The following is a 57,671-nucleotide window of genomic DNA, read 5'->3' on the forward strand; positions in this document are numbered from 1 at the left end:
TAATAAGAGACAAGCAAAAAAGACTAGATTTTGCTTTTACCTCTAAATCTTCTGGCTTAAAAAGGTTCCTGAAGTTCTCATTGCCTTTAAGAGATGACTTATAAATAAGATCGCAGCCAGCAATATCAGAAACCAAACTGAATTTGCAAGGTATATCCAATACATTTATTAAAGCGATGGAGAAGACTGTATCTTTGTGATCATCGCCTAACAATAATGATTTTAGTTCTGAGGAAACCTTTGTCTTTATTTGTGGCGAGTTAAAAAGATCCAATAGCGCTAGTGAGATTTGTGATGAATTTCTTAATTTTATATGCTTGGTCTTGTTTTCATGTGAAAGACCCGCTTTTTCACGCCACATACCAAGGTTATCAATAATATCCACCAATCTCGATGATTCACAATCTGTCAGAATATCTAATGATACCTCATTGTAATTAAACCCAATTCGCTTCAGGTCCTGCCTCATTCTTTCATGCTCGGCTATTCGAGCTGTTGCAACAATAACAATATTACTCGGCGCACTGTTACAATAGTGTTTCAATATATCAAAATATCTCTCATACCCATCAATGCATATAACAGTTTTTTTCCCAGACCGAGCTAACAAGTCAATATCGCCAATGTAATCTCCCTCAAAGTCATATATGTAATATACGTCTGTAGGCCCGATAGATAATACGGATTGCAGTTCACGGAGCAATATACTTTTACCATTCCCGAGATCTCCATAAAAAATCAAGTTCTCTCCGTTCTCCACAAATCTCTTTGCGTCGCTTAAACAATCCCTTAGAATAAGGTAAGGAATTCTCTGCTCACCAATTACTCCATCATCAATCAAATGATTTGAGATATCACCATACATAATCATCGTTTCGACATCTGCGTCTTTAACTTCTACAGATTCGTGAGATACTTCATATCTAACAAGAGATTGCAGCTCTGTTTCAGGAGAATCGTCGAAAATTTCCTCGCTATGCTTGTCAATGAGGTTGGAGAATCCGTCTACTCCTATTGGCAAAATATAACCGAAGCGAGACAAAGTAAATTCGGTCTTTTGGTCTGGATTTTTTCGGGTGATAAAATAGGTCTTTTCCTTAAGCTCCTGATTTTCAAAAAGAGTTTTTTGTATCTCAATGTCATACATAGAATAGCCAACAAACACTATTGCACTAGCTCTTTCTAGGTCTTTTTTAAAATAGTAGTACCAATCAGACTCGGTGAACGACTCTGGCGATATATATGACGATGTAGATAATTTAAAGCTTTCCTCAATTGTTTCTTCAGTTAAACTATCTATGGATCCATTAAGATGTATGCAAAGGGATTCTCTTTTATAATACTCGGTTGTTGGATAGTTTGTATCCACACATTCGACAACCTTGCCAACGTTTGCTGATGCAATTTCTACGCTTTTATCGTAGTTAGTAGTGTATATTCTACGCCAGTTAATTTTGCAAATATTGTCGTGAGTCCTGTCTGTATTTTTTAAAGTATACTTTTTCTTTAATAGACTTATAAGATCACTTTTTTCGCCAACTTGCAGGTAATAGTCAGTTGCGAAGCGTAAATCATCATCCTCAGGAAATTCGCCAAGCCGACATATTTCTTTTGCCAAATCTTTTGCCATTGATGGATCTTTATCAGATACATCTTTTGTACACTTGGAAAACCCAGCACCTGTAAACATAACTGCCTTGCCAGTAGACAGTAGTGAAACTAACTCCGCTGTATCAACTTCTTCTTTTTTTAAATTTCTTCTGTCTACTTTGATTTTCATATATTTACCATAGTAAAAATTTCAACATTTAATGCTTGAAAACTAAATTTCATAATTAACAATAATGGCGATATAATGTTTAGATAACCGGAATCGTTCTATCCCAAACTTGCCGTAAAACCTGTCACTAACAAGATTTCCGGTTAATCGTCGTTGTTGACTCGCCGCTACTGGAGCTATGGGGATCCGATTCCCTTCTTTGGGTTTACTATGCCCCAGCCTTAAGAGCAGTGCAATTCAATGACGGATAAAATGGCAGGCTTTTCAGTGACATCAGTGTTATTTATAGAATAAACGCTCACCTGTTGAGTTTAATAGAAGTGTGTTTAAATAACGCCCTCTAACCACCCTGCTGCAATCGCCAGGTGAGACCAGAGCCGCGCTGGCTGACCGTATCCAGGGCGTTGTGCAGTTGCTGGGTGGGGGCGAACAGGGTCAGTTTTTTACGGGCTCTTGTGATGCCGGTGTAGAGTAACTCGCGGCTGACAAACTGGCCCGGGTTATCACCCAAACACAATATGCCATGCTCAAATTCTGAGCCCTGGGATTTGTGAATGGTCATGGCATACAAAGGCTGCCAGGCGGGCAGACGGCTGGTCAGCACTGCGCGCAGTTCGCCGTTGTCCTGCTCAAACCATACCTTTAAAAGGCCGTTATCATCGGGCAGGCAGATGCCGGTATCGCCGTTAAAAAGCTGCACCTGATAGTCATTTTGGGTCACCATTACCGGCAGGCCGGGGTAGGGTTCCTGCTGCGGTTTGATCCAGTTACGGCGGGTCAGGTTCAGGGCTATCTGACGGTTCAGCGCTTCGCTGCCCCAGGGGCCTTTGCGGGTGGCACACAACACCTGCTGTTTGGCCAGTTCAGCAAAAGCACCCTTAACATCTTCGCCGGCCACTGCGGCAAAATAATCGCTCATTCCACGGCAGGCCAGTTCCACCAGTTCTGCCGGGCTGGCTTCACCGTACCAGTCAAGATCGTCAAACTCCCCTACCGACAGGCACTCCAGTACCTGAGTCAGGCTGCCCAGATTCACCGCCGCCGCCAGTCTGCCAATGCCACTTTTAATATCAAAGCGATGGCTCTTACTCAGCATCACCAGATTATCCTGTAAGCGACTTTTTTGTTCGCTGCAGGGGGTGAGGCTGAGCCCGGTGATCCGCTCAATGCGCTCAGTGGTGCTGCGGCTGAATTGCTGTTCTCCCCATAAGGGCACGCTGGCACAAATATCACTTAACACCGAGCCCACTTCCACCGAGGCCAGTTGCTGGCGATCGCCGAGCATCACCAGGCGGCAATGTGCCGGTAAGGCATCCAACAGCCTGGCCATCAGCGGCAGGTCCACCATCGAGGCTTCATCCAGGATCAGCATATCCAGCGCCAGCGGGTTATCCTGATTGTGACGAAAATGCTTACGGTTAGGAATGCTGCCGAGTAACCGGTGCAGGGTTGCGGCCTGGGCAGGCAGCGCCAGTTGCATGTCCTCGGGCAGTAATTTACGGGCCTGATTCATCGATTCGGTCAGGCGCATGGCGGCTTTACCCGTTGGCGCCGCCATGGCAATGCGCAGGGTTTTACCCTGTTCACGGGCCAGTGCCTGTACCAGCGCCATCAGTTTGGTTACTGTGGTGGTTTTACCGGTTCCCGGCCCGCCGGTAATAATACACAGGGCCTTACTGGCGGCCTGTACCACCGCTATCAGCTGCCAGTCCGGGCCATGCGCTTGCCCGTCCTTTAAGCCGTTTTCGAATAAGCTTTTCACCAGCGGTTTGCAGGCCTGTTCATCCAGCTGCAACTGCACCTCTGCAAGCCGGCAAAGCTTGTTGCACAGGTTCACTTCATACTGCCAGTAGCGTTGCAGGTACAGGGCCTGATTATCCAGCACCAGTGGCGTACTGACGCTGCCCTGCTGCTGAGGTTTGGTAACAGTGCGGCTTTGCTGTAACAGGCTCAAAAGCTGAGATTCAAATAACATCGGCAGTGGCTCACGCAATTCCGCCACCCACAGGTTATATAAACGGCACAGTTCGGTCAGTTGCACACACAAATGCTGGGCGCCCAGTTGCTGGCTGAGAATGCAGGCCACCAGGCCCATTTCCTGTGCCTGTTGTTCTTCCTGCTCTGCTATAAACAGCCCCAGCGCGGTATCCAGCGCATCAACAAAGCCCTTTTCCTGCAGGGGTTGCAGATAATGCCCGGCGCTTAACATAGTTCCAGTTGCTCCATCTGATTATCATCCCGGCTAATGCCGCTGAACAGCTTATCCAGCGCCATGATCAGTGCCTTCTGGGGGCGGGTGAAATAACAGCCGCTGTTCTTTTGCTCTGCCGTCATGCCGCGCAAAAACAAATAGCAGGCACCGCCCACATGGCGATCATAGTCATAATCCTGCAGGCGGCTTTGTAGCCAGCGATGCAGCGCCAGGGAGTACAGAATCGCCTGCAGTTCATAATCGTGCTCCTGCATGGCCTGGGCCATTGCCTCCTGGCTGTAATCGGCAAAGCTGTCACCCAGATGATTGGACTTATAGTCCGCCACATAGACCTTACCCTGATACATAAAAATCAAATCCACATAGCCTTTGAGGGCACCGTTTAAGGTCTCAAAATCATAATGGGCGTTCAGATCGGAGCGATAACGGTTAAGCACGGCATTAAAGGCACTGGCCTTGATCTGATTCACCGGCAAATGAAATTCCATTTCCGCCAGCAGCTGCTCAAGGTTATTCAGGCACAAACCGGCCTCAACAAAGGGGGTTTGCATTGCATCAGATAACCAGCTGGTCACCACCGGCCACCAGCGCGATTCAATACCATAACGCATGGCCTGCGCCTCAACCAGCTCTGCAAGTGGCGGGCTGTCGGGTTGCAGGGCATGTTCGAGTACATCGTGTAAAAATGAACCGGGCCGTGCGCCGCGGGGAAAGCTGAATCTGTCATCCTGCTCAGAATGTATTTCCGGCAACGGTGGCATAACAGTGATTGGCGCCTCGTCATAGCCCGGGGCCGGTAATTTATCCTGCTGCTGGCTGATGGCTGAATAACTGGTCAGGCGCCAGCGCTGATGATGGCTGTTACCCGGCACCGCACAGCTCAGCTGCTGCTCCTGTTGCTGCGCCTGCCGGTTTAGGCTGATAGGCGGCGTGGGTTCAATCAGCCGGTACTGAATATTCACCCCATCGGCCAGCGCCTCGAGCTTATCGGCCAGGATCGTACTATGCAGATTCTCTGTACCGCCGATAACCAGGTTACCCAGCGCGGTCTGTAACAGCCCTGATGCCTTGGTATTACCGCCGGTATTGGGGTGCCAGACGCCGAGGCTGCAATAATGCTCGGCCCGGGTCAGTGCCACATAAAACAAGCGGATATCCTCGGCTAAACGCTCATAGGCAGCCCGTTCAAGGGCGCTGTCGGCATTGGTAAAATCCACCCGCAACTGGTTTTCATCGTCGTGATACAGCGCCTCTTTGGTGGCGCTGTATTTACAGGCAAAAGGAATAAACACCAGCGGATATTCGAGCCCTTTAGAGGCATGCATGGTCACTATCTGCACCAGCTTGTCATCGGTTTCCAGACGCAATTGCTGGGCTTCATGATTATCATCGGGCTCCAGCAGGCTCTGGTGGTACCAGCGCAATAACTGGCTTTCGCCCCGGTGTTGCTGTTCCTGCTGTTGTAGTAATTCAAGCAAATGGCGCAGGTCTGTCAGCCGCCGCATACCATCTTCGAACCGGCGCATCAGCGATACCTGGATCTCCAGATTATCCAGCATCTGTGCCAGGGCGCTGGCGATCCCCTGCCGCTGCCACAGCTTTTGCCAGTGGAAAAACTGCCAGAGCAGATCCTGCCAACGCAGTTCATCTAAAAGCCACTGTTCAAACTGAGCGGCATCCAGGCCGACCATTTCAGTGAGCATAGCGGCCTTGACCAGACGCTCATCGGCAGGGTTGTGTATGGCCTTAAGCAGAATGTAGAGGTCGCGGGCCATCTGTGTGCTGAACACACTGCGGCGCACTAAAAACACGCTGTCGATATTGGCCTGGCGCAGGCCGGTGCGTATCATATCCGCTTCAATTTTATCCCGCACCAGTATCGCACAGTCACCGGGTTGCAGCGGCCGCTGCTGATCTTTTGCCTGGATCACCGCCTCGCCCTGCTCCGCCATTTGCAGCAGGCCGGCAATCTGATTCACACAATCCTGCACCAGAGGGGATTGCACCGCAGATAAGGCTTTGGGATCTTCGGTAGCCAGATAATTAAAGCAGATACCGGCCCGGGGCTGGCCCTGAACCAGTAAACGGGCTTGTTTGTCGGCTGCTTTGACCGGCATAAAGGGAATATCGCGGTTAAATAAGAAGCCGTCGCGGCTTTGCTCGAACAGATGATTAACCCCCTCTACCAGTTCATGGCGTGAGCGCCAGTTGGTGTCCAGGGTAAAACGGCGCTGCTCATCCACCAGCCGCTTGGCCTGAATATAGGTAAAAATATCGGCGCCACGAAAGGCATATATCGCCTGTTTAGGGTCGCCAATCATGATCAGGCAGTGCTGGCCCTGTGGCGGGTACAACGTAGAGAAAATCCCGAACTGGGTAGCATCGGTATCCTGAAATTCATCAATCAGTGCCGCCGGATACTGATTGCGTATGGCGGTGGCCAAGTCAGCGCCCTGCCTGCTGCCAAGAGCCCTCTGCAGATGGCTGAGCAGATCATCGGGGCTCAGCTGATTAGCCTGATCTTTGTTGTTACTTAGCCGCTGGCGCACCTCGGCCAGGGCCTTAAGGCTGAGACTCACCTGCAGGGCCTGACGTAACTCGCCTTCCAGCTTATGCAACAACTCAAAAGGGCCGAAATTCAGATGGGACAAGTCTTTGCTGGTTTTAGCCGCTGCACCTTGTACCTTGTGGGGAAACAGCACCTGCCAGCCATCCTTATGGCCACTGAAAAACACCTCTTCAGAGCGGAAAAAATCATCCAGGCGGTAAATCACCTCGCCTTTACCTAACAGTGTATTTTTCTTTAAGCCGGCCTGTAATAACTGCTCGGCCACCTGCTCCTGCAGCCACCAGTCACGGGTTTGCTGCAGGCACTGTCGATAGCGGCAAAACAGCTGCTGAGGATCCTCATCGGGCTCCTGCACCTGTACCGACTGACTTAACAGCGGCCGCAGTTTTTTCTGCAGGGCCACAGGCTCGCCCCAGAACGACAACACCAGTTCCAGCAATGGTGCCTGTAAAGAGGCAATTTCACTGCGCCAGAAGTCCTTTACCGCCAGATTCAAATGTTCAGATTCATCCAGGATCAGCTCCTGCTGATAACGTTCGCCGCTTTCAAAGGCATGTTGTACCAGCGCCCGCTGACAGAAACTGTGAATGGTGAAAATGGCCGCCTCATCCATTTGCCGGCTGGCCAGTTGCAGGCGCTGGAAAGCCTGCTGAGGATCCTCAACCTCATCAATAAGGCGCTGAATTAAGCTGTCATCACTTTTACCGGCATAAAAATCCACACTACAGCGGTGGATCAGGCTGCGAATACGGTGCTTCAGTTCGGCGGTGGCGGCATTGGTAAAGGTCACCACCAGAATCTGATCCACCTTTAAGGGCGTACACTGGTGGCCAATCAACAAACGCAGGTACAGATGTACGATAGTAAAGGTTTTACCCGTGCCCGCGCTGGCTTCAATCAGCGACTGCCCGGATAAGGGAAAGCCGGGTAAATCCAGTGGCTTCATGCTTCACTCCCTGCATACAGCGGTCCGATAAGCTTTTCACTGATATCGGCAAATTCATCGAAAATCGCCTCAAGGTCGGGCCAGATACGCGCAATATGCTGCTCCAACCCTTCTCCGGGCTGAAAGTCATTGCCCAGATAGGTCTTCAGGGTCTTATCCTTATCGCCGGTTTTAAGCCAGCACCAGGCACTGGCAATCAGCAAGGGTAAGGGCCTGCTGTGGCCGCTGCGCCAGGCCGCAACAAACTGCTGTAAATATTCCTCCGCCTGTTGAGGCTGTGGTGCTGCTACCACAAAGGGGTCTGATTCGGTGCCGACAAATACCGCCTGAGTGACCGGCTCCTGCTTAGCCCTGAGCAGCAACAGGCGCAGCCACAGATCCAGTTTATCCTGCTCGCGCACCTTACCGGAGCGCCACAGCACTAACTGATCCTGATACAGATGATCCTGCACGCCCTGTAATAACAAGCCGTCGTTCTCCAGCTCCAGCAATACCCTGCGCGGGCTGTACTCGCGCCGATAAACGGCCAGCCGCTGGTTCAGCGCCTCGCTGTCCTGTCGAACCTGATTAAAGGTCAGCCCGGCACTGTTACCCACTGGCAATACACCCTCGGCACGCATCTGCACAAAACAACCCTGCATATCTTCGGCTTCCACCAGCCTCTGGCGCAACTGATAGCGGCTCAGGCCATCCAGCGCAAAAGGCTCTTCATCTTCAAGCTGTTGATCCAGTGAGGCGAAACGGGCCTGCCAGCGCAACTGAAAAAAGCCCAGCGCCGGATTACGGAAAAATCTCAGCCACTCTTCTGTGCTCACCTGCGATTGTGGCTCCACAGGCTGCAACGAGGTGAAAAAGGGTTGTGATGTCGCAGGCTGGCCCAGCAGTCTGGCCAGATTCAGGCTCTGAGAGTCATAACTGCGGCCGGGATCCTGACTGAAATATTGCGGATGGAAGGGCTGTAAATGGGCCTGCTGATGCAGGCGATCGCGCACAGAACAGCCCTCTTCGGCTGCATACACCTGCTCACAGTAATCCAGTAATTCTTCCACCAGTACGCTGGGTACCTGCACGCTGTTGTCCCGTTGGCTACGGCCCAGATAACTGATATACACCGCATCGCGCGCAGACAGCAGGGCTTCAAGAAACAAATAGCGGTCATCCAGACGCCGGGAGCGGTCCCCTTTGCGCTGAGGCGTCAGGCCCATTAAATCAAAGCCCATGGGTATCATCTGGCGGGGATAGTCGCTGTCGTTCATGCCCAGCAGGCACACCCGCTTAAATGGAATACTGCGCATGGGCATCAGGGTACAGAAATTCACCGCCCCGGCCAGAAAGCGCTGGCCCACACCACTTTCCTGTAATTGTTGCTCCAGCGCCTGACAGAACACCCGCTGTTCAATCTCGCCATCATACTGGTGCTGATGCCGGGCCAGACTTTCCAGCGCCTGACGCAATCTGAGCAGATAGGGCTCTTCGTCTTCTTCTGCGGCGTAGATGTTTTCCAGATGCTGATCCAGCCAGGCGATTTTATCTTTTAGCGGCTGTGGCTGGCGGCAAAACTCAAGCCACTGGCCCAGCTCGCGCAGAAAGTCCAGCAGTTTGGCCAGTATGCGGCTGTCCTGACCTTCCATATCGGTATAGGGCGCAATCAGGCCGCTGGTACCCGGCTCAGATTTACCCTCATCAGATGATCTTCCATGATAAAGGGGCACCGACATAGCATAGCCACTGATTAGCCGGATTAACCCCTGCAACCAGCTGTTCTGTCCTTCCTGTGGCAACTGCCAGCGGCTTTTATCCTCTGCATCCAGCCCCCAGCGTATGCCTGCATCGGCCAGCCAGAATCTGAGCTGTTCAAACTCGGCCTGAGCCAGAGTGAAGCGGCGCATTACCGCCGGTACTTCAAGAATATCGAGGATTTCGGTCAGTGACAGGCGTTTAAGCTGCAGGCGCATCAGATTAGAGAAACTGATTAAAAGCGGTGATTCCTGCATAGCGCCGCGATCAGATATGGCAAAGGGAATGGCCCGCTCGCCCTTATGGCCACCAAACACACCGGGGATCAATGGTGCATAGTCGCTGACATCCGGCATCATCACGATAACATCACCAGGGTGCACCTGTGGATTGTGGCGAAAATAATCAAGCAGGCTGTCCTGCAGCACTTCCAGCTCTCTGAGCCGGGAATGACAGCTGACCACCTGCAGGCTGTTGTCGCTGCCCTTAAGCTCAACTTTGGGATAGACAGCAGGCTGCACCAGCTCATCGGCCGCTAAAGGCTCGGTACTGCCCCGGTGCGTCAGCTCAAGCACCTCATCCTGCAGGTGCAACAATAAGGTATCAGGTACCTGCTGAACAAACAGATCCTGCTGTTGTGGTTCAAGCTGCAACAGTAAATCGAGAAAATCCTGGCCCTGCTTGCCCCAGGAGGCCAAAAGCGGGTTGCCCACATCCAGGTAATCGGCATCGGTGTTTTGTTGTTCCAGCGCCTTAAGCTGACCTCTGGCATGGCCCTTCTGATCAATAATATCGCCCCAGTAATGGCAACTGGGATTGAGCCAGTAAAGGTAAACCGGGATTTGCTGCGCGATGGCCTGTAGTACCTGCAACTGCTGGGGTGGCAGCGCCGAGATCCCGAACACCATCAATTGTGAGGGTAATTTCTGTCTGCAATCCTGCTCTTTGAGTTTATCCAGCAGCGCCTGATGCAGGTTGGCCCGATGCCAAGGCGATTCACCCAGTGTTTTGCTGTAGGCCACCAGCTCCCGCCATAGTGCGCTCTGCCAGGCATGTTTATGCATATCAGCAGTAATGACGGCGTCATCACCCTGCTCCCAGGCCAGGATCCAGTCGGGCCGGTATACCAGATACTGGTCAAATAAATCCGCTACTTTTTGTGCCAGCTGAAACTGTTTTAATTCACCGTCACCAGCCAGATAATCGGCCACCGGCGCAAACACTTCCTGCGAGCAAAGTTGCGGCAACAGCGCCATCAGCTTCCAGGTCATATTGTCTTTGGTAAAGGCCGAGGATTCGGGAATATCCGGTAACAGCTGGCGGTATAACTGCCAGATATAGCTTGAGGGTAACGGAAAGGTGAGATTAGCGGCAATACCGGTGTGCTCTGCCACCTGCAATTTGAGCCACTGCGCCATACCAGGACTTTGCACCCATACCACCTGGGGCTGAAACAAGGCCTGTGCGCTTTGTGATTTGACAGCCATGGCCTGGCAAAGCTGGCCGGCCAGAATTTCCATCTTATTTGACTGTACCAGATACAACAATGCCAACGCCTCCAAACTGCCTGTTATCTCAAAGTGTCACCTGAGACTGATAATCTTAACAACCTGATCTGCACGTGGCGATAATTAATATCAATTGCTACAGGTTAAGCCTTTGTGACAACAGGCGAAATGACCGGCAAGAATAGGAAAATATGACCTGGATCAGAGCCGAAGCGCACAAACCGGTTAGACTGATAACTACACCCGGAAACTCAACACATTCACGGACCGGAACAAAAATATGACTGACTGGCACACTAAAAGTGGCGAAGAGGTACAAGACTCACTGCAAAGTACCGCAGAGGGATTAAGTTCTGAGCTGGCACAACAACGGCTGGCAGAAAACGGCCCCAACCGCCTGCCCGAGGTCAAAGGCAAACCCGCCTGGCTGCGTTTTTTGCTGCAGTTTCACAATATCCTGATATACGTACTGCTGATATCCGCGCTGATCACGGCTCTGCTCGGTCACTGGCTGGATACCACAGTGATTCTGGCCGTCGTGCTGGTGAACGCCATAATCGGCTATGTGCAGGAGGGCAAGGCCGAGCAGGCCATGCAGTCACTGCGTAATATGCTGGCGCCCAATGCCTCAGTGATCCGCGATGGTAAACGCCAGACCATTCCGGCCACAGATCTGGTCATCGGCGATCTGGTTTTACTCGAAGCCGGTGACAAGGTTCCGGCCGATATGCGCCTGCTAAAAGCCCATAACTTAAGTATTCAGGAAGCCATACTCACCGGCGAATCGGTGGCGGTAAATAAAAATACCGATAGAGTCAGCATCGATGCGCCCTTAGGAGAGCGAAGCGGCATGGCCTTCAGCGGCACTTTTGTAGGCGCAGGCCAGGGCCGCGGGCTGGTTGTTGCCACAGGCGCCGCCACTGAAATTGGTAAGATCAACCGCATGCTCGGCGAAGTGGAGCAACTTACCACGCCTTTAGTTGAACAAATGGCCGGCTTTGCCAAATGGCTGAGTGCCCTGATTCTGGTGGTGGCGGGCATACTGCTGATCGTCGGGTACAGCCTGTTAAATTACCCCTTTACCGAACTCTTTATGATTATTGTCGGTCTCAGCGTCGCCGCGATCCCCGAAGGCTTACCCGCTGTGCTGACTATTACCCTGGCCATTGGTGTGCAGGCCATGGCCAGACGCCATGCCATTGTCAGACGACTGCCCAGTATCGAAACCCTGGGGGCAGTATCGGTGATTTGTACCGATAAAACCGGCACCCTGACCCGCAATGAGATGACGGTTACCCAGGTGCAGATGCCAGCGCAGGACTATCAGGTGGAAGGTTCTGGCTATGCCCCCACAGGGGCAATTCTCGATGAACAGCAAAAACCCTTGCAAAGTACCCCGGCGGCCCTGGAGTCTGCTGCCCTTACAGCCCTGCTTTGCAATGATGCGGCGCTGCATGAACAGCAGGGACAGTGGTCGATACAGGGCGACCCCATGGAAGCGGCACTGTTAAGCTTTGCCCTTAAGGCTGGCCTGAATCAGCAGGACAGTCACAAGGACTGGCCCCGCACCGATGCCATCCCTTTTGACAGCGAACACAAGTTTATGGCCAGTTTGCACCATGATCATCAGGGCAACGGGCGCATTCTGGTTAAAGGTGCCCCTGAAAAGCTGATTAATCTGTGCACCAGAGTGCAGGGTGCTGACAGCACGAACGAAATAGACAGAGGCTACTGGGCACAACAGGCCCAGGATATGGCGGCACAGGGCCAGCGGGTACTGGCGCTGGCGGTAAAAGAGGTGCCTGGAGAACATAACCTGCTGAAGATGCAGGATCTGGATGAGGGGCTTTGCCTGCAAGCCCTGATTGGCATTATGGACCCGCCCCGGGAAGAAGCTGTGCATGCCGTGGCAAACTGCCTGTCAGCCGGTATCAAGGTGAAAATGATCACCGGCGATCATCCCGGTACCGCACAGGCCATAGGTAAAAAAATAGGCCTGCAAAATACTGAAAAGGTGCTTACCGGTGCAGAGATTGAAAGCATGGATGATGCCGCACTGGCCTTATCGGTCAACGATGTCGACATCTATGCCCGTACCAGCCCGCAACATAAATTACGCCTGGTAATGGCGCTGCAATCCCATCACCTCACCGTGGCTATGACCGGAGACGGTGTTAACGATGCGCCGGCACTAAAACGGGCCGATGCCGGCATCGCCATGGGCCTAAAAGGCAGCGAAGCGGCCAAAGAGGCTGCGGACCTGGTGCTTGCCGATGATAACTTCGCCACCATTGCCGCTGCGGTGGAACAGGGTCGCACGGTGTATGACAATATTAAAAAGGTAATCAGCTGGACCCTGCCCACTAATGGCGGTGAGGCCACTACCATTATTGTTGCGCTTTTGCTGGGCATGAGCCTGCCCATTACGGCGCTGCAAATCCTGTGGGTGAACCTGATTACTGCCACTACCCTGGGGCTGGCGCTGGCCTTTGAGCCCACCGAAGCCGGTACGATGCAGCGCCCGCCAAGGCATCGCCATGCGCCGATAGTATCGGGCGTATTAGCCTGGCAGGTGGTGCTGGTCAGTTTATTGTTTCTGGCCGGTATGTTCGGCATTTTCAGCTATGCCAACGCCCGTGGTGATAGCATTGAACTGGCCCGCACCCTGGCCTTAAATACTCTGGTAATAATGGAAATGTTTTACCTGTTCTTTATCCGTCACAGCTACAGTACTTCATTCAGCTGGCAGGCCATAAAAGGTACACCCGTAGTGTGGCTGATGGTGGGTATCGTCATCGTCGCACAACTGGCGATTACCTACCTGCCCTTTATGCAACAGATATTCGACACCCGCCCTGTATCCCTCACCGACGGGCTGTTTATCACAGGGATTGGTATTTGCCTGTTTATGGTGGTGGAACTGGAAAAGCAGATCCGGCTCAGGCTGACGTCATTCAACTAATCCTAACGGGCCACTAAGGCGCTGGATTCCCGCCTGCGTGGGAATGACAGGCGTAAGGGTCATGCCCGAATGCTGTTATCGGGCATCCAGTGCCTTTAAGACTTTTCCCTTACAAAAAAGCCCGCTAAGTGCGGGCCTTTGCATTAATATCAATTAGCTTAACGGGGATATTGGGCCGGTACGCCCTCAGCGGGCAGTGAGGCTTTGATAAATTCACGCAGATCTTCGTTTGAGGCTTCCAGATCGGCGCGGCGCAGATACATCATATGGCCGCTGCGATAGCCTTTGAAGCTAAATCTGTCGCGCATCTTACCGCTGGGATCGATATGCCACATATTGTACTTACCATCGAAGTAGTTGGTGGCGCCGTCATAATAACCAGACTGGATCATCACATTCAGGTAAGGGTTCTGTGCCATGGCCTGACGCAGGTTTTTACCCGTATTGTTATCGCTTCTGTCCCAGGGATGAACCGGACCGAACATATTGTATTTAAGATCCGTCTCATACTTGAGTTCATGCTTGATATAGTGATTGATAGCCGGAGTAAAAGAATGCAGCCATGAGGTCAGCTCGGCCCAGTAATCAGGGCGATCACCGGATTCTTTTTCATCAATGCCCAGATAGCGGCTGTCCAGACGCCCTAAGGTTTTGCCTTCATCACGCAGCAGTTCTTTCCAGAAAAACGCGGTGCTCACATCCAGATTATTCTGCTCAATGGCTTTTTCACTTAAACCGGAATAACGGGCCATGGTGGCTGTGATCTCCGCCTTTTCCTCTGGCGAAATAAACGCGCCTTTGGCCAGTGCCGGTAATAATTTGTTGAGGGTGAATTCTTCTACCTGTGGCAACAGTTCATCCAGATCCAGCTTCTGTAGCTCCGGCTCCAGCTTGTTATGGTGCCAGGCTGTGGCGGCAAAATATGGCAGGCGGTTGGCCGACTTGACCGGGCCGTTTCGCTCAATGCCGATATCTGTGGGTGATACCAGCACCACACCGTTTAAGTACATCCACTGGCTATTTTGCAGCTCCAGCGCCAGCCCGGAAACGCGGGTAGTACCGTAACTTTCACCAATCAGGTACTTGGGCGATGGCCAGCGGTTATGACGGCTGACAAAGGTATTCAGCCACTCGGCCAGATACTTCACATCGGCATTGACGCCAAAAAACATTTCCTTTTGTTTTTCTTTGGAGGGCAGTTTGCCTTCTTCATCTTTGAGCACCCGGCTGTATCCGGTGTTGACCGGATTGATAAACACGATATCCGCCACATCCAGAATTGAATAGGGGTTGGTCTGCACACCATAAGGTTGTACCGGATAGCCTTCTTCATCGATTCTCAGGGTGCGCGGGCCGGTATAGGCCACATGCATCCACACCGAGGCCGAACCCGGCCCACCATTAAACGACATGATCAGCGGGCGCTTTTCCTGCTCTTTCACATCGGTGCGCTGATAATAAGTGTAAAACAACGAGGCAACGGCTTTGCCTTCCTCATCCCACACCGGCTGTGTACCTGTGGTGGCAGAGTAGCTGACCCGCTTACCTTTGATGGTGGTTTTATGTTCGGTTACCACCTGATTGTCTACTTCGATTTCACGGTTATTGGCGCTGGCGGCAAAGCTGCCAAACACCAACAGGGCACAGATCAGGCCATGTGCTAGGGAATTTGATTTCAACATAGAGTACTCTTCTTCTGGTTATTAACTGATTAACGGCATCATCATAACAGCCGCAGCAACAGGCCGGCATAGCCACAGACAAAGTTTATCGCACCCTACCCGTCGCCCGACGTTTTTATCAATAACAATAGCAGCGAAAACCCGCATAAGTTATGTGTCCGTGCGAGGTGCTGATTTATATCTGATGTGCGCCAGCAGTGGCGTTAGTGCTCTATACAGCAGCGATTGTGAGCCTTCGGGCAATTATCCCGATAATCTGGTGTTGGACTCTTTGTTAATAATGGTAACGACAGGAAATTATTGTAATCGCACCATCGTCAACGGCATAAACCAGCCTGTTTGTATCGTCGATTCTTCGCGACCAGAAACCAGCTAAATTCTCTTTCAACGGTTCCGGTTTGCCAATCCCCTCAAACGGAGAACGTTTAACATCGGCAATTAACTTGTTGATACGTTTAAGCGTCTTTTTATCTTGCGTTTGCCAGTATAAATAGCTGTTCCAGGCTTCATCAGTCCATGACAACAACCTGTTACTCATCTAATAATTCCCGCTGAGAAGTTTTCCCCTCTCTGTATTGAGCTATAGATCTGTTCAGGTGCTCAGCATTTGCAGGCGAACGGAGTAAATGCACGGTTTCCATTAAACTGTTGTAATAATCCAGGGACATGACCACAGCATCTTCAGAATCACGACGTGTAATTACAGTAGTGTCTGCATCGTTTATTACACTGTCCAAAACTGCTTTCAAACCATTTCTGGCTTCCGTAAAAGAGACAATCTTCATATACCACCCCAACATGTACAATTTATTGGACAAGTATAGATTGTAAAGTATTACCTGTACAGAGAGTTGTGCAAGTGTGTGCTAAGCGCAGTGGATTACGGGGTATAAGAGCTCTGTTAATTATCACTTGCAGAGCCGCAGGGGCTTGAGCGCACGGAGGTTGCAATAAATACCCTTGCTCCTGTTCTGTGCACCTTAAATGGTTACTTTTATTTTCACGCAGGACGCTGGATGCCCGATCACCGCATTCGGGCATGACAGATAGAATCGTCCCCGTTGTAGTTGACCGAAACCCAGTGCCTTGCTCTGAACACCAACCACACAAAAAACATCAACAGGAAATAGCATCTGATCTCCTTTACCTCTGCGTTCTTCGCGACTCTGCGGTGAGAAGCTTTTAAACCTCTGTGCCCTCCGTGGCTCTGTGGTGAAGACTGTTTTTAACCCCGCGGGTTAAAACTCCGGCATGGATTCCTGCTTGTAGCCCTTGGGAATAGTAAACATATCCTCTTTGGGCTGCTGGCTGTCAAATGTCAGACTGATCACCTGTATGCCAGTGTCTTTATGTTCCTTGATCTGTACCGGCACCTTGTTATTGGCAAACAGATGCTGATTAAGCATGGCATCTTCCACATCGCCGCTCATCTGTGAGGTGAAATCACTCATTTTTTTGAAAAAGCCCGCCAGAGTCTGATAGTCAGCGGACTCAATAGCGGTGTCATCCAGATCCGCCACACAGGCTTCACTGATGAGTTTGTCGCCCCGTTTAAGGGCAATCCACTCACAATCAGTGCCATTGATACTGTCGGATTTACCACTGGACTCGAGACTGACTTTTTCGCTGGGCTTTTTGTTCGCCATGCCCGGCATCATTTCTTCCATCATTTTTTGCATCTGTACCCGCTGTTCAGGGGGCAGATTGGCCATTTGCTCTTCCATCTGTTTCATGGCCTGATCCTGCATTTTACTGATGCCACCGGCCATCTGCTGCATTTGTTCGTCGTTAAGGCGCATATAACGGCCTTCTTCATGCATCAGCGTGATCATCTCTCCGGCTTTATCGTCATAAATAAATTCGGTACGGCCAGAGCTGTCCAGGGATGCCGCTTTACCTTCATGCACATAAAGCTGCTGAGCCTGTTCCTGGCCCTGGATATGGGTGGATATACGGGTTCCGGCCTGAGCAGCCGACACCATCAAAAACGCGCTGGCCAGTGTTATGGCCGTATTAACAGAATATTTCATCACTTCTCCTTGTTTCATTTATTAGCCTGTTCGTTGTTATCATTACCGGCCTGAGTCAGGTTTTCAACACTAACCGATGGTTTTCTGAGGTCCAGCACCAGGGTTTCAGAAATCTTATCCTGAATTGCCTGATGATTGCTGTCCCAGAAAATCTGCAAAAAACCCAGCAAACCGGTGGCCAGCCCCGCACCATAACCGCCATAGCGACCAAAGCTTTCCCACAGATTCGGTGCCCGGCCATCCAGTCGGATCACTCTTAAGCCCAATAGTTTTTTACCCGGGGTCTGACCTTTGAACCAGGCAGTAAATACAGTGAAATACAGCGCTGACCAGCCAAAGCCCAGGCCCAGATCCGACAAAATGCCCTTAAACCAGGCGATAATGCTGGGCTGGCCTGATTCATCCCCTCCTTTGGGCGCAATGATTTCAGTGGTGTCATCGGGGGCTTGTTGTGCGGCTAATTCCTCGGCTTCACGCCGACGCGCTTCCTGAGCTGCTTTTATCTGAGCATAGCGGTTGTCAATCAGCCCTTTGAATTCAGTCAGTTGCTCCGGGCTGAGGGTACCCTCAGCCTCCTGATACATCGCCTCAATAATCTCACGCTGTTTGTTTTGTGGCAGGGTAAAACGCTCCAGATCACTGAGCAGTTTATCGCCAATAGTTTGCCAGCAATCCATGGCCGGGGCGCAGTCACCAGAGTTGATGTTTTCTGTGGTCATACCCATCTGCACCATATTGGCGGTAAAACGCCCTACATCTCCTATTTGTTGGGCTTTTTTCGCCATCTCTGTGACACTGCTCTCTCCCGTTGTGGCACCACGGTAAGCCTCCAGTGCACCGAAAATCACTACAAAGAGTAACAATCCGGCTACCCCGGCCAGCAGTTTTCGCACCACAGGAAAGCGGCCTTTATTGCGTAACCGGCTGCTTGAGCGCACCAGCACCACTGAGGCCACGGCGGCCATAAACAGGGTGTTGATATGGGTCAGCAACGCCACCAGCAGCAGATCAATAAGGATCGCCGCTCCCCGCTTCCAGGGTTTTGCCAGCGCCAGACCATACAAAGAGGTGGGTATGGCAAAGGCATAAGGGGTAACATAATCCCGGCTTTCCACTATCGCCCCGGATGTGGTTATCAGCTGTGACTCTTTCTGAGCCGGGTTGTCTTTTACTGAAGTTGTCATGGCCTTTATCACTGTTCGTTTTGTCGTACCAATAAGGTTAAAAGGTCAGTTAAGGGTTTTAATCGCCGCACTGATCCCATCCAGTGTCATCGGGTAGAATCTGTCTTCCATCAGTTCACGAATGATGCGCACAGACTGATAGTAATCCCAGTATTGTTGCGATTGCGGGCATAGCCATACCGCCTGATGGAAGTGCTTCAGCAGTCGCTGCATCCATAGCGCTCCGGGCTCTTCATTCCAGTGTTCGACACTGCCACCGGGATAGGTGATTTCATACGGCCCCATGGTGGCATCGCCTACGAAAATCAGTTTGTAATCACTGCCGTATTTGTGGATCACATCCCATACCGGCATCGCTTCGTTGTGACGACGCAGATTATCCTGCCACACGCCTTCATACACGCAGTTATGGAAATAAAAATACTCCAGATGCTTAAACTCGCTGCGGGCCGCTGAAAACAGCTCCTCACAGGCCTGCACATGCATATCCATGGAGCCGCCTACATCAAAAAACAGCAATAATTTTACCGCATTGTGGCGCTCAGGCACCATCTGCAAATCCAGCAAGCCGGCGTTTTTGGCGGTGCCGCGTATGGTGGCGGGCATATCCAGTTCATCACTGGCGCCGGTGCGGGCAAACTGGCGCAATTTGCGAAGGGCCACTTTAAGATTGCGGGTGCCCAGCTCAACATCACTGGCCAGGTTTTTAAACTCACGCTTATCCCAGACCTTGACCGCAGAAAACTGATTATTGCCATCCTGACCGATACGCACCCCTTCGGGATTATAGCCATAGGCGCCAAAAGGTGAGGTGCCGCCGGTGCCTATCCATTTATTACCGCCCTGATGGCGTTTCTGCTGTTCCTGCATGCGCTCTTTTAAGGTCTGTATCAGTTTTTCCAGCCCGCCCATGGCCTTGATGCGCTGCTTTTCTTCGTCGGTAAAATAACGATCCAGCTCCCTGCGCAGCCACTCTTCCGGGATCTCTTTACCGAACAGATCGAGGCTTTCAACCCCGGCAAAATAATCGGCAAAGGCGCGGTCAAACTTATCGTACTGGCTTTCATCTTTGACCAGTATGGTGCGCGACAGCATATAAAAGGCATCCATATCCGCGAACACCAGTTGTTTTTCCAGCGCGCTTAACAGGTCCAGCAATTCACGCAGGCTGACCGGCAACTGGTACTGACGAAGACGAAAGAAAAACTCAACCAACATCAGCGGCGTGCCATAAAGGCCAGTTTTTCAAATAAATGAATATCCTGCTCGTTCTTCAGCAAGGCACCGTATAAAGGCGGAATCGCCTGTTTGCTGCCTTTGTTCTGCAATGTTTCAGGGCTGATATCTTCTGCCACCAGCAGTTTCAGCCAGTCGATCAGCTCCGAGGTCGAGGGTTTTTTCTTCAGGCCAGGGATCTCCCGCAGGTTAAAAAAGGACTCCAGGGCCTGATTCAGCAGGTTCTTCTTCAGATCAGGAAAATGCACATCGACGATGCGGGCCATCTCTTCTTTGTCGGGAAAACGGATGTAATGGAAAAAACAGCGGCGCAGAAAGGCATCGGGCAGTTCTTTTTCATTATTGGAAGTGATAATGACGACAGGCCGTTGCGTGGCCTTTACGGTCTGGCGGGTTTCATACACATAGAATTCCATCCGATCCAGCTCCTGCAGCAGATCGTTAGGAAATTCGATATCCGCCTTGTCGATTTCATCGATCAGCAGTACCGGACGTTGCTCTGCCTCAAACGCATGCCAGAGCTTGCCTTTAACAATGTAGTTGCTGATATCTTGTACTTTAGGGTCGCCCAATTGTGAGTCCCGTAATCTGGATACGGCATCATATTCATACAGGCCCTGCTGGGCCTTGGTGGTAGACTTGATATGCCAGGGGATCAGTTCGGTTCCCAGACTCTGTGCCACCTCTTCTGCCAGCATGGTCTTGCCGGTACCCGGCTCGCCTTTGATCAGCAGCGGCCGCTCAAGGGTAACGGCAGCATTGACCGCTAATTGCAGTTCCTCGGAGGCAATATACTTATCGGTTCCGGTAAAGCTCATAGTCCCTCTTTACTCGTTGGTTATTGTGATGAATCACAATATCATATAGCAAAAAAGCAGTTTGATTTTAGTCGCATAGGCTTAATCTATGTTTAATCCCTGACGGGGCAACAGATTCAGTCTATTGTTTGGTTAATTTACAACCGGCAACAACATGCAAGGAATACCCATGCAAGTATATAAAGATAATTCAGAGTCCATCGGCCATACCCCGCTGGTTAAACTCAACCGGGTAACCGGCGGTAATGTGTATGCCAAAATGGAATCCCGTAATCCAAGTTTCAGTGTTAAATGCCGTATCGGCGCCAATATGGTCTGGGATGCTGAAAAACGCGGTGTACTGACCGAAGGCAAAGAGCTGGTGGAACCCACCAGCGGCAACACAGGTATCGCGCTTGCCTTTGTGGCGGCCTCCCGCGGTTACAAGCTGACCCTGACCATGCCAAGCACCATGAGCCTGGAAAGACGCAAGCTTCTTAAGGCGCTGGGCGCCAATGTGGTGCTCACCGAAGGCCCTAAAGGCATGAAAGGTGCGATTGCCAAGGCCCAGGAAATTGTCGACTCGGATCCGAACAAATATATCATGTTGCAACAGTTCGATAACCCGGCCAATCCGGAGATCCATGAAAAAACGACCGGTCCGGAAATCTGGCAGGATCTGGACGGCAACATCGATATCTTCATTGCCGGTGTGGGTACCGGCGGTACTATTACCGGTGTCAGCCGTTATCTGAAGAAAACCAAAGGCAAACAGGTACTCAGCGTTGCCGTTGAGCCAACAGATTCACCTGTTATTACTCAGGCCAAAGCCGGTCAGGAACTGACCCCCGGCCCACATAAAATTCAGGGTATTGGAGCCGGTTTTATTCCCGGCAACCTGGATCTGGAGATGGTGGATACCGTTGAGCAGGTCAGCAATGACGATGCCATGGAAATGGCGCACCGGCTGATGCGCGAAGAAGGCATTCTGGCGGGTATTTCTTCCGGTGCTGCGGTTATCGCGGCCAAGCGCCTGGCGGAAAAGCCGGAAAATGCCGGTAAGAACATTGTGGTGATCCTGCCCAGCTCTGCCGAACGTTACCTGTCCAGCCCGCTGTTTGCCGGTGCCTTCAGCGAAGAAGACCTGGCCCAGTAAAACACCGCAAAGCGCTGTCGATAAAAGCCGCCATCAGCACTTACTGATGGTGGTTTTTTTGTATTAAAGGGTATAGCTTTACTTTTTTAACGGTTCGTCGCAGACTTTCAGTCAATAGCACCAGCGGAGACTGATTTTGAAAAAGCTGTTTATTATTCCATTGTTACTGATTTTGACGGCGTTAACAGCGTGCACCGAGGCGGATAAAAGTTCCGGTGTGGGTAAATACGGCATGATGGACAAAGGCACACCTGAATATGCGGCGATCAGTTTTTTTGATTACCTGTATCATGATGAGAATATCGAGCGGGCTAAAACCTTAAGTACTGATCGAATGGATCGCCTGCTGGACAATTACCGCACCAACCGTAACTTTCAGCGTCACGTAATTAACTTGCCCTACGATAAAGTGGAAATGCAAATCGACAGCGGTAACAGCAATATGCGCTCAGAGTTTGCCGACCAGGCCAGTATCACCATCTTCTTTACCGGCACACTGCATAATGAAACCGTTCAGGATCTGCGCACGGTTAATCTGACCAAGGTCAATGGTGAATGGCTGGTAGATGAAATCGAAGCGGATAAATTCCTCTGATTTGTGCCTATTGATATAACAACCACAACCCCATTACCGCCATCATGGCATTTTCGGTGAAACTGATAATGCCCAGTGGCACCTTGTTATTGCCGCCAACACAGGCGCAGTTCAGATCTGTTTTGTCGATATAGACCGCTTTGAGCACCGAGACGCCACCAACAACACCGATAAACACAGACACCAGCCCGACAACCGTGGGCAGATACAGTGACAAAAAGCCCAGGCCAACCAACAACTCGGCAAAAGGGTATACATACGCATAAGCAGCCACCCGCTTACTAAGCAGATCATACTGCTTAAACCCCTGCACAAAAGCCGGTATGTCCATCAGCTTTAAGATGGCCAGCACCGATAACGACAGTCCCATAAACATCATCACCGTGCCGGTCATTGCCAATGTCATCAGCAAGGTGCTGGCAAACACCGCAATCACCGGGATATAACTGCTGTCTTCCTCTTCTTCACCGTAATACTCAGCCAGTTCACTGTAACCACCAATGCGTTTACCTTTAAGAAAAAACTGCGGCGTGGTGGCCACATCATGTTCCTGTCTAAACGCCTGTTCCTCCTGCTTATCGGCAAAGGTTTCCACCTCAAACTCAACATCCTGTTCTTCCAGCAGCGATTCGGCCTTGTCAGCAGCGCCGCACTGAGCTTTACGATAAAGGATATTCTGATCGCTCATTTAACCTCCTGTCAGGGATTGAAAAAAAGCCGTTTGTGGGAAAAGGTTAGCACTGATTGAGAATAAATTATTAGTGATGTGGCAAATAATAGCAGGCCAGATTGAACCGCTGGCCACATAGAGGTAAATAATAATCAGTGACATCAGCGCCGCACTGATGGCCTGGGCCGGAACAATATGCGAAGCGCCAAAAATGACCGAGCTGATAATGGCCGCCAGCCATAGTGGCCTGCGGGAAGCGAACCACTGAAACAAAAAACCACGAAAAAACACCTCCTCGGCCACAGGTGTCACCAGTACCGTCAGGCCAAGAAACAGACTAAGGGCCGGTATGCTGGTCTCACTCAGTTGCAGCGGAGCGGCAGTAAAGGCATGCCACTGAGGCATCACAAATACCATCCATTTGGCTAAGACTACGCGAACCAGAAAACCCGCTATGGCCAGAAAAACAGCCAGGTATAACCACTTTGTTCTGAAAGGTTTAAAACCCACAGCTTGCCAGCAAAGGCCTTTGTGTTTCAGAGCAACAGCGATGACGGTAAAGATAAGCCCCGCTTTCAGGGCCTGATTAAAGACAAGCAATTTTGCCGGCATGGTGGTGCTGCCAGCGAAATAGGCCTGATAACCGATGCTGTGCTTAACCCAGAGCATATGCCCCATGGATATGGCGGTATATAGCAGCATAAAACAAAACAGTAAGATGATCCCCTGAGAGAAAGTCCAGGGACTGGAAAGTCTTGAGTTCAACATAAGGATATTCACCTGTCAGTCAAAGGCACTGACAGACTATTCACAAGTGAACCAAAAGACCCGGATTAAGATGTCAGTTGTTGTTAATCAACATCACCAACACCCAGCTCCCGGGCTTTTTCAATGGCTTGCTTACGGTCATTTACGGCGAGCTTACGGTACAACGCGCTATTATAGGTACGTACCGTGGAGGGACTTAAATTTAACTCTCGGGCAATATGTTTATCACCGAGCCCCTGGCTGATCAACTTCAGTAATGCCTGTTCCTGAGGGCTGAGCATCAACGCTTCTGTATCAGTCTGGCCTTTTTCCGCTACCTGCTGCACCGATAACAGGCATTGTGATTCTGTTGCATAACGGACGCGGACCTCGGCTCCGGGATACAGGTTCACTGGTTTCAAGCCATCGGCTGAGAAGGTTTTGCCCTGCACGGCTAATATGGTGCGGGAAGGACTCAACAGCACACCGGGTTTAACATACACATTAGCCAGCCCTTGCAGGATCTTCACGTGCTTTAGCTGTAGATCCCGTTTTATCTTCAGCCACTGACCGGGAAAATGGCGCAATAACCAGAGCCAGAACAGGATTAGCGGTCCAATGAGCAGCCACTGGCCTCTGTCCAGAATCACCACTCTATTCAGCGTCAGCCAAATCAACACAACAACCCCAATCAACAGCAGTGTTATAGCGATACAGCCTAAGTTCGCCCTTAACCAATACTGCTTTAGTCGCTTTGTTTCCGCCGCCGTCAATATCACCCCCAGCGCCTGTCAGCAAGGCAATTACAGCCCCAGTGCCACGCCTTCGCGCCTGGGATCCGCGCCGCCAATACGTTTACCGTTTTTGAGCAACACACCATGAATACCACTGTTCAGATCTATCACCCTGACATCATGGCCTCGCTTTTCAAACTCTTTAGCGAACTGTGCCAATGGGGTACCCTTCTCAAGGGCCGTATAATCGTTACGATTAGTGATCTTAGCCAGATTAATGGCCTGCTGGATATCCAGCTTCCAGTCCAGCACCCCAATCAGGGTCTGAGTGACATAGTTGATAATACGACTGCCACCCGGTGAACCGACTACCAGATACAGTTCACCTTGTGAATCAAACACCATCGCCGGCGCCATCGAGCTGCGCGGCCGTTTACCCGGTTCAATGCGATTGGCTACCGGTTTGCCATTTTTTTCTGCGATAAACGAAAAATCTGTCATCTGATTGTTCAGCAAAAACCCGCCAACCATCAGACCAGAACCGAAAGCCATCTCAATGCTGCTGGTCATAGACACCGCATTACCTTTGCTATCGACAATAGCAATATGGCTCGTGTTCGGCAACTCATATGCCTGACCTGCGGTCAGGGTGTTTTCAGCATAAGGTTTACCCGCCAGCGCCACGCCCATGTCCTGATCTTTTTCAATCAGTGAGGCACGCTCTGACAGGTACTGTTTATCCAGCAAAGGTTGCATATCCAGGCCGGTAAAGTCGCTGTCTGCCACATAGGCTTCACGGTCAGCAAAGGCGAGCCTGGATGCCTGGGTAAACAAATGCAGGGCCTCGAGGCTGTTTGGCTGATACTGCTCCAGTTCAAAGGACTCCAGCATCCCTAAGGTCTGCAATATCGCCACGCCACCCGAACTCGGCGGTGCCATGCCACAAACCCTGTAGACCTTGTATTCCCCGCACAAAGGTTCACGCTGCACCGGCTGATATGTCTGCATATCTTTAAGGCTCAGTCGTCCCGGATTAATACTGGCATGCTGCACAGCATTGACGATTCGCTCCGCCAGGGGCCCCTGATAGAATCCCTTTGCACCGGCTTCCGCAATCCGGCTCAGGCTGTCAGCCAGTTGCGGGTTTTTCAATACACTACCAGCGGCAATGGGTGCGTCGTCAGGATAAAAGTAGGCTCTGGTTGTATCAAAACGCTTTACTCCCGGATGAATATCCATGGCCACCAGTTTTGCCAGCCGTGGTGACACTTCAAATCCCTTTTGTGCCAGCTCGATACTGTCTTTAAACAGACGTTTCCAGGGCAAAACGCCAAATTGTTGATGAGCCATTTCCAGCGCACTGACAGCGCCCGGAACACCGACAGCCTGCCCGCCAACGATGGCTTCACGCCAGGGCTTGGGTTTGTCCCCCTGAATAAACATATTGGGATCCACATTCTGTGGCGCTTTTTCTCTGCCATCGAAGGTATGCAGGCGTTTGTTTTCATTATCCCAGTAAAGAATAAAGGTGCCGCCACCAATACCCGAAGACTGAGGTTCAACCAGTGTCAGCATGGCCTGAATGGCCACTGCCGCATCGATGGCACTGCCACCTTCGCGCAGAATAATTTTACCTGCCTTTGAAGCATGAGGGTTGGCCGCACTGACCATGGCGCTATCAGATTCTACCGCCGTCTTTTGTTGATAACCGGTTGCCGCTTCCGGCTCCCGGTCTTCTCTTTTATCCGGTTTGGCAACACCATTGAGTGTGACAAGACAAAGTAATATCAATACCCGCAACTGCATCCTTCTACCCCTTAGTTATAACGTGACGGATCTGGCTTACGCTTTTCCAGAAAGGCCGCAAAGGCCTCTTTGGCAGCATCTGACTTCAACTGCTTAACAAACAGATCCAGTTCATTATGCATATGTCTGGTGACTTCCTGATGAGAGGTTTTCATCAATAGTTTGGTCAGTTTCATCGCCTGCCTGGGCTTGCTGACCAGATTCTGCATCACCTTATTCACCTTGTCGTCCAGCTCTGCAACTGGCAAGGCCTGATTAACCAGACCAAACTGGACCGCCTCACTGGCGTCAAAGGGCTCACCCGCCATTAGCCATTGTGCAGCCTTACGATGGCCCACCAGTCTGGGCAGCAGGTAACTGGAGGCATATTCAGGTACCAGCGCAAGGTTAATAAAGGGCATTGAAAAGCGGGCGTTATCGGCACAATAGACCAGATCACAGTGCAGCAGCAATGTGGTGCCGATCCCCACTGCCATACCCTGCACCTGAGCAACCACAGGCAAAGGACATTTCATCAGTGCGGTCATAAAGCGCACGGTTTGCTCAACCTGCTCAGGGCCTGACGCTTTGGCAAAATCATTCAGATCATTTCCGGCAGTAAAATCCTGCCCCTCGCCTTTGAACAGCACCGCTCTGGTTTGCTCAGAGGCAGTGGCTTGCTCAAGCGCCTCAGCCATTTGCTGATACATGGCATGGGTCAGGGCATTTTTCTTGTCTGCCCGGTTAAAGATGATTTCCGTTATCTGATTGTTTTGTTGAATGAGAATTTCTGACATTGCGACCCTGCCTGATATTTCTGCCATAAAGTAGCCGCACTTTACCAGTGTGTAAAAACAATAAACAGATGCTGATCGGGTACCTTGACGGTATGATGCTAAAAAAGCGTCATCCATAACCGCAGCCTTCAGTCATTTATTTATGTTAAACCTGCCCTTAAAGACCCCTCAGTTTTCAGGCCCCCTGGTATTATTGATACTGATTGTGCTTGCCCATGCCCTGAGCCCGGTAAGTTACGAATTACTTGCCTATCATCGCGATGGCATTTCTGAATATCAGTGGTGGCGACTGCTCAGTGCACATTTGCTGCATACCAATCTGAATCATTTATTGCTCAATAGTGCCGGTGTGGTTCTGTTGTGGGCGGTGTTTGGTGAATACTACCGGCCCTTTTACTATGCCGGCATTACCACAGGCTGTGCCTTAGTGACCAGCGTGGGTCTCTACCTGCTGGTACCGGAATTACAGTGGTATGTAGGACTGTCCGGTGTGTTGCATGGCCTGTTTGCCTGGGGAGCCCTGAGCGATATCAGAACAGGTCGGCGAACAGGATGGCTGTTGCTGCTGGGTCTGGCCGTGAAAATTGGCTATGAAGCTGCTTTCGGCGGCGACCAAAGTGTAAGCCGGCTTATTGAAGCCAGAGTCGCAACGGAAGCCCATTTACTGGGCGCCATAAGTGGCTTGCTGTTCTGTCTGCCGGTGTTATTCTTTAGCAAGAAAAGTATTACAACTTAAACCGCGATACGGCCTTATTCAGCTGTTTCATCAGCTCTCCTACCTGGCTCATAGCCGCACTGGAATCACGGGTGGAGTCGGCACTTTTCTCCGCCAGTTCCACTATCCGCTCCAGGCTGGTAGTTACGGCATCGAGTAACTGGTCCTGATGCCCTGTGTCTTCAACAATCTGCTCGTTAATGGCATTTAGATCACTGATAATCTGCTCAATAGCCTGTATTTCCTCATCAACCTGCCCTATCTGCTCGACGCTGTCCCTGGCCTGCTGCTGACCGGAGCTCATGGCATCCACAGCCTGTTTCGCATCCGCTTGCAAGCTGGAAATCATCTGTTCAATCTCTTCGGTGGAGCTTTGTGTACGATTGGCCAGAGTTCTGACTTCATCGGCAACCACCGCAAAACCCCGGCCCTGCTCACCTGCTCTGGCGGCCTCAATAGCAGCATTCAGAGCGAGCAGGTTGGTCTGCTCGGCAATGGTCTTGATCACATCCAGAATACCGCCGATATTATTGCTGTTGGTCTGCAGACGATTGATAATTTCAGCGGAATGACCTGCCTGATCCGCCTGGGCCAGGATCTGTTTTTTCGAGCGGCTGACCAGATCGCCGGCATGGCGGGTCTGGCTGGCCACTTCAGACAGCCTCGCCGTACTTCGCTGTATCTGATCCAGATTACTTTTACTGGTCTGGCGTACACTGGTTGTATTGTCCGCCGTCTCCCGTACCTGTTCGGTTTGCTGCTGAACCTGCCTGAGGGTGTTTTCAGACAAGTTTTCGCTGCTGGTAATAGCTTCCTCAAGCAGGGTTTCCTGACGCAATATCTGTGATACCACCTGATGCAACCCGGTGCTCAGCTCATTCACATCCCGGGCCAGAGCGGCAAACTCATCCTCACCGCTGCTGTCCGCTTTATGAGTCAGATCACCGCTGCTGATCACACTGAGACTATTGCGGATCCTGGCCAGTGGCCGTGAAATGCTCCTTGCAGCAGTCACTCCTATGATCACCACCATCACCAGTGCCAGCAACATGATCAGCACACTTTTAAAGATATTGCTTTGCACCGCATCGAGTATGGCATTCTGTCCCTGCAGGGTATCGGCGTTAACCTTATCGAACAGCTCCCCCATATCGGTGCGAGCCTGCCGCATACTGGCTTCTGCAGCAAGCATCTGTTGTTCGGCCTGAGCCAGACTGTCGAGTCGCTGAGTCTTTAACTCAAACAGGCCATTGCTGCCCTCATATTGCTCAACAAATTTCTGATATTGCTGATTAAACGCCTCCATCAGGCCGTCGGTATCGACCCCGTCGGCAATGCGATTGATAAACTCAACATTGTTGTTCAGATCGCCCATCGTCAGTTGCAGATTATCTCTGATGGTCTGACTCAGTTCTCTGTCGCGAACGATGGCAAACTCGCGGGTAGCATTAAGCAAAGTAACAATAATATTGTCTATCCGCGCGCCGGCGCCGACCACCTGCGCCAGGGTTCCTTCCTCTGCCCCATCCAGATACGACATATCCAGCAAATTGGCCCCGGCATCACTGCCGGTATACTCTGTTTCCAACGCCAGCGCGTCGATCTCCGTTTGCAACGACAAACCGCGGATCCGTGACTGGTACATCTTATCGGCTTGATCCAGATAGTCTTCTGTGGCCTGAGTCGCACTGGAGAGCAAGGCTTTATCCTGTGGATTCAAAGGTAATTTCTGCAACCGCTCCAGTTGGCTATAGAGCTCCTGCCTGAGGGTTTCAAATTGCTGCTGACTGGCCAGTAGCTTTTCATCAGCGCCAGTGTAATAACCTTCAGTGGAGATCTTAGCCAGAGCCAGTAACCGGGTCTGCACAATCAGCATCTGCGACTGCACCGGCATCTTTTCATCAACAACCAGGCGCGCACTCTGACGGATATCTGACAGACCCCAATAAGAGGTGACATTGGTAATTAATAACAACACACCGAACAACACAAAGCCGGTGATGATCTTCCCCACAACGGTTATACGCATAAATTAACTACCTGAAATGCCTGTTAAAACAATCTTTCCACAGTCCAGTTATAGACGAATCTGGAGCTGTTTGTGGCGATAAACCGCTCAAGATGGCTCAAGCTCAATTGGTCGTACCAGTTAACACCATAATAACAATCTGAAATTGTTTCTCAATTGCCACGGAATGCCTTTTCATCCTGGCTCACTGCCTTATAATGGTTTCATCTCGTTTTTTATCGGCGTTTTTGCATGGAACAGAACCAAGAATTAAAAAAAGCCGGGTTGAAAGTGACCCTTCCGAGAATCAAAATCCTGGAAATTCTGCAGGATCCGGCTAATCAGCATATCAGCGCAGAAGATGTATATAAGATCCTGCTCGAGCAAGGCGAGGAAATCGGTCTGGCCACAGTTTATCGGGTTCTGAATCAGTTTGATGACGCGGGCTTACTGGATCGCCACCATTTTGAGGGCGGCAAGTCCGTGTTTGAGATGGGTCAGAAGAAACACCATGATCACCTGGTATGCCTCAAATGCGGCAAAGTGATCGAATTTGAAGACGACATTATCGAGAAACGCCAGATTGAGGTGGCCGAGAAGAACAATATCAAACTCACCCACCACAGCCTCTATCTGTATGGTGTCTGCCAGCCAAACTGCGAAGACAGATAAACCGGAAATACAGGAAAAATCTTTTTAACCGCAGAGTCGCAGAGTACGCGGAGATTGAGAGATAATTTTTCTTTCTCCGCGTTCCTGGCGTCTTTGTGGTAAAAAATAGCTTCCGTTAGTACTGGTATTTAACCCGGCTAAACAGTGCCTGAGCCTGTTGCCAGACTGGCCCGGCCTGGCCATTCCCCACGGTTTCACCGTCCAGTTCAACCACTGGCGCCACTTCTTTACTGGAACTGGTCAGCCAGATTTCATCCGCCTGGCGAACTTCATCCATGGTCACCGTGCGCACCTCTACCGGAATCTGACCATCCTGCTCAAGGGCGTCGAGCAGAATATAACGGGTTATCCCAGGCAAAATCTGATTGTCGAGCTGAGGTGTCACCACCACACCATCTTTGACAATAAACACGTTACAGGCAGCGGCTTCCGTCAGCTCATTGCGCTCATTAAATAGCAGCACCTCATCTACCGACGCCTTCTGTCCGCTACGATAGTGCATAATATTGCCAAGCAATGCAGTAGACTTGATATTACAGCGCTTCCAGCGTTTATCCTGCTCAGACACAACCTTATAAGTATGGGCTTTGTCAATTTCTGCCACCGGCTCGGCGGGGATCTCAAAAGTAAAAGCAAAAATGGTCGGGGCTAATTGCTGTGGATAACGATGAGCACGGTTATCTTCCCTGCCACGGCTGATGTGCAGGTAAATACCCAGGTTACCGCCACCATTTTGCTGCAGAAGTTGCTCAAACACCCTCTGCCATTGCGCCAGGGTCATATCTACAGCAATCTCCAGCGCTGCCAGACCATCATTGAGACGCTGCATATGCTGTTTAAAACCAACCATCTTACCCTGATAGGAAGGCACCACCTCGTAGACCCCGTCGGCAAACAAAAAACCTCTGTCCATAGGAGAAATACTGGCCTGCTCTTTGGGGATAAACTGACCGTTGAGATAAACAATGCTCATAGAAGGCTCCGGCGAAAAAACGGTCGCCATCATACAACAATGTTCTGTGCCTAAACATCACCGGCGCCATCAATTTATAGATCAAATTTAGCAGCCATATAATGCCAATGCCCCTGGATAATTATTCACACAGACAGGAATCCAGTGCGCAATCCGCCCGCAGGCTATTTATCCGTGGCAACCACTGCATTGCGCAGTTTCTGACTGCGATACTTTTCCATCAGCGGTTTGACGTCCTTGGGACAGTCCAGCAGTCCTTTTTGTTGCAGATAGGCGGTATTGTAGAGCTTGGAGGCAGAGCGTTCGCCCAAATCGCAGGCAAAAGTGACAATGCATTTGCCCGGCCCACTATACAGTGCTGCAAACAGGGCACCGGCCACGTTCAGCGCCGAACTGCTGCCCAGCACTATGCCATCTTTATTGCGTACATAGCGGGCAATGGTAACCAGATCCGTATCCGGCAGGTTTATAGCATGATCGACCCTGGCCTTACGGAAATTTTCCACCATTCGCATAATACCGATGCCTTCGGTGATAGAGCCGCCATGATTCTTATATTCACCGCTTTTAAGATAGTCATAAATCCCTGAACCGTCGGGATCCACCAGCCAGATTCTGACATCCGGATTTTGTTCTTTTAAATACATGGAGTTACCGGCAATGGTGCCGCCGGTGCCTGCTGCTGAGACCAGAATATCCACCTTGCCCTCAGTCTGTTGCCAGATTTCCGGGCCTGTGTGCAGGTAATGGGCCCTGGCGTTACTGGTGTTTTCAAACTGATTAGCCCACCAGTGATCTTTATGTTGTCCGGCCACGGCTTTTGCCCTGTGGTAAAAATGATTAGGATTGGCAAAAGGACAAGGGTCGACGGTCATCAGCTTGGCGCCATAAAGCTCCAGCACCCGTTCTTTCTCTTTGGCCTGATCATTGGGCATCACCGCCAGCATCTGCATACCATAAGACTTGGCCACTAAAGCCAGGCCGATGCCGGTATTGCCTGCCGTTCCCTCGACTATGGTCATACCGGATTTAAGCTCACCTTTTTCTATCGCATCCTGCACCATCTGCAGCGCTGCCCGGTCTTTGATCGAACCGCCCGGATTCTGAAATTCACATTTCAGATAGATATCACAGCCGGTCAGCTCTGACAGGGAGTGGATACGCAACAAATCGGTATTACCTATTAGTTCAGCCTGATGGCGGGCAAGGATCATAATATGACTCAGCAAGGGAAATGACTAATCACAAGGTTAAACCTTTTCGGCTTCTATACCAATCCGTCACAGCCGATTAAAGCAAACTGCGAAGAGTATGGGACTCGGCGCGAAAATTGCGATAACAGTAAGCCAGAAACAGCTCTGCGGTAGCGATGGCATCTTCCAGCGCATTATGGGCCGGATGGGGGCCCAACTCGTATCTGGCCCGGCATTTATCCAGACTCAGCCCTTCAATTTCCGGCTCTTTGCCCCGCCGTTTGAGGGTTTTGTGCTCAAGGGCCAGAGTATCAATAAGCTTCGGCGGCAAAAACTCAAGCCCCGATAACTCATGGGCCTCACGCAAAAATGCCATATCCAGAGGGGCATGATGAAACAACCACAGGGTATTGGGATAGGCCTGAGTCTCCTCAGCCAGTTTACGCAAGGCATCCTTAAGCTCAGCCCCCTGCTCCAAATTCTCCCGGGTCAGGCCATGAATAGCTGGGCTTTGCCCCAGTGTAACCTGAGTATTGATTATAAAATTCTGGCGCTGATGCAGTAAAATATGCGGCGGCTGAACAGGCACCCAGGCCACAGATAATATCTGGTCTTTTTTATGATCCAGCCCGGATAATTCCAGATCGATGGCCAGATAGCGATATTGCTGCCATAGCAGGGTATCCTGATTGCCGCCAAACCACTGCCTCAGTCGCTGCATCAGTTTGTTCATTAACAGGCTCCGCGCATTAAAAGGCCCCCGGGAATAGCTCAGGCCAAGTCCTTCCTGTGCATCCTTAATCAGCCTGAAGGCGGCTTTGAGTTGTCGGCGGGCCAGTGAGTCGAGTTTATCCGGGGCAATCAGGTTATCCGGAATTGTCTGATTGAGCTGATGCTCAAGGCGCATCTGCACCAGAAAACGCCAGGCTGCCAGCCAGTCTTCGCCATCGCGACGATTTATTGCCCCCAACTCAGACAATCTCCGTATCCTCGCCGGGGTGCTGCAATCGCGGATACCGGCTGCCAGAGAGTGAATGCGGGCGATATCATTGAGGATAGCGATGCCGCTTTTCTTAATATCAATCACCTCCTGCTCATCATCCAGCTTCTGAGTGCGAAAGCGGTTAAACAAGCCGATAGGTACTGCCAAATCGGCGCTGTTCGCCGCCAGATTGGCCAGAAAGATCTGATTGGTGGCAAGCTTACTGACAGCACTGTCAAAACGCTCAAACAACCGGTTATCGCCGTAAAGCGCACGATGGTCGAAGAAAATATTGGTGCGCATCAGTGCATCCTGATCCGGCTCCAGGATCCAACCTTTAAATTTCTTCACCCAGGCCTGTTCCGACACCCGTAATTCGTCATTGGAGGCCATAATATTGCCACCGCAGAGCTTAAGACCGCAGCGGGCCAGTCCATCACAGACAAAGTCAGCCAATCCGGCAAACCATTTAGCCTCTTCGGCATCCGGCTCCCGTTCCAGCAATAAACCATTGTCCTGATCTGAACTTAAGGATTGATCGCGGCGGGCCTGGGAGCCAAAGGTCAGCCATACGAAAGGAAAAGGTGCGGTGCCATGCTCTCGCTTATACAAACGAATCAGGCGAATATTGAAAGCATCGGTAAAACTCGCCAGTAAATCGCCCACCAGACGCACATCCACTACCCGGTTGGCAAACTGATGCAAATGCTCAGGCACCAGCTCAGCGATGGCCTGTAACTGCTCAACGGTATCGGCTTTGCGAATCCGATTAACCAGAAACAGAGGTTCACTGCGCTGCTGACGCATCAAATCCGTTGCGGTAATAACCCCTATGGGTTTATTGTCTTTGACCACGGCCACATGATGCACATTCTCACCAGTCATCGCCTGCATGGCATCAAACAGCGGAGCCTGCCAGTCCAGATTAATCACCGGCGAGGTCATAAACTCACTGACCGGCTGGTCATAAGATTGCCTCGCTGCCACTACCCGCGAACGGATGTCCCGGTCAGTGATAATCCCCTGTAACTCGTCATTGTCCTGAATCAGCAGACAGGAGACTTTGTTCTCCGTCATCCGCTGGGCCGCCTCAGCAACACTGCAATCGGCTCCAATGGAAACCAGCGTACGCTCGAGGATATCGGCCACCGATAACTGCGTCCAGTCATGCTCCTGATTACGTGACTCGGTCAGCAACCTGTCTCCCAGTGCCCTTGAAAAATAATCCGCAAACTCCTGATTATGTTCACACAAATAATCAAAAGGGGTCTGCGACAGGCTGTACATCAGACCATCATCCAGAACCTTAAGTCTGTTAGTGATTGGGCGTTTTGTCAGCAATGAAGGGTAACCAAACAGGTCGCCCGGTTCGAGACGCTCAATCAGCTGATTATGATTACCCAGCAGATCAAATACGCCTTTTTTAATCAGGTAGAGTTGTGGTCTGTCTTTGGGTACCACCTCATCCAGGCTCTCGTCACACAGATAATGCAATTGCAGATGCTTAAGACAGTAGTCCAGTTGCGCTGAGCTCAGCCTGTCAAAAGGTGCACAGCGACTGAGAAATATTCTGGCAGAATCAATGTTATCCATCAGTATCAGTACTCCCAAAGAATCATCATTGTGTGCATACGGTCAACAACAATGGATCTTCCTTATCCAGCTTCACCCAATCTGAATCGGCTTGCTGTCCTGTTGCATTCACCGACAACTCTGCGGAAAAGTGGGCACGGGCACCAGCATGGCAGTCAATAACCTGAGGAACCCGGCGCGCGCTCGCCCGGCGCTGAAAAAAGTATAAATCCACCAGCATCAGGTGCGGATGTTGCTGATTAGCAGCCGCGTTTTTTACATCCACAGCCATAAAGCGCAGTGTTTGTGGCCACAGATAACTCCAGGGCCTGTACCAGCTTTGCTCCTGTACTTCCCTGACCACTTCAATGCCCTCAGGCAGCAGGCTGAGCTGGTGTTGATACCAGTTGTACTCTGACTGGATCTGAAATCCCAGCATACCTAATCCGGCAAACACAGGGATCAGCCATTTCGGTGCTTTTTTATTGCTTAACCAGCGCAGGAACAGTGCGATACCTGCAGCCCCGACTCCGGCGATAATAGTAGCGACAAATTCCCATAACATAATGATTCAGATTCCTGTTTCAGAACAAAAATAAAGCGGGCAAGTCTGCCCGCTTTATCGGTCAAACACGAGACGTCACTCAGTGCCCCGTTGCAACGCCTGCGCCCCTTGGATAACGCACACTTTCTACCAGTTCCTGGATTTCCTTCGGCGGCTTTTCAGTCATAGCGGATACCGTAAAGGCCACCGCAAAGTTGATCACTGCGCCAACGGCACCGAAAGACAGCGGTGATATACCCAGCAACCAGTTATCCGGAGTATTGGCCAGATTATTGGTGCCAGGAATAAACAGCCAGCCCAGATAGATAAAGATATATATCACGGTAGACAACAGACCCGCCAGCATACCGGCGATGGCACCTTTGTTGTTAACCCTGGTAGAAAATATCCCCATCATCAATGCCGGGAAGATAGACGCTGCGGCAATACCAAAGGCCAGTGCCACTACCTGCGCTGCAAAGCCCGGCGGATTCATCCCCAGCCAGGTCGCCACCACAATCGCCACTGCCATGGAAATCCGCGCCGCACGCAGCTCACCACGCTCGGAGATCTTCGGATTAATCGAACCTTTGATCAGGTCGTGACTGATAGCCGAAGAGATGGCAAGCAACAATCCGGCAGCCGTAGACAATGCTGCAGCCAGACCACCGGCAGCAATCAGGCCCACTACCCAGGGTGGCAGATTGGCGATCTCCGGGTTAGCCAGTACCAGAATGTCGTTATTCACGCTCAGCTCATTACCATTCCAGCCTCTTTGTGATGCTGTTTCGGCAAACTCAGCACTGTCATTGTAAAGCTGAATACGACCGTCGTTGTTTTTGTCTTCAAACTGAATCAGTCCGGTTTGCTCCCAGGTCTGGATCCAGTCCGGGCGCTCGTCATATTTGATTGCATCTGCTGTCGGACCATCAGGGTAGATGGTGTTAAGCAGATTCAGACGCGCCATAGATGCCACTGCAGGTGCAGTCAGGTAAAGCAAAGCAATAAACACCAGCGCCCAACCAGCCGACCAGCGGGCATCGGCTACCTTAGGTACAGTGAAGAAACGGATAATCACATGGGGCAGACCAGCCGTACCTATCATCAGTGACAAGGTAAACAGCACCATATTCAGTTTATTGGAAACATCAGCCGTATAGTCCCTGAAACCCAGTTCATTGACCACCTGATCCAGTTTTGCCAGCAGTGGCATTCCGGATTCAGTATGTTCAGAGAACAGGCCAAAGGCCGGAATCGGGTTACCGGTCAGTTGCAAGGAGATAAATACCGCAGGAATGGTATAGGCAATAATCAGCACCACGTACTGTGCTACCTGGGTATAGGTGATGCCCTTCATGCCACCCATTACCGCGTACAGGAATACCACCACTGCGGCAATCATCAGCCCGGTGTCGCTCTCTACTTCCAAAAAGCGCGAGAACGCCACACCGGCCCCGGTCATCTGCCCGATTACATAAGTGACAGAAGCGATGATAAGACAGGTCACCGCCACTAAACGGGCACCTGAGCTGTAAAAACGGTCGCCGATAAACTCCGGCACCGTAAATTTACCGAACTTACGCAGATAAGGTGCTAATAACATGGCCAGCAACACATAGCCGCCTGTCCATCCCATCAGGAATGTGGAGTTGGCATAACCGCCGGCGGCAATCAGGCCCGCCATGGAGATAAAGGACGCCGCTGACATCCAGTCTGCCGCAGTAGCCATCCCGTTCATCACCGGATGCACGCCGCCTCCGGCCACGTAGAAATCCCGGGTCGTACCGGCTCTGGCCCAGATAGCAATGCCGATGTACAGCGCAAAGGAGGCACCGACAAAAATCAGATTAATCGCAAATTGACTCATGGCCCTTACTCCTCATTCACGCCGAAGCGTTTATCAAGCTGGTTCATTTTCCAGGCATAGAAAAATATCAGCGCGATAAAGGTCAGAATGGAGCCCTGCTGGGCAAACCAGAAGCCAAGATCGGTGCCACCAATACTAATACCGGCCAGCCAGGGCCGAAACAGAATACCGAAGCCATAGGATGACAGCGCCCAGATTACCAAACAGCCGGCAATCAAACGCAAGTTAGCCTTCCAGTAGGCCTGGGCGATACTTTTGTCGTCCGCCATTTGTTTACTCCTATCGTTATTGTTGTAAAACAATTGTTAATCTATCAGTCGCTGCTTAAGCTACCAGCCCGACTTTAGTCGAACACGGCAGAAAAAATTTGGCACAATGGTGCTTTATCAGGGACTTTGCATTGTTTCAGGCACCTTGAGTCAGGGCCTAGACCATAGTCGTATAGGCCCGGATTGGGGTTTAATGCTTGTATCTGCGTTTAACTGAATGCTGTTCTGAGCTCACGCATTGGATTGCAACTGAGTGCTATCGCAGAGTAATAACAGCAATTTATTGAAAAGAGCACTGACATGGCGATAACGCTTTTCTGGATTCTGGCAGCCCTGGCTTACGTGGGCCTGTTGTTTTGGCTGGCTCAGCGTGGTGATCAGTCAGGCTCCCGGGCGAATCGGCTGGCCCGCCATCCGTTGATCTATAGTCTCGCTCTGGGGATCTATTGCACGTCATGGACCTATTACGGTGCCATTGGTGAAGCGGCCAAGTCCCAGTGGCAATATTTACCTATTCTGCTTGGCCCGGTACTACTATTCCTGTTCGGCTACCCCATGCTGCATAAAATGCTGCTGGTGAGTAAGCGTCAGAATATTACCTCTGTTTCAGATTTTGTCTCATCCCGGTATGGTAAAAGGCGCAGTATTGCCGTGCTGGTGACCCTGCTAATGACCCTGGCCACCATCCCTTATATCGCCTTGCAGCTTAAGGCAGTGGATGCCAGTTTCGCGGTCTTTGCCAACCTTGAAAGCGGTGGCGGCAATAATATCAAAGCCCTGGTCGCTACCCTGATTATGGCGCTGTTTGCGGTACTGTTTGGCACGCGCCATGCGGACATTACCCGGTATCGCTCCGGGCTGATGTTAGCTATTGGTGCGGAGTCACTGGTCAAACTGTTCGGATTATGTTTCGCCGGACTGTTCGCCTATGCCCTGTTAATGTCGCCGGACACCAACTGGCAGGCCGTTACCACGCAGGTCAATCAATGGCAGGACTGGCAAGGTTCAGGTTTTGATTTTGTGATGCAGGCGCTGATGGCAGCTGCCGCCATATTCTGCCTGCCACGTCAGTTCCATGTGATGATTGTGGATAATCACAAAAGCTCACATCTGGCCATGGCCCGCTGGATGTTTCCACTCTATCTGCTGCTCACTGCAATCGCCATCATACCGGTATCCATGGCCGGCAATATTCTGTTTGCTGGCTCAGGGGTAGATCAGGATACCTTCCTGATGCAACTGCCCTTATCCCAGGGCCATCATCTGCTGAGTCTGTTGATATTTATTGGTGGAATTTCTGCTGCCACGGCCATGATCGTGGTATCCGGTCTGGCCCTTTCCACCATGCTTACCAATGATGTCATTGTGCCGCTGCTGCTGAAGAATCAGCCGCAGCGTTGGCTCAAAGATAAAAATTACAAAAAACGCCTGCTCAATATTCGCCGCCTGGTGATCCTGCTGATTCTGCTGATGGCCTATAGCTATTTTGTCATCTGGGCCGACGGCAGCGCCTTATCCAGTATGGGATTGCTGGCGTTTTCGCTGGTGGTACAACTTGCCCCGGCTATTCTTGGCGGGCTGTACTGGAAACAGGGCCACGCCAGTGGGGTCATCGGCGGCCTGGCGCTGGGGCTGGGCTGTTGGGTGATGTTTGTGATGATGCCACTGGCCGGGCAAACAGGCACCTTAAACAGCACCAGTATTATCACTCAGGGCGTCGCCATCAGTTGGCTGGCAAATATTACCGGATATCTGCTGTTCTCCTTAAGCGCCGGGCACAGTTTGCTTGAGCGCGTGCAGGCCAGCGCCTTTGTCACGCCCAATGCCGATGCCGAAGTCAATAAGCGCGTCACTGCTCAGAGCAAGATCAGTAATGTGGATCTTAAGGAATTGCTGAAAACCTTTGTGGGCAGCAGTCGCACCGAACAGTTAATGGACCACTATTGTAAAGAGCATCACACCGAGCTTACTGACAATGCCACGCCCAGTGACAACTTCATCCAGTTCTGTGAGCGCAGCCTGGCTGGCGTGCTCGGCGGAAGCTCCGCCCGTTCACTGATCAAGGTACTGATCTCAGGCCAGCAGATGGATGTGGAAGAAGTCTTTACCTTTTTCGAAGATACCACCGAAGCACTGAAAGCCAATCAGGCCATATTGTTCAGCAGTATCGAAAACCTCAGCCAGGGGATCAGCGTAGTCGACAAGGATCTGAAACTGGTGGCCTGGAATAAGGCCTATCTGGATTTATTTGACTACCCACCGGGACTGGTAGAAATCGGCCAGCCCATTGAGAACCTGGTGCGCTACAATGCCCGGCGCGGAGAGTGTGGTACCGGCGACGTGGAAGAACTGGTACAAAAACGCCTGCAGCATATGCAGCAAGGCTCGCAACACCGATTTATCCGCCGCCGTGCTGATGGCCGGGTCATCGAAATGAACGGTAATCCCCTGCCAACCGGTGGTTTTGTTACCAGCTTTAATGACATTACCGAACATGTAGAGATCCAAAAAGCGCTGGAAGAGGCCAATATCGATCTGGAAAAGCGTATCGATCATCGCACCCGTCAGATCCGTGAGATCAATCAGGAACTCAAACATGCCAAGCATCAGGCCGAACAGGCGAATCGCTCCAAGACCCGCTTTCTGGCGTTGGCCAGCCATGACATTTTGCAGCCCCTGAATGCCGCCCGCCTGTATTTATCGGCGCTGAATGACGATGAGCTGTCTGAACACAACCTGCAGATTACCCGTAAATTGGGTGCCTCGTTAAACGCCAGCGAACAACTGATTTCTACCCTGCTGGAAATCGCCAAGCTGGAGCAGGGTGCACTCACCCCTACTCTGTCCCATTTTGCCCTGACAGATTTAATCCATTCTCTGGAGCAGGAATTCAGAGGGCTGGCGGAGATGAACGGGGTAACCCTGCATATCCGCAATTCTCAGGCGGTGGTACACAGCGACCCCACTTACCTGCGCCGGATTCTACAGAACCTTATCTCTAATGCCATCAAATACAGTCCGGGCGGCAAGGTGTTGTTGGGATGCAGAAAACGCAGTGACCATATTCTGGTACAGGTCTGGGACAACGGATTGGGCATTTCTCAAACCGAACAGGATGATATTTTCTCCGACTTCTATCGTGCTCACCGTGGCCAGATAAAAGGTGTGGGGTTAGGCCTGGGCGTGGTCAAAAAAATGAGTGAACAGCTTAACCATCCCATCACATTGCGCTCAGAGGTGGGCCTTGGCAGTTGCTTCAGCGTGCGTATTCCCCTCGGTAGTCAAGCCCTGGGTAAAAGTAATGATCGCCATCAGGGGCCTCTGCAGCGCTTCGAGCACACCAGAGTACTCTGTGTGGATGATGACCCCACCAATCTCGATGCGCTGCAAAGTTTGCTGGGTAAGTGGGGCTGCAGTGGCGACTATCTGGACAGGGTAAACACAGCGCTGGAGTATTCAGGGCAGCACAGCGCCCCGGATCTGTTGGTGATCGATTATCAGCTCGACAGTGAAGACACTGACGGACTGGCCCTGATTGAGAAACTGCGCAGCGCCTGGCGAACGGATATACCCGCGTTGCTGGTCACCGCCAACAAGGATGAAAGCCTTAAAAATAAAGCTCAGAGAATGCAGGTAAGTTTCTTAGCTAAGCCCATTAAGCCTGCTGCGCTGAAAGCCTGGATCGAGCATCATCAGGGGTAAACAGCCCCTGATGATAGTCACATATTCAGACCAGGACGCGGCTGCCCGTGCTGCTCTGACGCCATGCTTTTTGTTGCTCAATCTTCTTCCAGACTTTCTCATGAAAGTAGAACGCCACGGTATTGACTGCAGGTTCAATCAACGCCACCAGACCACCAATCAGTACATCACCGGTAAGCAGATAAGTGATACCAAAGGCGATACTGAAATGTATCAGTGCAAAGGTAAATGTCTTAGTCATGGCCAGCTCCTTTTAATCTATGAACTGAGCATAACAATGAGCTACAAGTTTAAATAACGATTAAAATTAAATATCTAAATCTATTATTTAGATTAGAAATAAAATATTGAGTGCCCGTCATGCCCGAACGCCGTTATCGTGCACCCAGCGCCCTTTATAAAAGACTTAACCACAGAGGCACAGAGAGCACAGAGAAGCATAATTTAAGTCGTCAGTTGTCAGCCCTCAGGTGTCAGTTGCTGAAAGAGCGCAAAGGCTTGAAGATATTCTGCTATTACCCTCTTCGTGCTCTTCGCGTTCTTCGTGGTGATTTTTTTGGACCACGAAAGGCTCGAAGAGCACGAAGAAAAATACCAAGGGGATACATCACTTATAGGTTACATCCTCTGCGCCTTGTCGAGATCTTAAGCTTTTATTCCGTTGGTCTCGCTGAGGCGCAAAGGCGCAGAGATGTTTTGGCCCTTTCTATCCGCTGTCATGGTATTCACTTTTTGCGGGGTTGGTGGAAAATAACAAGGCACTGGGTTCCCGCCAACAGCATGCGGGAACGACTGGCGGTCATGCCCGAGTGTCGTTATCGGGCATCCAGCGCCTTTTGCTTTTGTTAAATTTACCGCAGAGCCGCAGAGGACGCGGAGTTAATCAGGGTTACAGATTTAAATCTCCGCGTCCTCTGCGACTCCGCGGTGGAAAATCTTTTAAACCTCTGTGTTCTCCGTGCCTCTGTGTTGAAAAATTCGCTTTTATGCATTTTTCTGGGTCCAATAAAAAAACCGGTTGCTATGGACAACCGGTTTTATTTATCAGAAGCGATTTCCCGCGATCCGCTTCGTTCCTTGTCAGGCTACATAACAATCAGTGTCTTGTAGCCCGGATGCAGCGAAGCGGAATCCGGGGGTTTTTACGTATCAGGCCACGGATTTTTTCTTCGCAGGCTGAGACTTTTTACCCAGATTCTCCAGTTCGCCCGGCTGAAAATCATCCACACTCAGGGCGTTACGGCGCAACACATCGGTGCGTTTAAGCTGTCCGGCTTCGTGCTGAGAAATAATCTCCTGCTCCAGTGCCGCTTCGAGCATTTTTTCAAAGGGCAGTTTACGGACCAGCTGACCGGCCTTTTGTGCCTTGAGCAATTTTTTCTCAATCGGCACCACATCGTGCATGGCGATAAAGGCCCGTTCAACGATACCAACCGGATCATCCTCTTTGTCACCGATATAGCACAGATGCGTAAGACGATCGCGCATCACACCAGGCTGCATCAGGCTGTCACTGACCTTCTGGGTAATATCATCCTCTGGCATCTGATAACCAATACCCCATGGGAACACCACCCGCTTGACCACATTGGCCACCAGACGATTGGGGAAGTTCTGGAAAAAACCACCGAAGGCATGGCCAATCTTATGCAGACAACGCTGCAGCGAATAGTGAACAAAAGGCAAGTCCGCCACCTGACGACCGTCACTTTCGTAACGTTTAAGTACCGCAGAAGCGATATACAACTGACTGAGAACATCACCTAAGCGCGCCGAAATCATCTCTTTACGCTTCAGATCGCCGCCTAAAATCAGCATTGAGAAATCGGCACACAATGCCAGCCCTCTGGACATTCTGGACAACTGCTTATAGTACACAGCGGTTTCACCGGATACCGGCGCGCCATTCAGACGACCGCCTGTAAGCCCCTGCCACAGCGCAGCAAAGAAGTTACCCGTTGCAAAGCCCACGTGCTTAATTAACAGACCATCGAAATCCTTCAGCCCCTGCTCGGCATCTTCATTGGCTGCCGCTTCCATTTCTGCAAACACATAAGGGTGGCAGCGCGTGGCACCCTGACCAAAGATCATCAGATTACGGGTGAGGATATTCGCCCCTTCCACGGTAATAGCTACCGGGGTACCAAAGTACTGATGGCCCAGATAGTTTTTCGGCCCGAGTTGCACACCTTTACCGGCGTGGATGTCCATGGCGTCATTGATCACCTCGCGGGACATCTCGGTCATATGATATTTGGCAATGGCGGTGACGACTGAGGGACTCTCACCCAGATCGATAGCGCCTGCCGTCATGGTACGCATGGCTTCAAGGGTATAGGTCAGGCCACCGATACGCCCCATGGCTTCCTGTACCCCTTCGAACTTACCGATAGACAGACCAAACTGTTTACGGGCAACTGAATAGGCCCTGTGGTACGGGCAGAGAGCTGGGCATTGGCGGTAGCCAGTGCCGGCAGCGAAATACCGCGGCCCGCAGAGAGACACTCCACCAGCATGCGCCAGCCACGGCCGGCATAATCAGGACCACCGATGATCCAGTCCAGCGGAATAAACACATCTTTACCGCGCGTGGTGCCGTTCATAAAGGCCATGGCCACAGGGAAATGACGCTCCCCGGTTTCCACACCCGGGTGATCGGTAGGGATCAGGGCACAGGTAATACCCAGCTCTTTCTTATCGCCCAGTAATCCATCAGGGTCATACATCTTAAATGCCAGACCCAGTACAGAGGCCACCGGTGCCAGCGTGATATAGCGCTTGTCCCAGGTCAGTTTCAGACCCAGCACTTCTTTGCCTTCGTGCATGCCCTTACAGACAATACCTTCATCAGGAATAGCACCAGCATCAGAGCCCGCCTCAGGGCCGGTCAGCGCAAAACAAGGCACATCCGTTCCATCGGCCAGGCGCGGCAGCCAGTAATCTTTTTGCTGCGCCGTGCCGTAGTGCATCAGCAACTCACCGGGGCCTAAGGAATTCGGCACCATCACCGTTACCGCTGCGCTTAATGAGCGGGTCGATATGCGTGAAACGATAGTGGAATTGGCAATGGCAGAGAACTCTTTACCGCCAAAAGACTTGGGAATGATCATGGCAAAGAAGCCTTCCTTACGCAGATAATCCCAGACTTCTTTGGGCAGATCTTTTTGCTCGTGAACGATTTTAAAGTCGTCCAGCATGGCCAGCAGGGTTTCAACCTGATTGTCCATAAAGGCCTGCTCTTCGTCGCTTAAGGCCGGCTTGGCATAGCCATGCAGGGTGTTCCAGTCAGGCTTACCGCGAAACAGCTCCCTTCCCACCAGATTGAGCCCGCTTCCATGGCCTCACGCTCCGTGCTGGACATGGGTGGCAGAATTTTTTTAAAAATTTGAAATACCGGCTTGGTAATCAGGTTTCGTCTGATCTCGGTGACGCCTAAAATAATGGCGACCACCACCAGAATAATTAACAGAATAGACATAATAACACCCTCAGGTTATGCAATTTCCAGTACCGGATTTGACTGCTGTGCTCCGGCATGGGCTTTTGCTCCCACACCAGCGGAAATATAGGGCATTAACCGGTGGATAATGCCTTCTACGGTAACTTGTTGCTGATAATCGGCCAGCGCAATCTCACTCAGCGCTTTGCTCGAAGCCATGGTGAACACAAAGGTGCCGATGGCAAAATGCAAACGCCAGAACAACTCGGCTTTAGATAATTCCGGCACCGCCAGGTGCACCGCATCCACAAAGTTCTTCAGCATTTGCCCATAATGAAAGGTAATATACTTACGCAGGTGCCCCTGGGATTCTGAGTAGCCCCGGCCCAAAAGGCGCACAAACAGCGCGGTACCATCAGGGCGAACCTGATTAAGCAACAGCAATGGCTTTACCAGGCTGGCAAAAACCTGATCAACGCCGGGCTTAGGATGCTCAGCCAGCAAGGCCTTAACTTGCTGATCCACCTGTGGCATAAAGACTTTCAGGTAGCGCTGCAGCACCTCCTGAATCAGTTGCTTCTTGGAGCCAAAATGGTAATTAACAGAGGCCAGATTCACTTTAGCCTCGGTGGTAATTGCCCGCAATGAGGTGTCGCCGAAACCATGTTCGGCAAACAGCCGCTCTGCGGCATTAAGGATTTGTGTTTTGGTATCCATCGCCATATATCAAACACCCAATTCAAACAGTAGTTTGAATTTATACGCTTATCATCACAATTTCAAGCGCGCGTTTGAATTTCTTTGAGTTATTTTTGATTACATCCTGTTACAGAAAGAACTGGTAAGAGGTGTGTAAGCTGCTGATATTGATGTTTTTTATTCGCTTTTTTAGCGCAAGTGAAAATTATTGGAACTGAACGGTAGCTGAACGGGTCATATAAGTCAGTAAAGGTTGATACCTTTTTTTCCTCTCCCTGGACCCGATTTCACTAGCGCTTTTTGAAACCGGGTCTTTTTTTATCTGTATCTCTTTTCTCCCTTCCCTATCCGATACCATTATTTCAGTACCTTGATATACTGGCGCTAATGGCTGAAATAACAACGATCATCAGCCCAATAATAAAAAGAGGGAATACTATGCAACGACAAAAACTTACCATACCAGCCCTGGTTGTAGCGATGGCACTGGGAACATCTGCCTGCCAACAGCAACCGGAGAGTCAATCACCAGACACCGCCAAGGCGCTGACACCAGAAGACGCGCGCAATTTTCTAAAAGATGCTCAGGCTGAACTGGAAAAACTGCAACTACCCGCTGTCCAGGCCGCCTGGGCTTATGCTACTTACATTAATCAGGATACTGCCGCTGTTTCGGCTTATTTAAGCGAAAAGCTCTCTTCGCGGCAGGCAGAACTGGCCAAAGAAGCCGCGAAATTCAGCGATGTACAGGTAGATGCCGACGCCCGCCGCCAGTTAAATCTACTGGTGAATTCCTTTGTATTGGCACCGCCATCCGATTCTGAGAAGTCAGAGCGTCTGGCCAAACTGTCATCCGAACTGGATGGTATGTACGGCAAGGGTAAATATTGCCCCGAAGAGGGCGAATGTATGAGCCTGGGCGATATGACCGCGAAAATGGCCAGAGTACGTGATCACGAACAACTGCTGGATATCTGGCAGGGCTGGCGGCAAATCAGCCCGCCCATGAAGCCTTTGTATGAAGAGCTGGTAACCCTGGCTAATGAGGGCGCACAGGAGCTGGGCTTCGCTGACACCAGTGAACTGTGGCGTGGCAAGTATGACATGCCCGCCGAAGAGTTCGGCCCTGAACTGGACCGGACCTGGAATCAGGTAAAACCTTTTTATGATGCCCTGCATTGTCACGTGCGAGCCAAACTGGGTGAACATTATGGTACAGATGTGGTACCGCAGGACCTGCCTATTCCGGCGCACCTGCTGGGCAATATGTGGGCACAGACCTGGGGCAATATTTACGAGCTGGTAAAACCTGAGCAAAAGATGAAGGTACCGGATGTGACCGCCGCCCTCAAAGATCAGGATTATGACGAAATAAAAATGGTCAAACAGGCTGAGTCTTTCTTCAGCTCCCTTGGCTTTGAAGAACTGCCGGAAACCTTCTGGGAACGTTCTCAATTTACCAAGCCCCGTGACAGAGAGGTCATCTGCCATGCTTCGGCCTGGGATATTGATGATAAAGACGATCTGCGCATCAAAATGTGTATCCAGAAAACCGGGGAAGAGTTTAATGTTATCCACCATGAGCTTGGGCATAACTATTATCAACGTGCCTATAAAGACCAACCCTTGTTATACCGTGGCTCAGCTAATGACGGCTTCCATGAAGCCATTGGCGATACCATCGCCTTGTCAATCACGCCTAAATACCTGAAGCAGATTGATCTGATTGATGAAATACCTGATGAGTCCAATGATATTGGCATGTTGTTGCAGGTAGCGCTGGATAAGATTGCTTTCATCCCATTCGGCTTGATGGTAGATCAGTGGCGCTGGAAAGTATTCTCCGGTGAGGTCAAACCCGAAGATTACAATAAGGTCTGGTGGGAGCTGCGCGAGAAATATCAGGGTGTCAGAGCCCCTATTGATCGCCCCGCCGATGCCTTTGACCCTGGTGCCAAGTATCATGTGCCGGGCAACACGCCTTATACACGCTATTTCCTGGCGCATATTCTGCAGTTCCAGTTCCATAAGGCGCTGTGTGAAATTGCCGGTGACGAGGGCTCCATCCACCGCTGCTCTATCTATGGCAGCAAAGAAGCCGGTGAGGCCCTGAATGCGATGCTGGAAATGGGCATGAGCCGCCCCTGGCAGGAAGCGCTGGAAAGCCTGACCGGTTCGCCGCAAATGGACGCCACCGCAATACTGGACTACTTCGCCCCGCTGAAAACCTGGCTGGATGAACAAAACCAGGGCCGCCAGTGCGGTTTTTAAACTGACAGCCTGTTTTAAATAACGAAAAGGTCGGCCATAGCGTCGACCTTTTTATTGCCTGAAATCCATGTTGATGTTGATTTCTGCAGCAGTTTGTCGCGTATTCAGGCAAGACAGAGTGTATGTAGTTACTCTGAATGAAGGGTAACCCAGTATCAATGCATTACAGACTCTGCCCGAAAGATTCGAGCCAAAACTCAACACGCCCTAATCCAACATTGCCTTAAGGTGCACAATCACACTGCGGCCCAGCGCGCTCAGGGCATAGCCCCCCTCAAGCGTTGAGACCATGCGTCCCTGGCAATGTTTATTGGCCAGCGCCTTAAGCTGACTGGTGATCCAGTGATAGTCGGTTTCCACCAGCTTAAAGTGAGCCATATCATCTTCAAAGTGCGCATCAAAACCGGCAGATATCATAATCAACTCAGGGGCAAACGCATCCAGCTTATCCAGCCAGCGATCCTGAATGGCCTGCTGAAAGGCGTCACTATCCGTGCCCGCCGGTAGTGGCAGGTTGAGTATATGCTCATTGCCAGGCCCGACATTATAGGGGTAGAAGGGATATTCGTAGCTGGAACAAAAAAGCACCCGTTGATCATTAAAAAAGATATCCTCGGTGCCATTGCCATGGTGCACATCAAAATCCACGATAGCAATGCGTTGCAGACCATACTGATGCAAGGCGTGCATGGCACCCACGGCAATATTATTAAACAGACAAAATCCCATGGCCTTATCCCGTTCTGCATGGTGCCCTGGCGGACGCACCGCACAAAATGCCTGGGACATTTCCCCGGATAATACTGCATCCACCGCCTGAATATTGGCGCCCGCCGCATACAAGGCCGCCTCCAGACTGTGCGGCATCATTTGAGTATCCGGATCCATCTGGACCTGGCCTGACTCCGGTGACAACGCAAACACCCTGTCCACATATTCCGGGCTATGCGCGCGATATAACTGAGTCAGCTCAGCTGCTATGGCCTGCTGTCTGACAACAGAAAACTCCATGCCGGAGGCGATCAACCTATCATTAATTGCATCCAGCCGCTCCGGACATTCGGGATGCTCATTACCCACATCGTGCTCACTGCATTTAGGATGACTGATAAATAACAGGCTCATTGGCTCTCCAGCGACAGGCGCAACATCACTTCACCTGGCTCTTCAGTGGGCTCACGGACAAAACTGGCATTTTCGAAAATTCGCAACATGGTTTTATTGTCGGCCCTTACATAAGCCTGCATCATTTTTACCCCTCGCTGTTTCGCTATGTTGGCCATTTCGCTCAATAGCTGCTTGGCCATACCCTTGCCCCTGTTGCTCTCACGGGTCACAAAAGCGACCTCGCAGGATTGGCCGTCATTACTCAGATAGTACCGACCAACCGCCTGGATTTCCGATACCGAGCCATATTGTTTCACTATACACAAGGCCAGGTCTCTGGACTGATCCACACTTACCAGCCCACAGGATTTTTCACGACTCATCTGAGTGGGAATATGGTTATACCTTAAATATAGGGTTTCTTTAGTATGGGAATAGAAAAACTCCTGCAAACGCCGCTCATCCGCCGGGTTCAATGGACGCAGATCATAATTCTGGCCCTCAACACGCAGGGTTTTTACATTAATCGGACTAAGCTCCGGTACTTCTCTGGGATAGTCCTTCTGATAATGCGGCACCCAGTAATGCTCACGCACCTTTTCCAGCAGCTCGGCACGAAACTTAGGGTGCGCCACCCGAATTAATTCCAGCGCCCGCTCCCGAATACTGCGCCCTTTTAATGAGGCTACCCCAAACTCAGTGACCACATAATGCACATGCCCTCTTGAGGTCACCACCCCACTGCCCGGAGTAATAGTAGGCACAATACGCGATATGGTTCCCTGTTTTGCCGTCGAGGGCAGCGCAATAATGGGCTTGCCGCCGGGGCTCAGGGCGGCACCGCGGATAAAGTCCACCTGACCACCTATACCGCTATAAAACTGATAGCCAATAGAGTCTGCCACCACCTGTCCGGTCAGATCCACTTCCAGTGCACTGTTGATGGCGACCATTTGATGATTGCGGGCAATGTTAACCGGTGAGTTCACATAGCTGCTGGGATAAAACTCCACATGGGGATTATTATGCACAAAGTCATACAACCTCTGACTGCCAAGACAGAAGCTGGTAACCGTTTTGCCGGGATGAAAGGTTTTATTGCGATTATTGATCACACCCTTAGCGATTAAATCGATAACGCCATCGGTAATCAATTCACTGTGGACCCCCAGGTCTTTGTGATTGTGCAGGTAACGCAATACGGCATTGGGAATTTTGCCAACGCCAAGCTGGATGGTCGCGCCATCTTCCACCAACATCGATACATATTGGCCGATACGTTCGGTTTTTTTATCCGGCTCGTAATCAGGCAGGGCCGGCAATGCCTGTTGCCGTTCAATGCAGGCATCCAGCTCACTGACGTGAATGAACGAGTGGCCACTGGTACGGGGCATTAAAGGATTGATCTGGGCTATCACCCGTTTTGCTTTGCGTGCCGCCGCCAAGGTCACATCCACCGCAACACCCAGCGAACAATAGCCGAATTGATCAGGTGGACTGACCATGATTAACGCCGCATCCAGAGGCAGAATATCCTGCTCAAATAACGAGTGAACCTCAGATAAAAAGCACGGCGTATAATCTGCGCGCCCTTCTGCCACTGCCCGTCGAATCTTATCACTGCCGATAAACAGGGTATTGACCTTGAACAGTTCACTGTACTCGGGTTCTACCCAGCGACTGTCGGACAGAGTCAGAGTATGGACAATCTCAATATCATGCAAACCATGACTATCTTTGATCAGATCATCTATTAAACCGTTTGGCACCCCGGCATTAGAGCCGAGAAATACCCGGCTGCCGGATTTAATCAGTGCCGGCCAGTCGGGACGATTTGGCAACGCAACATACATAAAGCTGTCTGAGCTCCTGAATCCCACGGAAGTCTGATCATATCCTCCCTATGCACAACAGTATACCCAGCGTTGCAGCCGGATTACCGATAAGTCTCAATGCCTCAATAAAAAAGCCGCTGTCTTTCCAGGCAGCGGCTTTTGCTTTCACATCTCAGTACTTTCTTATTGTCAATCAGAGACTTGTACAGGTGGCTGAAGGACTTTTTCCCATCGGGTAGCCAGAAAATCAAACAGAGTCAGCCGATCTTCTCCCTGATACTCATCTTCACCGTAAATATGACTGTCGTTAAAGTATCTATGCTGTTGAGCAAGAAAAATGCCAGCTTTGTTTTGAAGATCACCATATTCCATCGCAATCATATCCCAGACTCTCTCATGATAAAAAATGCAGTTATCGCCAGCCACAGATTCAAATGACAGGGGTTTACAAAACTGCCCATCAGGACTACCCCAGACATATTGATAACGCCGTATCAAAACTTGCTTATTATCATTAATTTGCCAATAGCCTGGCATGTCTATTATTTCATCTGCCGACAACTCGCCATCTTCATTACTATCTCTGCTCCAAGATGTCTTTGCAGAGCCATCTATGTTCAGTTCAACCCAGAACTTTTCAAATGGATCTTGCCTATACCTATACATCGGTGACGAATAAATACCCGCGATATTCTCCACCGTCAGTGCGCTATCATCAAAATTATTGGTAACAGCCCAGCCTGTGCCAGCATATGCTTTACCAGCACGGTATAATTTTATATTTACCTGCAATTTGCCATTCGGCACCTGCAAAAAACCAATATTGGCAGAGCCAAAAATCGTATCGTCATCCAGAGTAATTGACACAGTACCATCTGTTGTCGGAACCCAATCCCCACTTACTATAGTGTTGCTAACACTTCCCTCTGCATCGACAAGAGGATAAAGAGCCTCTAGCTGTCCTCCATCCTGCCAGTTACCAGAAAACTTCAGGCCGATACTTTTATAGCTGGCAGTTTCTCTACCCCATAGGAGATCAGGATTGACAAAGGGAACCGAAAGCTCAGGCAAAGTAACAACAAACTCCTTATCGAGTTGTATCGCCCTATCTAATCCAAGCAGTTGATTATTGTTAATAAACCTCAGACTATAAGTTTCCGGACGATATTGAACCTTGAATTCGCTATCACCATAGCCGCCGAACAGCTTTTCCTCATTAGTCTGAGTAATCAATAAAACCTGCTCGCCGCCTGGCAGACTTACAGCCTTAACGATCAGATCACTGTAGAATACCTCGCAGGGTAATGACGAATGAAGACCTAAGTCCATTTCCGCACAGTAATCTTCATCTGTTTTCTGTTCTGGTATAAGAACAAGCTGCAAACCATGCTCAGTTTGCTGCCACGTAAAATCAATATGGCCTTCGCTAAAAGAAAACGCACCATTACCTGCATTATCAAAAACTAAACGCCCACCTAGAGCGGAGTAAGCAACGGAAATGGAAGACTTCTCAGTCACCTCATTGTCATATAAAAATAACGTTTCATCACCAGTTTGAACGGCTGGTTCGGCTGTGACAAAAAGTTCCGACTCGGCTTGATAGTAAACCACAGTATGGTTTCGCTTAACTCTATCCAGAAATCTATCCGTAAACAGTTTATCCCGGGCATGAGCAAGCACATCACCCATTTGAATATCCAGGTAAGACAGGTTCTCTGACTCTGCATTATCCAGAATCAGTTTTATCATCAGCGCCGTATCCGCAATGTCGACAACGGCCATCTTTGCACTGACCTCAGCCAGTTTAGCTTCACCAGAAAGCGCTGCGATATCAGGTTCCGGAATTCTCTGTGCCTGCATATCAAACAAACCGTGCACGGCAGTACTGATATGATCGATTCTGGCGTTGTAACGCGCAAAGCCCTCTTCTTGCTGTATACTTTCTGCTTCCACCTGCGCGACTGTGCCAAGTATGGCACTTAACGCCATATTCTCGTTTTCTACAGAACGAGCGACCAATGCCATCATTTCAACGCCCTGGTCCGCATCAACGCTTAACGGCAAACTGAAATTGCCTGTCATATCGGCATTAAACTCGGTTACCTCATTCCCCACAGTCAGGGTTAGCAACGCCCCTGCAAAAAGAGACTCAGGTAATTCACCGGTCAGTTCAAACTCGTACTTAAACGCATTAACCAGCACATTAAACTCGTGCTCAGTAAAATCCCCCTGGTTGTCCGTCACCGTTACCTTAAAACCAAGTTCAGTATCTTCAGTGACAGAGGGCGTCACAAAACTTAACACGTGATCATTAACCTTAAGATCTGTCACTGCCGGACCGCTAACCTGCTCCCATACATAACTGACGACACTGCCTTCAGCGTCTGTTGCAACAGCCTCTACGCTATGACTGGATGCTTCGGCGGCCGTGAGTCCTTCAATGGTCACTTCAGGTGGAGCATTTGCGTTAGCTGTTAGTGTTATCTGCACACTGGCAGTAGCCCCATCGTCATCCGTCACTTGCAGCTCAAACACAAGGGTTTCAGTTCCTGACACCTCAGGAACAGCTATCGTCAACTCTGCACTGCCAGGCTGCTCAAATTCTATGGCCGGGCCGGAGAGTTGCTGCCACTTATATTCAGCAATCTGACCATCACTGTCATTTGCTGACACCGTAAGAGTGATCTCCTCGCCTTCGGTGGCAGAAATGTTAGTGGTGGATAGAGTCGGAGCCTGATTAGCGGGTGGCAAAGACGATTGCTGAGAGGACGAAGAAGAGCCGCCGGAACCGCCGCAAGCGGAAATCAATAATAACAATGCCAGACTGGCGATTTTATTCTTCATTATTTGTATCACCTCAAACTACACAGGATACAAACAATAACTTAAGTGCATCCTTTCTGATTTAATCCATGCTCTCGAAACTGAAAGCCATAGCCATTATCTATAGTTCTGTTGTTCAATCAAGCACAACATAGAACAGAAACCTGGAAAAGAGAGGTCTGGCCTATGTCAAGATTGCCTGAGCGTTAACCTGTATCACTAACACTTCCGTTGAAAAAAGCCGACAGTCCGCAGAAAGAAACACAAAAAAAGCCGCTGTCCTGGCAGGCAGCGGCTTTTGCTTTCACTATCAACGTATTAGCTTAGAAGGTGTACACACCTCTGATGTAATAGAAGCCACCATTAATCCCCATTGGCGAGGTGGTGGGGAATTTCGACCCTACCACACCAGCGAAGGGGTTCAGATCCGGTTCATTGTCGAACAGGTTCTTGGCACCACCGGCAATCTGGAAGTCATCGGTAAGGAAATACCCCAGTTCCAGATCCACCGTCAGCTCAGCACCGGGATAGATATCCAGGCCACCACCGGCATCCACATGATCTTCATAATAATCACCGAAGTAATTCAGGCGCATCAGTGCTCTGAAATCTTCTTTAGAGTAGTTCATGGTATAGGTGGCGCGGTGTGCTGGCAGGTTGTCTTCAAGCATTTCTACCTTAGCCAGGTTGATGTTATCAGGGTTGAAATCATCCACCGTGGTGTCTGTCCAGTTGTAAGCCAGTGAGTATTTCATATCACCGCCGAACACTTCGTTGCTGTAGTTCATGACCACATCAATACCCTGGGTAGTGGTATCGAAGTCATTGGTAAAGTACACCACGCTGCTGAAACTGGTCGCATCACGAATACCCTGATCCAGCAATGCCTCAATATCTTCAGGAGTCAGCGGAATGGCTGAAGTACGGCTTAAACGATCAGTCACCTCAACATTGAAGTAATCGATAGTCAGGTACAAGCCATTTTCAAACTCACCAACCAGGCCAAAACTGTAGGCCACAGAGTCTTCCGGCTCCAGCGGCTCACCGCCTTTCAGCGCAGCAATGGGGTTAGTGGGGGGCAACAGGGCCTGATCCTGTAATTGGGTGCCGACAAAGGCGGTGGTCACGTTGATGACGTTGCTCTGACCAACTGTGGGTGCCTTAAAGCCGGTGCTTACTGCGCCACGCAGGGCGAAGGTGTCGGTCATCTGCAAACGGGCCGATAACTTACCGTTAAAGGTGGAACCAAAGTCGGTAAAGTCCTCATAGCGGGCTGCGGCACCGATCATCAGATTTTCCGTCATATAGGCTTCAACATCAACATAACCCGCCCAGTTCCCACGGCTCCATTCACCAGCGGCCTCTGGTTTGATACCAGGGAAGCCGTTAGAACCTATACCAAAGCCCTGAGAAGTGCCCGTGGCCGGGTCAAAGGCCAGCGGTCCCACTGCAAAGGATGCCGGATCGCCCGCTTCCTGTTTAAAGGTTTCACGGCGGTACTCAATACCGGCGGCAAATGCCAGTGGTTCATACAGACCATCGAATTCAAATTCTTTGGACACGTCGAGGTTAAAGTTCTTATCCAGCTGGCTGGCGGTACCAGGCGCAAACTCTGTGGGGGTATCCGGCCCCAGAGACGGGTTAAGGGTGTTTTTAATCTTATACTCAATTTGCGAGTAACCCATACCAATGCTGATATCGTAGAACCATTCACTTTCAGTGTAACCTTTGGTACCCATTACGATAGAGGCGTCGGTGACTATGCCACCAAAACGCGGCGTAAAGCCGCCAGGAAACATCTCGTTAAAGGCCCAGCAATTGGCACCCACTGCGGTACTGTTGTCTGCGATTATTGCGTAATCAGCATCATCCAGCACATTGCCGTCGGTGATGCTCACACCCGGACACTCTATACCCTGCCCGACTCCATCTAAATCACCTACTAACAGGGTTTCACCACCATCATTGGAGAACACACCACCACGGGTATGGGGATTACGGTAGTAAAAGCCGCCTTCAATCTCGCGGTCAGCCCAGTTGGTAAACATATAGGCTTCTTTATCGTTGCCCAAATCCAGACCAAAATTGCCTACCAGTTTGAAATCATATTTGATTTCAGGAGTACCCCAGATTTGTGCCGGATTCTCAATATCGGGGTTACCTGCAGCGGCCAGGGCAGCCGCATCATCACGCTGCACACTGCGGCTGGTGGGATCAGCCTCACGGTATTCCATAGAGAAATTGGCAAAACCATCATCACTCAGCGGCAGGCCAATATTACCAGCCACCTGAAGGGTATCACCGTCACCTTCCATGGTTTCGCCCCAGCGTGCTTCGATCATGCCACCGTCACTATCATCTTTAAGCACAAAGTTGATTACCCCGGCGATGGCATCAGAGCCGTATTGTGCAGCCGCGCCATCACGCAGAACTTCAACCTGTTTCAGTGCAACTGCGGGGATATTAGAAATATCCGGGCCCTGGGCGCCATCTGACAAGCTGCCGCCAAGGAAGGTAATTACTGCGCTGCGATGGCGGCGCTTACCGTTAACCAGTACCAGGGTATGATCCGAGGCCAGACCGCGCAGGTTAGCCGGGCGTACCAGTGTAGAGGCATCATTAATGGGCTGATCATTAACGTTGAACGAGGGCACCACGGTGCTCATCATCGACATCATATCGGTAGAGCCCTGTGCGGCAAACTCTTCCGCGCCGATAATATCCAGAGGAACCGCAGAATCACCTACAGAACGCGGTGCGGAGCGCGTACCGACGATGGCGATTTTCTCTACGGGTCCTGTTTCTTCGGCGCTGGTTTCATCTTCCTGCGCCGATACGTTTAAACTTACGGCCAGACTGACCGCTGCTGCTGATGTGAGGGCATACTTGATGCTTTTAGACAGATGTGTGATTTGGGTAGGCATTGACCTTCTCCAACTTGTCGTTTTTATATCGTTGGTACGGCCAGTCTTAATGAACAACCGTACCGCATTTTATGACATTGCACCGCAAACTCTTATCGGTTTGTCTGATGAAACAATGCCTTATTGTTATAGTACGAAAGTACAGTTTGCGTGATGAAAACCGTCACCGGTAGCTACACTTATATTTGAAAAGCTTAGCCAGCTGGCTTCAGGAATGCTCCATTTATCTCACAAAAAGCACCACTCGCCGCTACAACATATCGACTTAAACGATACAAGACAAGAGAAAGGAGAAATTTCTTTTGAAAGCATACAGATATAGTTACAGGCTATAGATGGCAACGGCTGTCCATAACAGCCCGGCAACGCTCGCGGCCAGGGTGGCGGGATAAAGCTGAGACTTCACATGATCCATCAGATCACAACCGGTGGTCATAGAGCTGAGTATGGTGGAATCAGATATGGGTGAGCACTGATCGCCATAAACACTGCCGTTTAGCACCGTCGCGAAACACACCATCATAAACAGCTCGGGATTAGCCAGTTGCTGATCCACCGCGATCACCCAGGCCAGTGGCATAGCCAGCGGGAAGGCAATAGCATACGTGCCCCAACTGGTGCCGGTGGAAAAGGCAATAATCATGGTAATCAGCTGTAAAGTGACCGGCAGTAGCCAGAATGGCAATCGCTCACCGAGTAAGTCGATAAGATAAAGCCCTCCGCCCACTTCCTTGCTGATACCACCGATGGTGATAGCCAGCATCAGTACCACTGAGGCCACCACCACGCTTTTCCAGCCATCGCCGAAACCATCCAGCAGATCCTCCAGCGACATGCCCTTCACCAGAGCAATGGTCGCAGCCAGCACCAGGGCCGCCCAAAGGCCCAGTTAACTTTTGGTGTACCTAAAAACACAAAGCTGCCTACCGCGATCCCCAACAGTGTCACG

General features: G+C 50.7%; 38 protein-coding genes and 1 pseudogene (2 of these 39 cut by a window edge). 7 read left to right on the forward strand and 32 right to left on the reverse strand.

From position 1 onward, the window contains the following. From AT746_RS11550 to recC, 4 genes are all read right to left on the reverse strand, one after another. A protein-coding gene (locus AT746_RS11550; protein WP_062480457.1) for an SIR2 family protein crosses the window boundary here: on the reverse strand, window positions 1-1,780 show its 5' portion. It extends 680 nt beyond the left edge of the window; the window shows 1,780 of its 2,460 coding nt (coding positions 1-1,780); its start codon is at window positions 1,778-1,780; its stop codon lies beyond the left edge, outside the window. Between the two features lie 340 nt (window positions 1,781-2,120). After that, window positions 2,121-3,989 (reverse strand): exodeoxyribonuclease V subunit alpha, encoded by a 1,869-nt coding sequence (gene recD, locus AT746_RS11555; RefSeq protein ID WP_062480459.1) that lies wholly within the window; start codon window positions 3,987-3,989, stop codon window positions 2,121-2,123. Further along, window positions 3,983-7,507: an exodeoxyribonuclease V subunit beta gene (gene recB, locus AT746_RS11560; RefSeq protein WP_062480461.1), complete on the reverse strand. Its 3,525-nt coding sequence runs from the start codon at window positions 7,505-7,507 to the stop codon at window positions 3,983-3,985. Before recB ends, recD begins: the two co-directional genes overlap by 7 nt. Then, a complete protein-coding gene (recC, locus tag AT746_RS11565) occupies window positions 7,504-10,791 on the reverse strand; it encodes an exodeoxyribonuclease V subunit gamma (RefSeq protein ID WP_082633403.1) in 3,288 nt (1,095 codons plus the stop codon). Before recC ends, recB begins: the two co-directional genes overlap by 4 nt. Before the next feature lie 241 nt (window positions 10,792-11,032). On the opposite strand from recC, the gene AT746_RS11570 reads away from it, so the two are divergent. Then, window positions 11,033-13,714: a cation-transporting P-type ATPase gene (locus AT746_RS11570; protein WP_062480465.1), complete on the forward strand. Its 2,682-nt coding sequence runs from the start codon at window positions 11,033-11,035 to the stop codon at window positions 13,712-13,714. 158 nt (window positions 13,715-13,872) lie between these two features. Here the strand turns inward: AT746_RS11570 and AT746_RS11575 are convergent, their stop codons facing one another. The 7 genes from AT746_RS11575 to AT746_RS11605 all read right to left on the reverse strand — a co-directional run bounded on the left by AT746_RS11575 (window position 13,873) and on the right by AT746_RS11605 (window position 20,664). Then, window positions 13,873-15,396, reverse strand: a complete 1,524-nt coding sequence (locus tag AT746_RS11575) for a S10 family peptidase (protein WP_062480467.1) — start codon at window positions 15,394-15,396, stop codon at window positions 13,873-13,875. A 274-nt stretch (window positions 15,397-15,670) separates the two neighbouring features. After that, a complete protein-coding gene (locus AT746_RS11580) occupies window positions 15,671-15,934 on the reverse strand; it encodes a Txe/YoeB family addiction module toxin (RefSeq protein WP_062480469.1) in 264 nt (87 codons plus the stop codon). Then, window positions 15,927-16,181 (reverse strand): type II toxin-antitoxin system Phd/YefM family antitoxin, encoded by a 255-nt coding sequence (locus AT746_RS11585; protein ID WP_062480471.1) that lies wholly within the window; start codon window positions 16,179-16,181, stop codon window positions 15,927-15,929. Before AT746_RS11585 ends, AT746_RS11580 begins: the two co-directional genes overlap by 8 nt. Before the next feature lie 453 nt (window positions 16,182-16,634). Next, window positions 16,635-17,426, reverse strand: a complete 792-nt coding sequence (locus AT746_RS11590) for a DUF4412 domain-containing protein (RefSeq protein ID WP_156413681.1) — start codon at window positions 17,424-17,426, stop codon at window positions 16,635-16,637. 14 nt (window positions 17,427-17,440) lie between these two features. Further along, complete coding sequence (locus AT746_RS11595) at window positions 17,441-18,610, reverse strand: RDD family protein (protein WP_062480475.1); 1,170 nt, start codon at window positions 18,608-18,610, stop codon at window positions 17,441-17,443. Between the two features lie 45 nt (window positions 18,611-18,655). Then, on the reverse strand, window positions 18,656-19,828 hold the full coding sequence (locus AT746_RS11600; RefSeq protein ID WP_062480478.1) for a vWA domain-containing protein: 1,173 nt from the start codon (window positions 19,826-19,828) through the stop codon (window positions 18,656-18,658). Continuing rightward, window positions 19,828-20,664 carry an AAA family ATPase gene (locus AT746_RS11605; RefSeq protein WP_062480480.1) on the reverse strand — a complete coding sequence of 279 codons (837 nt, stop codon included), beginning with the start codon at window positions 20,662-20,664 and terminating at the stop codon, window positions 19,828-19,830. Before AT746_RS11605 ends, AT746_RS11600 begins: the two co-directional genes overlap by 1 nt. Window positions 20,665-20,833: 169 nt before the next feature. Here AT746_RS11605 and cysK point away from each other — a divergent pair, with 169 nt between their 5' ends. After that, window positions 20,834-21,799 (forward strand): cysteine synthase A, encoded by a 966-nt coding sequence (cysK, locus tag AT746_RS11610; protein ID WP_062480482.1) that lies wholly within the window; start codon window positions 20,834-20,836, stop codon window positions 21,797-21,799. Between the two features lie 136 nt (window positions 21,800-21,935). Next, a complete protein-coding gene (locus AT746_RS11615; protein ID WP_231730925.1) occupies window positions 21,936-22,394 on the forward strand; it encodes a hypothetical protein in 459 nt (152 codons plus the stop codon). Between the two features lie 7 nt (window positions 22,395-22,401). On the opposite strand, the gene AT746_RS11620 is transcribed toward AT746_RS11615, so the two are convergent. From AT746_RS11620 to AT746_RS11640, 5 genes are all read right to left on the reverse strand, one after another. Beyond that, on the reverse strand, window positions 22,402-23,082 hold the full coding sequence (locus tag AT746_RS11620) for a MauE/DoxX family redox-associated membrane protein (RefSeq protein WP_062480486.1): 681 nt from the start codon (window positions 23,080-23,082) through the stop codon (window positions 22,402-22,404). Continuing rightward, complete coding sequence (locus AT746_RS11625) at window positions 23,083-23,832, reverse strand: CPBP family intramembrane glutamic endopeptidase (protein ID WP_082633247.1); 750 nt, start codon at window positions 23,830-23,832, stop codon at window positions 23,083-23,085. Window positions 23,833-23,915: 83 nt separating this feature from the next. Beyond that, entirely contained in the window at window positions 23,916-24,491 is a 576-nt protein-coding gene (locus AT746_RS11630; RefSeq protein WP_156413682.1) for a helix-turn-helix transcriptional regulator, read from the reverse strand. A 123-nt stretch (window positions 24,492-24,614) separates the two neighbouring features. Next, the gene (gene ggt / locus AT746_RS11635; RefSeq protein ID WP_062480492.1) at window positions 24,615-26,351 is read right to left on the reverse strand and encodes a gamma-glutamyltransferase; all 1,737 of its coding nucleotides are present in this window, start codon (window positions 26,349-26,351) and stop codon (window positions 24,615-24,617) included. An 11-nt stretch (window positions 26,352-26,362) separates the two neighbouring features. Further along, window positions 26,363-27,127, reverse strand: a complete 765-nt coding sequence (locus tag AT746_RS11640; protein ID WP_062480493.1) for an enoyl-CoA hydratase — start codon at window positions 27,125-27,127, stop codon at window positions 26,363-26,365. Between the two features lie 142 nt (window positions 27,128-27,269). Here AT746_RS11640 and rrtA point away from each other — a divergent pair, with 142 nt between their 5' ends. Then, on the forward strand, window positions 27,270-27,863 hold the full coding sequence (gene rrtA / locus AT746_RS11645; protein ID WP_062480495.1) for a rhombosortase: 594 nt from the start codon (window positions 27,270-27,272) through the stop codon (window positions 27,861-27,863). On the opposite strand, the gene AT746_RS11650 is transcribed toward rrtA, so the two are convergent. After that, a complete protein-coding gene (locus tag AT746_RS11650) occupies window positions 27,853-29,871 on the reverse strand; it encodes a HAMP domain-containing methyl-accepting chemotaxis protein (RefSeq protein ID WP_062480498.1) in 2,019 nt (672 codons plus the stop codon). The two genes, rrtA and AT746_RS11650, sit on opposite strands and share 11 nt — an antisense overlap. A gap of 231 nt (window positions 29,872-30,102) precedes the next feature. On the opposite strand from AT746_RS11650, the gene fur reads away from it, so the two are divergent. Then, entirely contained in the window at window positions 30,103-30,522 is a 420-nt protein-coding gene (gene fur / locus AT746_RS11655) for a ferric iron uptake transcriptional regulator (RefSeq protein WP_062480500.1), read from the forward strand. Between the two features lie 115 nt (window positions 30,523-30,637). Here the strand turns inward: fur and AT746_RS11660 are convergent, their stop codons facing one another. The 6 genes from AT746_RS11660 to AT746_RS11685 all read right to left on the reverse strand — a co-directional run bounded on the left by AT746_RS11660 (window position 30,638) and on the right by AT746_RS11685 (window position 37,922). Continuing rightward, window positions 30,638-31,495 (reverse strand): aminotransferase class IV, encoded by an 858-nt coding sequence (locus AT746_RS11660; RefSeq protein ID WP_062480502.1) that lies wholly within the window; start codon window positions 31,493-31,495, stop codon window positions 30,638-30,640. 164 nt (window positions 31,496-31,659) lie between these two features. After that, window positions 31,660-32,709 carry a cysteine synthase A gene (locus tag AT746_RS11665; RefSeq protein WP_062480504.1) on the reverse strand — a complete coding sequence of 350 codons (1,050 nt, stop codon included), beginning with the start codon at window positions 32,707-32,709 and terminating at the stop codon, window positions 31,660-31,662. 76 nt (window positions 32,710-32,785) lie between these two features. After that, on the reverse strand, window positions 32,786-35,263 hold the full coding sequence (locus AT746_RS11670; RefSeq protein ID WP_156413683.1) for a putative nucleotidyltransferase substrate binding domain-containing protein: 2,478 nt from the start codon (window positions 35,261-35,263) through the stop codon (window positions 32,786-32,788). Window positions 35,264-35,288: 25 nt separating this feature from the next. Further along, window positions 35,289-35,807, reverse strand: coding sequence for a hypothetical protein (locus AT746_RS11675; RefSeq protein ID WP_062480508.1), 519 nt, complete (start codon window positions 35,805-35,807; stop codon window positions 35,289-35,291). 79 nt (window positions 35,808-35,886) lie between these two features. After that, window positions 35,887-37,653: a sodium:solute symporter family protein gene (locus AT746_RS11680; protein ID WP_062480510.1), complete on the reverse strand. Its 1,767-nt coding sequence runs from the start codon at window positions 37,651-37,653 to the stop codon at window positions 35,887-35,889. Between the two features lie 5 nt (window positions 37,654-37,658). Next, window positions 37,659-37,922, reverse strand: a complete 264-nt coding sequence (locus AT746_RS11685) for a DUF4212 domain-containing protein (RefSeq protein ID WP_062480513.1) — start codon at window positions 37,920-37,922, stop codon at window positions 37,659-37,661. Window positions 37,923-38,228: 306 nt separating this feature from the next. Here AT746_RS11685 and AT746_RS11690 point away from each other — a divergent pair, with 306 nt between their 5' ends. Beyond that, the gene (locus tag AT746_RS11690) at window positions 38,229-41,624 is read left to right on the forward strand and encodes a PAS domain-containing hybrid sensor histidine kinase/response regulator (protein WP_062484168.1); all 3,396 of its coding nucleotides are present in this window, start codon (window positions 38,229-38,231) and stop codon (window positions 41,622-41,624) included. Window positions 41,625-41,649: 25 nt separating this feature from the next. Here AT746_RS11690 and AT746_RS11695 read toward each other — a convergent pair whose 3' ends face one another. From AT746_RS11695 to AT746_RS11705, 3 genes and pseudogenes are all read right to left on the reverse strand, one after another. Next, complete coding sequence (locus tag AT746_RS11695) at window positions 41,650-41,865, reverse strand: DUF2061 domain-containing protein (RefSeq protein ID WP_062480515.1); 216 nt, start codon at window positions 41,863-41,865, stop codon at window positions 41,650-41,652. Between the two features lie 908 nt (window positions 41,866-42,773). Continuing rightward, window positions 42,774-45,102, reverse strand: a pseudogene (locus AT746_RS11700) (acyl-CoA dehydrogenase). Window positions 45,103-45,117: 15 nt separating this feature from the next. After that, window positions 45,118-45,786 carry a TetR/AcrR family transcriptional regulator gene (locus AT746_RS11705; protein WP_062480517.1) on the reverse strand — a complete coding sequence of 223 codons (669 nt, stop codon included), beginning with the start codon at window positions 45,784-45,786 and terminating at the stop codon, window positions 45,118-45,120. A gap of 414 nt (window positions 45,787-46,200) precedes the next feature. Between AT746_RS11705 and AT746_RS11710 the strand changes: the two genes are divergently transcribed. After that, a complete protein-coding gene (locus AT746_RS11710; protein ID WP_062480519.1) occupies window positions 46,201-48,033 on the forward strand; it encodes a M2 family metallopeptidase in 1,833 nt (610 codons plus the stop codon). Between the two features lie 207 nt (window positions 48,034-48,240). Here AT746_RS11710 and AT746_RS11715 read toward each other — a convergent pair whose 3' ends face one another. The 6 genes from AT746_RS11715 to AT746_RS11735 form a co-directional block, all read right to left on the reverse strand. Then, window positions 48,241-49,158, reverse strand: coding sequence for a histone deacetylase family protein (locus AT746_RS11715; protein WP_062480522.1), 918 nt, complete (start codon window positions 49,156-49,158; stop codon window positions 48,241-48,243). Beyond that, the gene (locus AT746_RS11720; RefSeq protein ID WP_062480524.1) at window positions 49,155-50,993 is read right to left on the reverse strand and encodes a GNAT family N-acetyltransferase; all 1,839 of its coding nucleotides are present in this window, start codon (window positions 50,991-50,993) and stop codon (window positions 49,155-49,157) included. The genes AT746_RS11715 and AT746_RS11720 overlap by 4 nt, the downstream gene beginning before the upstream one ends. Before the next feature lie 171 nt (window positions 50,994-51,164). After that, window positions 51,165-53,819: a PKD domain-containing protein gene (locus AT746_RS11725; protein ID WP_062480526.1), complete on the reverse strand. Its 2,655-nt coding sequence runs from the start codon at window positions 53,817-53,819 to the stop codon at window positions 51,165-51,167. Between the two features lie 302 nt (window positions 53,820-54,121). Next, entirely contained in the window at window positions 54,122-56,722 is a 2,601-nt protein-coding gene (locus AT746_RS11730; RefSeq protein ID WP_062480528.1) for a TonB-dependent receptor plug domain-containing protein, read from the reverse strand. A 322-nt stretch (window positions 56,723-57,044) separates the two neighbouring features. After that, entirely contained in the window at window positions 57,045-57,590 is a 546-nt protein-coding gene (locus tag AT746_RS20070) for a Na+/H+ antiporter NhaC family protein (RefSeq protein WP_231730926.1), read from the reverse strand. Continuing rightward, window positions 57,563-57,671, reverse strand: partial view of a hypothetical protein gene (locus tag AT746_RS11735; RefSeq protein WP_231730927.1) — the 3' end only. 1,091 nt of this gene lie beyond the right edge of the window; the window shows 109 of its 1,200 coding nt (coding positions 1,092-1,200); its start codon lies beyond the right edge, outside the window — the gene reads right to left on this strand; its stop codon occupies window positions 57,563-57,565. Before AT746_RS11735 ends, AT746_RS20070 begins: the two co-directional genes overlap by 28 nt.

The sequence above is a fragment of the Lacimicrobium alkaliphilum genome, assembly GCF_001466725.1.
Taxonomy (GTDB): Bacteria; Pseudomonadota; Gammaproteobacteria; order Enterobacterales; family Alteromonadaceae; genus Lacimicrobium; species Lacimicrobium alkaliphilum_B.

What these genes read in the sequence shown, in the direction of transcription:
- AT746_RS11570 (WP_062480465.1), top strand. Translation starts at nt 11,033, where the DNA reads ATGACTGACTGGCACACTAAAAGTGGCGAAGAGGTACAAGACTCACTG.
- AT746_RS11625 (WP_082633247.1), bottom strand. Translation starts at nt 23,832, where the DNA reads ATGTTGAACTCAAGACTTTCCAGTCCCTGGACTTTCTCTCAGGGGATC.
- AT746_RS11575 (WP_062480467.1), bottom strand. Translation starts at nt 15,396, where the DNA reads ATGTTGAAATCAAATTCCCTAGCACATGGCCTGATCTGTGCCCTGTTG.
- AT746_RS11665 (WP_062480504.1), bottom strand. Translation starts at nt 32,709, where the DNA reads ATGATCCTTGCCCGCCATCAGGCTGAACTAATAGGTAATACCGATTTG.
- AT746_RS11720 (WP_062480524.1), bottom strand. Translation starts at nt 50,993, where the DNA reads ATGTATGTTGCGTTGCCAAATCGTCCCGACTGGCCGGCACTGATTAAA.
- ggt (WP_062480492.1), bottom strand. Translation starts at nt 26,351, where the DNA reads ATGCAGTTGCGGGTATTGATATTACTTTGTCTTGTCACACTCAATGGT.
- AT746_RS11730 (WP_062480528.1), bottom strand. Translation starts at nt 56,722, where the DNA reads ATGCCTACCCAAATCACACATCTGTCTAAAAGCATCAAGTATGCCCTC.
- AT746_RS11705 (WP_062480517.1), bottom strand. Translation starts at nt 45,786, where the DNA reads ATGGCGATGGATACCAAAACACAAATCCTTAATGCCGCAGAGCGGCTG.
- rrtA (WP_062480495.1), top strand. Translation starts at nt 27,270, where the DNA reads ATGTTAAACCTGCCCTTAAAGACCCCTCAGTTTTCAGGCCCCCTGGTA.
- AT746_RS11680 (WP_062480510.1), bottom strand. Translation starts at nt 37,653, where the DNA reads ATGAGTCAATTTGCGATTAATCTGATTTTTGTCGGTGCCTCCTTTGCG.
- AT746_RS11600 (WP_062480478.1), bottom strand. Translation starts at nt 19,828, where the DNA reads ATGTTGGTTGAGTTTTTCTTTCGTCTTCGTCAGTACCAGTTGCCGGTC.
- AT746_RS11710 (WP_062480519.1), top strand. Translation starts at nt 46,201, where the DNA reads ATGCAACGACAAAAACTTACCATACCAGCCCTGGTTGTAGCGATGGCA.
- AT746_RS11640 (WP_062480493.1), bottom strand. Translation starts at nt 27,127, where the DNA reads ATGTCAGAAATTCTCATTCAACAAAACAATCAGATAACGGAAATCATC.
- AT746_RS11620 (WP_062480486.1), bottom strand. Translation starts at nt 23,082, where the DNA reads ATGAGCGATCAGAATATCCTTTATCGTAAAGCTCAGTGCGGCGCTGCT.
- fur (WP_062480500.1), top strand. Translation starts at nt 30,103, where the DNA reads ATGGAACAGAACCAAGAATTAAAAAAAGCCGGGTTGAAAGTGACCCTT.
- AT746_RS11595 (WP_062480475.1), bottom strand. Translation starts at nt 18,610, where the DNA reads ATGACAACTTCAGTAAAAGACAACCCGGCTCAGAAAGAGTCACAGCTG.
- AT746_RS11650 (WP_062480498.1), bottom strand. Translation starts at nt 29,871, where the DNA reads ATGCGTATAACCGTTGTGGGGAAGATCATCACCGGCTTTGTGTTGTTC.
- recD (WP_062480459.1), bottom strand. Translation starts at nt 3,989, where the DNA reads ATGTTAAGCGCCGGGCATTATCTGCAACCCCTGCAGGAAAAGGGCTTT.
- recB (WP_062480461.1), bottom strand. Translation starts at nt 7,507, where the DNA reads ATGAAGCCACTGGATTTACCCGGCTTTCCCTTATCCGGGCAGTCGCTG.
- cysK (WP_062480482.1), top strand. Translation starts at nt 20,834, where the DNA reads ATGCAAGTATATAAAGATAATTCAGAGTCCATCGGCCATACCCCGCTG.
- AT746_RS11660 (WP_062480502.1), bottom strand. Translation starts at nt 31,495, where the DNA reads ATGAGCATTGTTTATCTCAACGGTCAGTTTATCCCCAAAGAGCAGGCC.
- AT746_RS11715 (WP_062480522.1), bottom strand. Translation starts at nt 49,158, where the DNA reads ATGAGCCTGTTATTTATCAGTCATCCTAAATGCAGTGAGCACGATGTG.
- AT746_RS11695 (WP_062480515.1), bottom strand. Translation starts at nt 41,865, where the DNA reads ATGACTAAGACATTTACCTTTGCACTGATACATTTCAGTATCGCCTTT.
- AT746_RS11585 (WP_062480471.1), bottom strand. Translation starts at nt 16,181, where the DNA reads ATGAAGATTGTCTCTTTTACGGAAGCCAGAAATGGTTTGAAAGCAGTT.
- AT746_RS11685 (WP_062480513.1), bottom strand. Translation starts at nt 37,922, where the DNA reads ATGGCGGACGACAAAAGTATCGCCCAGGCCTACTGGAAGGCTAACTTG.
- AT746_RS11725 (WP_062480526.1), bottom strand. Translation starts at nt 53,819, where the DNA reads ATGAAGAATAAAATCGCCAGTCTGGCATTGTTATTATTGATTTCCGCT.
- AT746_RS11580 (WP_062480469.1), bottom strand. Translation starts at nt 15,934, where the DNA reads ATGAGTAACAGGTTGTTGTCATGGACTGATGAAGCCTGGAACAGCTAT.
- AT746_RS11590 (WP_156413681.1), bottom strand. Translation starts at nt 17,426, where the DNA reads ATGAAATATTCTGTTAATACGGCCATAACACTGGCCAGCGCGTTTTTG.
- AT746_RS11675 (WP_062480508.1), bottom strand. Translation starts at nt 35,807, where the DNA reads ATGTTATGGGAATTTGTCGCTACTATTATCGCCGGAGTCGGGGCTGCA.
- AT746_RS11605 (WP_062480480.1), bottom strand. Translation starts at nt 20,664, where the DNA reads ATGAGCTTTACCGGAACCGATAAGTATATTGCCTCCGAGGAACTGCAA.
- AT746_RS11670 (WP_156413683.1), bottom strand. Translation starts at nt 35,263, where the DNA reads ATGGATAACATTGATTCTGCCAGAATATTTCTCAGTCGCTGTGCACCT.